This is a genomic window from Thiomicrorhabdus heinhorstiae (assembly GCF_013391765.2).
In the GTDB taxonomy this organism is placed as follows: domain Bacteria; phylum Pseudomonadota; class Gammaproteobacteria; order Thiomicrospirales; family Thiomicrospiraceae; genus Thiomicrorhabdus; species Thiomicrorhabdus heinhorstiae.
Window position 1 is genome coordinate 57,672 of the sequence record NZ_JACBGI020000003.1, and the last position, 57,671, is coordinate 115,342.

Annotated in this window: 49 protein-coding genes, 1 tRNA gene and 1 riboswitch (2 of these 51 cut by a window edge); of the genes, 26 read left to right on the plus strand and 24 right to left on the minus strand. The window is 48.0% G+C overall.

What is annotated here, in order from left to right:
* A protein-coding gene (locus H8792_RS03120; RefSeq protein WP_185977475.1) for a SulP family inorganic anion transporter crosses the window boundary here: on the minus strand, positions 1-1,015 show its 5' portion. Its footprint begins 587 nt before the window's first position; only the first 1,015 of its 1,602 coding nucleotides appear in the window; it begins with the start codon at positions 1,013-1,015; the stop codon falls past the left edge of the window.
* 132 nt (positions 1,016-1,147) lie between these two features.
* Between H8792_RS03120 and H8792_RS12680 the strand changes: the two genes are divergently transcribed.
* On the plus strand, positions 1,148-1,282 hold the full coding sequence (locus H8792_RS12680) for a hypothetical protein (RefSeq protein ID WP_267463302.1): 135 nt from the start codon (positions 1,148-1,150) through the stop codon (positions 1,280-1,282).
* 87 nt (positions 1,283-1,369) lie between these two features.
* Here H8792_RS12680 and ppnP read toward each other — a convergent pair whose 3' ends face one another.
* From ppnP to aroC, 8 genes are all read right to left on the minus strand, one after another.
* Positions 1,370-1,687: a pyrimidine/purine nucleoside phosphorylase gene (gene ppnP / locus H8792_RS03125; RefSeq protein ID WP_185977476.1), complete on the minus strand. Its 318-nt coding sequence runs from the start codon at positions 1,685-1,687 to the stop codon at positions 1,370-1,372.
* A 287-nt stretch (positions 1,688-1,974) separates the two neighbouring features.
* Positions 1,975-4,557 (minus strand): M14 family metallopeptidase, encoded by a 2,583-nt coding sequence (locus H8792_RS03130; RefSeq protein WP_185977477.1) that lies wholly within the window; start codon positions 4,555-4,557, stop codon positions 1,975-1,977.
* 115 nt (positions 4,558-4,672) lie between these two features.
* Positions 4,673-5,995: an ATP-grasp domain-containing protein gene (locus H8792_RS03135; protein WP_185977478.1), complete on the minus strand. Its 1,323-nt coding sequence runs from the start codon at positions 5,993-5,995 to the stop codon at positions 4,673-4,675.
* Positions 5,992-6,903 carry an ATP-grasp domain-containing protein gene (locus H8792_RS03140; protein ID WP_185977479.1) on the minus strand — a complete coding sequence of 304 codons (912 nt, stop codon included), beginning with the start codon at positions 6,901-6,903 and terminating at the stop codon, positions 5,992-5,994. The genes H8792_RS03135 and H8792_RS03140 overlap by 4 nt, the downstream gene beginning before the upstream one ends.
* Before the next feature lie 29 nt (positions 6,904-6,932).
* On the minus strand, positions 6,933-8,036 hold the full coding sequence (locus H8792_RS03145) for a M20 family metallopeptidase (RefSeq protein ID WP_185977480.1): 1,104 nt from the start codon (positions 8,034-8,036) through the stop codon (positions 6,933-6,935).
* Between the two features lie 365 nt (positions 8,037-8,401).
* On the minus strand, positions 8,402-8,797 hold the full coding sequence (gloA, locus tag H8792_RS03150) for a lactoylglutathione lyase (RefSeq protein ID WP_185977481.1): 396 nt from the start codon (positions 8,795-8,797) through the stop codon (positions 8,402-8,404).
* 30 nt (positions 8,798-8,827) lie between these two features.
* A complete protein-coding gene (locus H8792_RS03155) occupies positions 8,828-9,973 on the minus strand; it encodes an MFS transporter (RefSeq protein WP_185977482.1) in 1,146 nt (381 codons plus the stop codon).
* Positions 9,974-10,026: 53 nt separating this feature from the next.
* A complete protein-coding gene (gene aroC / locus H8792_RS03160; RefSeq protein ID WP_185977483.1) occupies positions 10,027-11,124 on the minus strand; it encodes a chorismate synthase in 1,098 nt (365 codons plus the stop codon).
* Between the two features lie 99 nt (positions 11,125-11,223).
* Here aroC and H8792_RS03165 point away from each other — a divergent pair, with 99 nt between their 5' ends.
* Positions 11,224-11,649 carry an acyl-CoA thioesterase gene (locus tag H8792_RS03165; protein WP_185977484.1) on the plus strand — a complete coding sequence of 142 codons (426 nt, stop codon included), beginning with the start codon at positions 11,224-11,226 and terminating at the stop codon, positions 11,647-11,649.
* On the opposite strand, the gene H8792_RS03170 is transcribed toward H8792_RS03165, so the two are convergent.
* The 3 genes from H8792_RS03170 to mog form a co-directional block, all read right to left on the minus strand.
* The gene (locus H8792_RS03170; protein ID WP_185977485.1) at positions 11,646-12,656 is read right to left on the minus strand and encodes a carbonic anhydrase; all 1,011 of its coding nucleotides are present in this window, start codon (positions 12,654-12,656) and stop codon (positions 11,646-11,648) included. The genes H8792_RS03165 and H8792_RS03170 overlap by 4 nt on opposite strands.
* Before the next feature lie 92 nt (positions 12,657-12,748).
* The gene (gene prmB, locus H8792_RS03175) at positions 12,749-13,696 is read right to left on the minus strand and encodes a 50S ribosomal protein L3 N(5)-glutamine methyltransferase (protein ID WP_185977486.1); all 948 of its coding nucleotides are present in this window, start codon (positions 13,694-13,696) and stop codon (positions 12,749-12,751) included.
* Positions 13,697-13,737: 41 nt separating this feature from the next.
* Complete coding sequence (mog, locus tag H8792_RS03180; protein ID WP_185977487.1) at positions 13,738-14,292, minus strand: molybdopterin adenylyltransferase; 555 nt, start codon at positions 14,290-14,292, stop codon at positions 13,738-13,740.
* 173 nt (positions 14,293-14,465) lie between these two features.
* Here mog and lon point away from each other — a divergent pair, with 173 nt between their 5' ends.
* Positions 14,466-17,120 (plus strand): endopeptidase La, encoded by a 2,655-nt coding sequence (gene lon / locus H8792_RS03185; RefSeq protein ID WP_228766912.1) that lies wholly within the window; start codon positions 14,466-14,468, stop codon positions 17,118-17,120.
* A 115-nt stretch (positions 17,121-17,235) separates the two neighbouring features.
* On the opposite strand, the gene H8792_RS03190 is transcribed toward lon, so the two are convergent.
* Complete coding sequence (locus tag H8792_RS03190) at positions 17,236-17,763, minus strand: hypothetical protein (RefSeq protein ID WP_185977488.1); 528 nt, start codon at positions 17,761-17,763, stop codon at positions 17,236-17,238.
* 388 nt (positions 17,764-18,151) lie between these two features.
* Here H8792_RS03190 and H8792_RS03195 point away from each other — a divergent pair, with 388 nt between their 5' ends.
* The 6 genes from H8792_RS03195 to H8792_RS03220 all read left to right on the plus strand — a co-directional run bounded on the left by H8792_RS03195 (position 18,152) and on the right by H8792_RS03220 (position 29,451).
* Entirely contained in the window at positions 18,152-19,171 is a 1,020-nt protein-coding gene (locus H8792_RS03195; protein ID WP_185977489.1) for a cytochrome c peroxidase, read from the plus strand.
* A gap of 32 nt (positions 19,172-19,203) precedes the next feature.
* Positions 19,204-22,431, plus strand: coding sequence for a hypothetical protein (locus H8792_RS03200; RefSeq protein ID WP_185977490.1), 3,228 nt, complete (start codon positions 19,204-19,206; stop codon positions 22,429-22,431).
* Positions 22,432-22,568: 137 nt separating this feature from the next.
* Positions 22,569-24,995, plus strand: coding sequence for a TonB-dependent receptor plug domain-containing protein (locus tag H8792_RS03205; RefSeq protein WP_194947640.1), 2,427 nt, complete (start codon positions 22,569-22,571; stop codon positions 24,993-24,995).
* A 97-nt stretch (positions 24,996-25,092) separates the two neighbouring features.
* A complete protein-coding gene (locus H8792_RS03210; protein WP_185977492.1) occupies positions 25,093-26,496 on the plus strand; it encodes a S1C family serine protease in 1,404 nt (467 codons plus the stop codon).
* 247 nt (positions 26,497-26,743) lie between these two features.
* Positions 26,744-28,948, plus strand: coding sequence for a TonB-dependent receptor plug domain-containing protein (locus H8792_RS03215; RefSeq protein WP_185977493.1), 2,205 nt, complete (start codon positions 26,744-26,746; stop codon positions 28,946-28,948).
* A gap of 47 nt (positions 28,949-28,995) precedes the next feature.
* Positions 28,996-29,451: a hypothetical protein gene (locus H8792_RS03220; protein WP_185977494.1), complete on the plus strand. Its 456-nt coding sequence runs from the start codon at positions 28,996-28,998 to the stop codon at positions 29,449-29,451.
* Between the two features lie 74 nt (positions 29,452-29,525).
* Here the strand turns inward: H8792_RS03220 and H8792_RS03225 are convergent.
* From H8792_RS03225 to thrS, 9 genes are all read right to left on the minus strand, one after another.
* A tRNA-Pro gene (locus H8792_RS03225) sits at positions 29,526-29,602 on the minus strand.
* A 102-nt stretch (positions 29,603-29,704) separates the two neighbouring features.
* Positions 29,705-30,094 carry a MerR family transcriptional regulator gene (locus H8792_RS03230; protein ID WP_185977495.1) on the minus strand — a complete coding sequence of 130 codons (390 nt, stop codon included), beginning with the start codon at positions 30,092-30,094 and terminating at the stop codon, positions 29,705-29,707.
* Positions 30,081-30,374 carry an integration host factor subunit alpha gene (locus H8792_RS03235; RefSeq protein WP_185977496.1) on the minus strand — a complete coding sequence of 98 codons (294 nt, stop codon included), beginning with the start codon at positions 30,372-30,374 and terminating at the stop codon, positions 30,081-30,083. Before H8792_RS03235 ends, H8792_RS03230 begins: the two co-directional genes overlap by 14 nt.
* A 113-nt stretch (positions 30,375-30,487) precedes the next feature.
* On the minus strand, positions 30,488-32,875 hold the full coding sequence (pheT, locus tag H8792_RS03240; protein ID WP_185977497.1) for a phenylalanine--tRNA ligase subunit beta: 2,388 nt from the start codon (positions 32,873-32,875) through the stop codon (positions 30,488-30,490).
* 38 nt (positions 32,876-32,913) lie between these two features.
* Positions 32,914-33,912, minus strand: a complete 999-nt coding sequence (pheS, locus tag H8792_RS03245; RefSeq protein ID WP_185977498.1) for a phenylalanine--tRNA ligase subunit alpha — start codon at positions 33,910-33,912, stop codon at positions 32,914-32,916.
* Between the two features lie 186 nt (positions 33,913-34,098).
* The gene (rplT, locus tag H8792_RS03250) at positions 34,099-34,455 is read right to left on the minus strand and encodes a 50S ribosomal protein L20 (protein WP_185977499.1); all 357 of its coding nucleotides are present in this window, start codon (positions 34,453-34,455) and stop codon (positions 34,099-34,101) included.
* 17 nt (positions 34,456-34,472) lie between these two features.
* A complete protein-coding gene (gene rpmI / locus H8792_RS03255) occupies positions 34,473-34,670 on the minus strand; it encodes a 50S ribosomal protein L35 (RefSeq protein WP_185977500.1) in 198 nt (65 codons plus the stop codon).
* A 192-nt stretch (positions 34,671-34,862) separates the two neighbouring features.
* Positions 34,863-35,411 carry a translation initiation factor IF-3 gene (gene infC / locus H8792_RS03260; protein ID WP_185977577.1) on the minus strand — a complete coding sequence of 183 codons (549 nt, stop codon included), beginning with the start codon at positions 35,409-35,411 and terminating at the stop codon, positions 34,863-34,865.
* Between the two features lie 47 nt (positions 35,412-35,458).
* A complete protein-coding gene (thrS, locus tag H8792_RS03265; RefSeq protein WP_185977501.1) occupies positions 35,459-37,384 on the minus strand; it encodes a threonine--tRNA ligase in 1,926 nt (641 codons plus the stop codon).
* Between the two features lie 149 nt (positions 37,385-37,533).
* Positions 37,534-37,636: riboswitch (TPP riboswitch) on the plus strand.
* A 65-nt stretch (positions 37,637-37,701) separates the two neighbouring features.
* Between thrS and H8792_RS03270 the strand changes: the two genes are divergently transcribed.
* The 5 genes from H8792_RS03270 to pnuC all read left to right on the plus strand — a co-directional run bounded on the left by H8792_RS03270 (position 37,702) and on the right by pnuC (position 41,614).
* Complete coding sequence (locus H8792_RS03270) at positions 37,702-39,750, plus strand: TonB-dependent receptor (protein WP_185977502.1); 2,049 nt, start codon at positions 37,702-37,704, stop codon at positions 39,748-39,750.
* Between the two features lie 62 nt (positions 39,751-39,812).
* Complete coding sequence (locus tag H8792_RS03275) at positions 39,813-40,055, plus strand: hypothetical protein (RefSeq protein ID WP_185977503.1); 243 nt, start codon at positions 39,813-39,815, stop codon at positions 40,053-40,055.
* A gap of 18 nt (positions 40,056-40,073) precedes the next feature.
* Positions 40,074-40,706, plus strand: coding sequence for a class I SAM-dependent methyltransferase (locus H8792_RS03280; protein ID WP_185977504.1), 633 nt, complete (start codon positions 40,074-40,076; stop codon positions 40,704-40,706).
* A 16-nt stretch (positions 40,707-40,722) separates the two neighbouring features.
* Positions 40,723-40,989 (plus strand): YkoF family thiamine/hydroxymethylpyrimidine-binding protein, encoded by a 267-nt coding sequence (locus tag H8792_RS03285; protein ID WP_185977505.1) that lies wholly within the window; start codon positions 40,723-40,725, stop codon positions 40,987-40,989.
* Positions 40,979-41,614, plus strand: coding sequence for a nicotinamide riboside transporter PnuC (gene pnuC / locus H8792_RS03290; RefSeq protein ID WP_324187588.1), 636 nt, complete (start codon positions 40,979-40,981; stop codon positions 41,612-41,614). The genes H8792_RS03285 and pnuC overlap by 11 nt, the downstream gene beginning before the upstream one ends.
* A gap of 18 nt (positions 41,615-41,632) precedes the next feature.
* Here pnuC and H8792_RS03295 read toward each other — a convergent pair whose 3' ends face one another.
* Positions 41,633-42,565, minus strand: coding sequence for a hypothetical protein (locus H8792_RS03295; RefSeq protein ID WP_185977506.1), 933 nt, complete (start codon positions 42,563-42,565; stop codon positions 41,633-41,635).
* Positions 42,566-42,897: 332 nt separating this feature from the next.
* Between H8792_RS03295 and H8792_RS03300 the strand changes: the two genes are divergently transcribed.
* The 12 genes from H8792_RS03300 to H8792_RS03355 all read left to right on the plus strand — a co-directional run bounded on the left by H8792_RS03300 (position 42,898) and on the right by H8792_RS03355 (position 57,103).
* Complete coding sequence (locus tag H8792_RS03300) at positions 42,898-43,545, plus strand: protein-L-isoaspartate O-methyltransferase family protein (protein ID WP_185977507.1); 648 nt, start codon at positions 42,898-42,900, stop codon at positions 43,543-43,545.
* Positions 43,546-43,919: 374 nt separating this feature from the next.
* The gene (locus H8792_RS03305; RefSeq protein ID WP_185977508.1) at positions 43,920-45,377 is read left to right on the plus strand and encodes a c-type cytochrome; all 1,458 of its coding nucleotides are present in this window, start codon (positions 43,920-43,922) and stop codon (positions 45,375-45,377) included.
* A complete protein-coding gene (locus tag H8792_RS03310) occupies positions 45,377-46,624 on the plus strand; it encodes a hypothetical protein (protein ID WP_185977509.1) in 1,248 nt (415 codons plus the stop codon). The genes H8792_RS03305 and H8792_RS03310 overlap by 1 nt, the downstream gene beginning before the upstream one ends.
* Positions 46,625-46,633: 9 nt before the next feature.
* The gene (locus H8792_RS03315) at positions 46,634-47,026 is read left to right on the plus strand and encodes a c-type cytochrome (protein WP_185977510.1); all 393 of its coding nucleotides are present in this window, start codon (positions 46,634-46,636) and stop codon (positions 47,024-47,026) included.
* The gene (locus H8792_RS03320) at positions 47,023-48,354 is read left to right on the plus strand and encodes an NAD(P)/FAD-dependent oxidoreductase (RefSeq protein WP_185977511.1); all 1,332 of its coding nucleotides are present in this window, start codon (positions 47,023-47,025) and stop codon (positions 48,352-48,354) included. Before H8792_RS03315 ends, H8792_RS03320 begins: the two co-directional genes overlap by 4 nt.
* A 22-nt stretch (positions 48,355-48,376) precedes the next feature.
* Positions 48,377-49,087, plus strand: a complete 711-nt coding sequence (locus tag H8792_RS03325) for a c-type cytochrome (RefSeq protein WP_185977512.1) — start codon at positions 48,377-48,379, stop codon at positions 49,085-49,087.
* A 589-nt stretch (positions 49,088-49,676) separates the two neighbouring features.
* Positions 49,677-51,134 (plus strand): c-type cytochrome, encoded by a 1,458-nt coding sequence (locus H8792_RS03330; protein ID WP_185977508.1) that lies wholly within the window; start codon positions 49,677-49,679, stop codon positions 51,132-51,134.
* Positions 51,134-52,381 carry a hypothetical protein gene (locus H8792_RS03335; RefSeq protein ID WP_185977509.1) on the plus strand — a complete coding sequence of 416 codons (1,248 nt, stop codon included), beginning with the start codon at positions 51,134-51,136 and terminating at the stop codon, positions 52,379-52,381. Before H8792_RS03330 ends, H8792_RS03335 begins: the two co-directional genes overlap by 1 nt.
* Positions 52,382-52,397: 16 nt before the next feature.
* Complete coding sequence (locus tag H8792_RS03340) at positions 52,398-52,805, plus strand: c-type cytochrome (RefSeq protein WP_185977513.1); 408 nt, start codon at positions 52,398-52,400, stop codon at positions 52,803-52,805.
* On the plus strand, positions 52,802-54,109 hold the full coding sequence (locus H8792_RS03345) for an NAD(P)/FAD-dependent oxidoreductase (RefSeq protein WP_185977514.1): 1,308 nt from the start codon (positions 52,802-52,804) through the stop codon (positions 54,107-54,109). The genes H8792_RS03340 and H8792_RS03345 overlap by 4 nt, the downstream gene beginning before the upstream one ends.
* Positions 54,110-54,121: 12 nt before the next feature.
* Positions 54,122-54,835 (plus strand): c-type cytochrome, encoded by a 714-nt coding sequence (locus H8792_RS03350; RefSeq protein WP_228766914.1) that lies wholly within the window; start codon positions 54,122-54,124, stop codon positions 54,833-54,835.
* A gap of 540 nt (positions 54,836-55,375) precedes the next feature.
* Complete coding sequence (locus tag H8792_RS03355) at positions 55,376-57,103, plus strand: bifunctional protein-serine/threonine kinase/phosphatase (protein ID WP_185977515.1); 1,728 nt, start codon at positions 55,376-55,378, stop codon at positions 57,101-57,103.
* A 57-nt stretch (positions 57,104-57,160) separates the two neighbouring features.
* On the opposite strand, the gene H8792_RS03360 is transcribed toward H8792_RS03355, so the two are convergent.
* Positions 57,161-57,671 carry the 3' portion of a transglycosylase SLT domain-containing protein gene (locus tag H8792_RS03360; RefSeq protein WP_194947641.1) on the minus strand. The gene runs 32 nt beyond the window's last position, so 511 of the gene's 543 nt are visible here — the last part of the coding sequence; the start codon falls outside the window, past its right edge; it ends in the stop codon at positions 57,161-57,163.

The window sequence follows — 57,671 nt, forward strand, 5'->3', positions numbered from 1 at the left end:
CAATCAACGGCGAGGCGATCAAAACAATAATCAGCAAACCGGTTGCAGCAGCAATCCCCGACAAGCGTCCTGTACCGCCGGATTTTACGTTAATCATCGACTGTCCGATCAAAGCGCAACCGCCCATAGTCCCGAAAGAGCCTGCGACGCAGTTGGCCGAACCAAGAGCGATACATTCTTTATTGGCACGCCCGCGGGTTTCAGTAATATCGTCGATCAAAGTCATGGTCAGCAAGGATTCAACCGAACCGATTATGGTCAGAATCACTGCATACGGTAAAACAACCCATAAGGTCTGCAAAGACCAGAAGCCTTCCGGCAAATTGGTAAACCAGCTCATTCCTTGGAAGCCGCCTTCCGTGCCATCACCGTAAATCAGAGATTCCAGCGTGCCGGATACGGCGGCGCGATCACCGACGGTAACCGCATTGATATCCAGCAGAATCACCGCCGCAGAAACGACAACAATCGCGGCCAAAGCGGAAGGAACCGCTTTAGTCAAACGTGGCAACAGATAGATAATCGCCATGGTTGCGGCAATAATCGCGATCATGGAATTCAGACTGGCACCGGTCAACCAGTCGCCGTTTGCGTCTTTGAACTGGGTAAACTGCGCAATCATAATAATCAGGGCCAGACCGTTCACAAAGCCGAGCATTACCGAACTCGGCACCATACGGATAAAGCGCCCCCATTTCATCACCCCGATAATAATCTGGAAGACACCCATCATTATGACCGCCAGGAAAAGATAGGAAGCACCGTGTTCCATCACCAGATGCATCATCACGACAGCCAGGGAACCGGCGGCGGCGGTAATCATTCCCGGGCGTCCGCCGAAAATCGCAGTAATCATCCCGACGATAATCGCCGCATACAAACCGACCAGCGGATGCACTCCGGCAACAAAGGCAAAAGCGACCGCTTCCGGCACTAACGCTAGAGCAACCGTAATACCGGAAAGCGTATCGTTTTTATAGGTTCGCCAATCGAACGGCTGACTGGATGAATTCATTCGGACTCCTCAATTTCAAAGCTAAAGTGCTGCAAATTCTAACAAAAAGCCGCTAGAATTACCGGACATTCAAAAACTTAGCCCAAACTTTTCGACAAAAATCGGAACAGAAAAGAAGAAAAAGGAAATTCCATGTGGATTGAACACATCGGCACTATCGGTATGGTAGCAGTCGTCGTACTGGTCATTGCCCACTTCGCGGTACACTTTTACTTTAAAGCCAAAAAGCGCAAACAGAATTCGAAGCAGAACAAACAGAAAATTTGAAATACGTCCCTGCAAATAAAAAACCCGCAAACGACGACTCGGTTGCGGGCTTCTTATCCAATCGCGATCAATAATCGCAGCTGACAATTACTCGGTAATATAAGAGCAACAGTAATCAGCGATGGTTTTGACCTTAATGCCGAACTTGGAGTTCGCCGGTACGTTGAAGCTCTCACCGGCAGGAATCGCCTTCCATTCACTTTCGCCAGGCAATAACACTTCTACATTGCCAGCCATCATTTCCATCACTTCCGCCGCTTCGGTACCGAACTCGTAATCACCCGGCATCATAATGCCCAAAGTTTTGTAGGTACCGTCGGCAAATACAACCTTACGGCTGGTGACCTTACCGTCGAAATACACATTCGCTTCACGCACGACGGTAACATTATTAAATTCAGACATTTACTTTCCTTTTGTCTTACATTTTCAACAATTCGGGACGGAAGAAATCCGTACCAATCTAATTAATACACAACCGTGTCTAACCGAATACCGACCTTCCGTTCATCCTTAAAGAAAGATTACCCGAAAAGTGAACCCAATTTGCGAGTCATGCTAAAAATGTTCTGAATTTTCCAATATTCTGCCCGCAGTTACAACCGGCAAATTCCATTCACTTAAAAAATACGCCGATTCCCAAACCGAAAAAGAGTAAACAGAAGCCTAAAACAAGGCTCCCGCCTGCACTGTTACTTGGGAATATACTCTATCCACGCCGCCTCGGAAAAGTTCGGCACATCATCATAGGCAAAGACCGCGTAATATTTCGGAACCCCACTGGAACCGAAATTGTCGTAGGTATAGTTATCCTGTCCGCCATAGAGTTTTTGCCCGTCGTACGGATTACAAGGAACATGGAAAGGATTTTTAACCACAATCACGCCGCGCATGTCATTGTCCGTCTTATCCCAATCGAGACGGATCATATCGTTCTCGAATGAGTAACGCAGATTGGTTACCATCTCAGGGGCTTTACGGCGTTTCTTAATATAATTAATCACCAGACGAGGTCGAGCGGTACGCTTGGCGTCGATCCAGGTCACGCTCTGATTGGTAATCACCGTTTTCTCTGCCGAACTGGAAATCACAAACAGTAATTTCTCTCCTGCACGAATGGAATCGACCATTTCGCCGATCGCAAAACGATCGAAGATGAACAGTTGTTTCGGGTGCGCTTTAATGTCGTCGACACTGACGTCGTAGCCAATCCGCTCGACCACTTCCATCGATTTTAGATTTGCGTAATCGCATACATCGCAGGTTTTTTTCATCATCTCGACATGGAAGCGCTGCACTGAACGGCTGTTGACGCTATCCGCCTCAAGCTGCAGATAAGCACTGGAAATAATTGTATTATCAATGTCCGGCACCTGAGTCAGATCAAATTCGATACAACCGAAATTGCGATAACCCGAAGCATCGAAACCGACGGTAAGCGACTGGTTTTCGAAATTCTCTTTGGAAACGGTGAAAACCGTCTGCGAAGCCAATTCGATTCTGGCATCGTCCAACGTATAACTCACTTCCAGACGCGGTCTAAAATGCAGACCGCCGCTATATGGGCCGTATCCGGTATCCCACTGCATCAGCTGTGAAGCGCGATCAAGCGGCATGCTGTCCGGCCCCTGCATTCGGAACAGAACTTTGCGGCGCTTAAGAGCGTTTTCCAGAATCTCCCGTTCCTGACGGGCAAAGTGATAAGTTCTCCATACGCCTTGAGAAAGCTTGTGAGAATCGGTCGGAGCCCCGACATAACCCAGGACCTTGGCAGATTGAATATCGCCGAAGCTACTCAAATCATCTACCGTGCGCTCGTCGAGGATACCGACCCGCCACTCTCCGAAGCGCTCTACCTGTACCGGCACGCGGTTCATCGGATAGAACGAAATCTTCGCACTGTGGATCAGAGCGTTTTCCGGGATGGTCGCCAGTGAGAAAGAAGCGACGCCGTAGCAGACACCTTTGGCTTCCGAAATTCCGACAAACAGTGAATTTACTCCGAAGTGATCACGGTTTTTTAAGGTTTTTTCTCCGACATAACCGATCTCGTTTCTGAGCGGGAAAAGCTCTTTGGCAAACATATTGATCAACGGCTCGGTCTTGACTCCCAGCACCGGTGCGAACGGAGACTTGATACGACGCACCTTATTGACGGCGCGAATAAAATAGTAGTAACGAGTGGCCGGTTCAATATGACGGTCGACATATTTATGATCCTTGGTCATCCCGATACGATTGGAACTCTGGCAATAGCCTTTCAGATGCTCCGAACGGTAGATCTCGAAATACACATCCTCTTCGGGATACTGCCATTCCAGTCCGACTTCACGCTCGTCAACCCGGAATGCGATGAGATTTTCCACCCTGGGCAGCCGGTCTTCCTTAACGTAATTAGGAACTTCGGAAAGCGCAAACATCAATGCCGGAATGTTTTCGTGAATGTTTTCCGTCATGATATCCACGTAGTCCGAGATATTTCGCGAACCGACCTCCACCGTCAACGCAAGCGCTCCGAGAGAATAGTAAAACTCTCGCCCGGAACCGCTGATAAGACGCGTCGGTGGTTTCCCCATATGCACACCGTACTCGCGACCCGAAACCTTGCGAATCTCCTCGGCCATATTGGAAGAAAGCACATTCAGGTCGGTCGCATCAATCGCATCTTCATGGATGAAATTATGTGCCGGGAAAAAAACGTTACCCTGCGAGTGGTAATCCAGAGCGATGGTGATGTTAGGATGCGACTCCACAAACGCTTTCAGCGCCTGGGTTTCAGGTTCACTGAACGGTGCCGGACCCGAGTAGACGTTGGAAGTGCAATCTTTAGTCGGCATAAAGCCGACGGAAAAATTCCGGTTCAAATCGACGCCATAGCTGCCGTCCGGATTCTGCCGACGGTTCTTGCGCCAAAAGGCAAAATGGTTACGCGAATATTCGAATCCATCCGGATTCGCACAGGGAATCACATAGAAAGTTGCACGTTCCAGCAGGCTGATCAGCTGCGGATCGTAATCGATATGATCGATCACATGCTGGCCGAAAGCGATCGCCAATTCAATACCGATCCACTCCCTGGCGTGCAGGGTTCCGGTATAAAAAAGCGCCGGTTTCACATCCGCATGTTCAACATCATGACTGATGGTCACAGCAATAATGTCACGCTCTTCCCAAGTTTTACCGATATTTTCAACTTTAAACACCTTAGGCAACCGCTTCTGGGCTTCCATGAAAAAGTCGACACACTCTTGATACGAACTATATTGCTGTCTCATTCAATCCCTTTCTATTTCTGGCAATTTCTGGCGCATGTCATTCGACATGCCGGTTTTCTGTTAATTTTCGTTTTTATAGTACGCGAGTCGTCAATCTACGCCTTGGCACGCAGATCTAACGGAAAAAGCGTTTCCACTGTTTTTTCTGCGCTTCACTGATCACACCGCTGTTTTCAAGCGCATCAAAATAATCGACTTCATCGTTGTCGATCAATTCCTTGATTTTGACGGCAATCGCTTCATCCATACCGTAAAGCGTCATCAACTGAGTCAAGGTAACGTTTTTGAAATCAAAGGTTTCCACCGCTTCGTCAATTTCGCTCGGAGTGTCCTGCTGATCTTTAACCACTCCCGGCAGTTCATCTTCACTGGCCGGCGGCGCGATCGGTTCCGGAACATCGTCCGGATGCGATGCTTCGGTCAATTCCATATCAAACGTTTCTTTTTCTTTCAACCAATAAGCTCCGTCAACCGAAGGGGTATAGTTGGAGAAGTAGATATGACGCAGTGTACGCAGGAAGCTCGAATCCATCTTGCCCAACTCTTCCCAGGAGAAAAGCGGCACATGCGGCATACGGAAATAGCCGTCGCTCAAATCCCACATAATGTACTGGCCGATCCAGTCGCGAATATAAGGGAAAGCGGCAAACGCCGTTGCGCACTCCAGGATATAAGGCTCGTTGGTCTTGGCATCGATGGCAATATCGCAAGCCCAGTATTCCGCTTTGGCCGCCTTCGATGCTTTAACTGCCAGCTCCAACGCACTCATAGGCACATTACCATAATCCATCGAGCCGCCTTGTGAAGTATTAGTGATCCATTCTCCCTGCCCCGAATAGCGCCAGAAAGCACAAACCGGTTTATGGCCGATCAACATCACTCGGATATCGCCCGAATCCTTGAGATCAATCGCATCCTGAATATACATCGGCGTGTATTTCTTCTTGGCAAAAAGCGTTTTCGCTTCCTGATAAGAGTCCACCTTATGCACGTAGTAACCACCATAGTTGGACGGTCCGTAAGAACGTTTGACGATTTTCGGGTACTTGGCGGTTTGCAGGAAAGCATCACCCTCATCCTTGTCGTAAAAAATATGCGTACGCGGCGCACTCAGCGCATATTTACGGCAAAACAACGTCACGTTTTCTTTTGACTTATTCGCAAACTGAGTTTCAATCGAAGGAATAAAACGAACCTGTGGCAAAGCGGCCGCGATCTCTTTGAAAGTCTCGTACGCCGTGGCCGGAATATTACCGATCAGCACATCAATCTTTTTGCGCTTAACTTCGGCAATAAAACGCTCTTTGTCATTGCCCCAGTGATACACCACCGTCTCGATCTTGTCCGGCCAACCCTTAAAATTGCTTTTGTCGAAAAAACGTAAGACATAATCCAGATAGAGGAACCCTAATTTCGGTAGATTTTGCTGTTGATTCATGCTGTCTTTCCTTGTGATTTTCTATCGATCATATCCACAATCAGGTCGATCTTCTTGTCGTTAAAATTCAGACCCATTTCTTCCTGATCCGGCGTAGCAAAAGCAGGAATTCCGTTAATTTCAAGCACGGTATAGGTTTCTTTATCCAGATCGTACAGGATATCCACACCGGCGATATCCATTCCCATAGCCTTAGAAGCCTGAATTGCAAGATTGACCACCTCATCATTCGGCTCGCGCAAGATCACCTTTCCACCTGCGGTTACATTTGTACGCCAATCGCGTCCGCTGGCCTTGCGTCCGTAACAACCGACAAACTGCCCGTCGACAATGTCGATTCGGTAATCGGAAAAATCGTAGTTAATGAACTTTTCGACATAGATATTACGCAAATGCATCTGGTGAACAAACGGCAACAGCATGTCAAAGTTTTCACGGTTATTCAGCAGAGCCATTCCCGCCCCACCCCAACCGTCAACCGGCTTGAATACCATCTTGCCCCAGCGCTCGATACGGTCGTAAATATGCTCTAAATCGCTTTCTCTGTGACAGATAAAAAACTCTGTGGTCGGGATGCCTTTACTGTGCAATCGCATATTGGTGCGCAACTTATCCTCGGAGAGTTTGAAAGCATCGAAGCTGTTTACGGTCGTCACGAAATCATTGAGGATCTCATACATGTAAACCTGACCGCCCGTCTGTTCCCCCGCGTTATAGGAGAAGAACAAATCAAGCTCCAGCATATTGGTGCCTTTGCACATCATGGCGCCGTTGTGCACTTCTGCAAAACGCAGATCCAATCCGGTCACACACTCGATTCCACGCTCTTTAAATTTGGCAATCATCTTTTGTTCAATGACATCGCCGCCACCGTTCTGATACATCCAGATACCGACTTTTCTGTTCATGTTTTATGTTTCCTTAAAAAACTGAATTCTTACTGAAAATCGCCGTGTCGAATAAAATGCTCGAATAAATTCGTACTCAAAGCGATTCTCTCTACAAAACTTGTTTTACTTGCCCGTTCATTGACCGTATGGTCTCCGTCACCGAACGGCCCTAAACCATCCAGAGTCAAGACTCCGGCACTACTCAAAATATTCGCGTCACTAACACCGCCACGCTCCTCGTAAGACAGACGTGTTCCGGTGATTTCTTCAATCGCTTCAATCCACTGCATGGTCGCTTGGGAAGACTGCATGACATCTCGTTGAATCCCTCCGCCCAAAGTTGCCGTTGTGCCCTTAACATAGGAGGTCTGTACTATTTGCTCTATCGCCGTTAGAACCCGATCGCGTTCCTGTTCGCTTGTGTAGCGCAATTCAAATAACAGGTGTGCATGTGGAGAAATGGTGTTGGCCCCGATACCGCCTTCCATCTTGCCGACATTCACTGTCGTTCCCTTTGCCAGATCGGTGAGCAGCACCAGAGCCTGAAGCTTGTATGCCGCTTCGAGATTGGCATCGACGCCGTCGGCGTAATGGTTGCCGGCATGTCTGGCAACTCCGTTGATATCGATTGTGAAGGTTCCGACGCCTTTACGGGCAGTGACTACTTCGCCTTTAACACCTGCCGCTTCATATACCAGACAGTAATCGTAATCTTTGGCCAATTCGGCACTGAGATGTTTGGAATCATCGCTGCCGGTCTCCTCGTCACTGACCAGCAAGACATCGATATTGCCGATTTCGATTCCTTTCTCGTGCAGGCTTCGCAGGGCTTGCAGAAAAACCATATTGCCGCCTTTCATATCGCAAACGCCCGGGCCGTAGACCCACTGTTCGTCTTGATAGAAAGTTTCAAATTTCTGCGGAGGAAAAACCGTATCGAGATGACCTAACAGGAGAAGTTTCTTACCGCTTTTATTTTGGGAGCGGTAATAACGGTGATCGCCGATTTGCTCGCGGGGAAAGCGTGTGACAGTAAATCCCAGCGGCTGTAACCATTCGTCAAACAGGCTTCCGACTTGATCGACGCCGACCTTATTTTTGGTGTAGGAATTAATAAGAATGATCTTTTCCAGATCCTGTAGGTAGCCCATGCGAAGCCTCTTTCCAAAGAGCAAAAAATTGCCGAACGAGTGAATAAAATCCATTCGGCAATCCTAATGAGTGCATGGAAAAAAAGATGTGACACTTTTTTAAATTTATCGCTGCAGAGTGATGACAATATTTCAAAAAGGTAAGAAAGCAGAACCCATAGCAGAAAGAAGCCTAGCGGTTTATCGAAATGTCGTAATAAAAGGTACTAAAAACAGCACTCATGCTGGATGAGGAATGGAAAGAAAAAACGATTTGATTTGCAGAAGTGAAGAAAGAAGAGAAAAGCGCAAAAAGATCAAAAGATAAACTAGTACGAAAATCGCAGACCGGGAGAAAGCTCCCGATCATGCATGAACGCCTTGTATTACTTGCGGACGTGATCTTCACCGATGAATTCGATTTGATAACCATCCGGATCTTCAACGAAGGCAATAATCGTGCTTCCTGCATTCATCGGGCCGGCTTCGCGCAAAATCTTGCCGCCCATTTTTTTGACGTCGTCGGCCGCTTTATAGACATCCGGTACTTCAATGGCGATATGACCGTAAGCATTGCCCAGATCATATTTTTCTACCCCCCAGTTGTAAGTCAATTCCAGAACGGTGTTTTCGTCTTCATTGCCATAGCCGAGAAACGCCAATGTAAACTCACCCTGCGGATAATCTTTTTGGCGTAACAGTTTCATACCCAACACTTCGGTATAAAATTGAATCGATTTCTCCAAATTGCCAACACGCAACATAGTATGTAACAGTCTCATAATGCCTCCCGATAATCGTCTTTAAAGAATCTATTTTATCCAACGCCATGCAATCGCCAAAGCGACAGCAGCAATCATAACACTTAATCCGTAACTCAGGGTCGCTCCGCCCAATGCCCAGGTGTAACCGGCGGTCAACATTCCCAAAGCTCCACCCAGTCCATGACTGGAAGCGGCAAAAATCGCCTGACCGCGCCCGTGCTGCGAGCCGGTGAAATAAGTGTCGGTCAAATGAATTGCCGCAGCGTGGAACAAACCGAAGCTGGCGGCATGCAGGGTTTGCGCCAGCAGCATCAAAAATAAACTATCGGCAAAATAGCCGGTCAGAATCCAACGCAACACCGTCAAAGCGATACTGATCAAAATCAAAAAGCGCAACGGATAATGATGGAACAGACGCGCCATCCAGAAGAAAATGCCGATTTCCGCCAAGACGCCTAAAGCCCACAACCAGGCGATGGTAGTCTTTTCGTAACCCAGGGCATCCATCTGAATGGTATAGAAGGCGTAATAGACGCCGTGCGAAAGCTGAACCAGAAAACTCACCAGCAACAGCGCAATCACTTCGGGACGCTTTAAAGTCTCCTTGAATCCTTTTAAACTGCCTTCTTCAATCTGAACCCGACGGTCTTTAACCAGATAAGCACTCGCCCACACCACGAACAGCATACCGAACAGACTGACGGGCAAAGTCTGTATTCCGAGATGCTCGATCTGCCAACCCAGTAATAAAACCGCGGCAATAAAACCGATCGAGCCCCACAGGCGAATTTTGCCATACAGATGGCGATCGTCGCCCAGACAGCGGAAGGTATAAGATTCGAATTGCGGTAACGAAGCGTGCCAGAAAAAGCTGTAAATCAGGATGGTAAAAAACAGTCCCCAGTAATCTTCGAATAGAAAGAAACCAAGCGCACTGACGAGCGTTAAGGCTGTCGCAATCCGAACCCAGTGAATCGAACGTCCGCTGCGATCCGCCAGCCAGCCCCATACATTCGGTGCGATGACTTTGGTAAACATTAAGACAGCCAGCAGCTGACCGATCTGAATCGGCGAAAAACTCAAGGATTGCAGATAGAGTCCAAGATACGGCACGGTGGTGCCGAGGACACTGAAATAGAAAAAATAGTGGATCGACAGCCGGGTATAAGCGGACTGATAACTACACTCGTGCATTCCCGACTGACTCCCTATCTAAGACAAGTGCTCGGCTACGAACCGAGCGTTGCTTACCCGCGACTGGCCAAATCCATTATCGGCGCGACAACATCACCATTCTGCGCACGGTTGCGCATGAAATGATCCAATAACACAATCGCCATCTGCGCTTCGGCAATCGGCGTGGCGCGAATGCCGACGCAAGGGTCATGACGGCCTTTAGTGACCATTTCAATGTCTTCACCGGAAGCGTTGATCGAACGACCCGGAGTCATTATGCTGGAAGTCGGTTTTAACGCGATATGCGCGACGATCTCCTGGCCGGTGGAAATCCCGCCCAGAATACCGCCGGCATGGTTGGACTGAAAACCTTCAGAAGTCATTTCATCACGATGCTCGGTTCCCAACTGGCCGGCGACCGCAAAACCGTCGCCGATTTCAACGCCTTTTACCGCGTTAATGCTCATTAAAGCATGCGCTAGATCAGCATCCAGACGGTCGAAAATCGGCTCACCAAGGCCGACCGGAACGTTTTTGGCGATCACGGTAATTTTGGCACCAACGGAATTTTTCTGCTTCAACAGATCATCCATATACTCACGAATTTCCTCACATTTCTGCTCGTCCGGGCAGAAATAGATATTGTCGTTATCAAACGGCCAGGTAACGTTTTCTACCTTGATCGGCCCCAATTGCGATAGATAACCTTTGATCTCGAGACCCAGACGCTCTTTCAAGTATTTTTTGGCAATCGCGCCGGCAGCCACCCGCATAGCCGTTTCACGCGCAGAAGAACGCCCGCCGCCGCGATAGTCGCGAAAACCGTATTTTTGAGTGTAAGTATAGTCGGCATGCGCCGGACGGAAGGTTTCGGCAACCTTCGAGTAGTCCTTAGAGCGCTGATCTTTATTGTGAATGATCATGCCGATCGGCGTACCGGTGGTTTTGCCCTCGAAGACACCGGATAGAATCTGCACCTCATCGTCCTCGCGACGGGCGGTCGAGTGCTTGGATGTACCCGGCTTGCGGCGATCCAGCTCAAGCTGAATATCGGCTTCGCACAGCTCCAATCCCGGAGGACATCCGTCCACAATGCAACCGAGCGCTAAACCGTGACTCTCGCCAAAGGTCGTGACTCGAAAATTCTGTCCTAAAGTATTACCTGACATAATGCCTTCTCAAACTTGGTTATAATCGGCGTATTCTACTAAAAAAGCAGCTTCAATGGCCAATTTCCATGGCTGCGAACCATTAAAAGGAAGCCGATCATGTGCAAATTTCCGCCCCATGCGTTCATTCAACCCTACCGGGTGCAAGCGGAGGATCTCGACTTTCTCGGTCACGTCAACAACAAAGTGTATCTGCATTGGATGGAACAGGTCGCCTGGCAACACAGCCTGGCTGTCGGAATCGACCATGCACTACAGAAGAGATTAAACCGGATTATGGCTGTTTACGAGCACCACATGCATTATCTTGGCGGCTGTTATCTGGATGATGAGCTGTTGATTGTCACCTGGCTCGGCGAACAGATCGGTTGCTGCAAACGCGAACGCTTTTATCAGATCCTGCGCGCCCGTGACAAAAAGTTACTGTTCAAGGCCCGCAGCGTCTATGTCTGTATTGAACTGGACAGCCACCGACCGCGCCCTATTCCGCAGGAATTTACTCAACCCTATCTCGACAAGGTTTAATAGTACTCGTAAGGCAGAGATTGCGCTTCCCCTTGCAGCCAGCTGCGAATCGGCAAACGCGAATGCAACGCCTGAATCGGACGGGCATTTTCTCCGATTAAAACCTGTAAACGCGCGATCTGCTCAACCGATGCCTGAATCGGCTGCTTAAAGACCACCCAGTTAACGCCTTCGCTGCACGGAGGCGTCGTCATGGAACCATTATAACGGTAGTATTCGGTAATTCCCGGCAGCCATTCAAGCGGCTTGACCAACCCGGCCGGCAAGTTTTTCATCATCTGAAGGTCATTTTTTGCCGTCGCGCTTAATAGCGCATCAAGATTGGCATTGTAGACGCCGATATCCATAAAAACGGCCGCAGCCAGCAGTTCTCCGGAAGCGCTGCGATGCCAGAACTGCATCTCTGCCGGAAAAAATTGACCTTCCAGGCTATGTTCGCTCGGCGTATGCAGACTAATGGCTTGCAGCTGAAAGTTCTGCGAACCTAGACTCATTAAGGCTCCGGGTTCAAGCGAGAGTGTTAGACTTCGGGAGTCCTTGTCGAGCCTCATCGGCACTGGCGGATAGTGAACATTCAAGGACGGCAAATTTTGACTGCCGATTGCCAGCTCGGAGTTTAAATCAATCGGAGATTGGTTTTTACCTTGCGAACAAAGACGGAAATCCTCACTGAGTTTACCCCAGTTTTGCGGGGCGGCAGAACCGCTATATGACCAGCGATCCTCAGCAGACGGAATCGGCTTTACGCTTTTAACGACTCGCGGTGTAGAAACTTTTTTCGCCTGATTCGACGGTTTTAATTGCTTGACCTCGACCGGCGGAACTTTTGATTTTGCACTATCAGCATTATCGACCGGCGGCATATCACCACCTTCATGCTGCTTCAAACGTTCTATTTCGGATTTTAAGTCAACCAGCGGTTCGTCGATATCTCCGGCGAACACCGATTGCGGCGATAATAAAACCACTGTTAAGAAAACAAAAACAGACAAGCTTCGAAACGACATAGCAGATTCCATACAATCCGTAGATTTTTAATTACGAATTTACAAGCAAAACATCTGCCAATTTATTTTGCCAACTTTCAGACACTCACGATTCAGTCAATGTCGGAAGCCGGAGCCAACCTCTCATCCAGCAGACTCTGGAAGAGCTCCAATTCGGATTTGTGAATGGCAAACACGCCTTCTCCGCCATGCTCGAAATCAAACCACGAGAAAGGCAGCTCCGGGTATTCCTGCTCAAGATAGAATTGCGAAACCCCGACTTCAACAATCAAAACACCGTCTTCCTTGAGGTATTTCGGCGCTTCGGCAAGAATGCGGCGCACCAGATCCAGACCGTCGCTACCCGCTTCCAGCCCAAGTTTTGGTTCTTGCTGGAATTCCGCCGGCAAGGCCTGCATTTCGATCTCATCGACATACGGAGGGTTGGAAACGATCAAATCATATTGCTTACCTTCAAGCGCGCTGAACAGATCCGATTGGATCGGATGCGCGAATTCCTGCAAACCGTACAGTTCGACATTTTGTTGCGCGATCTGCAAAGCCTCTTCGGAAATATCCACCAGATCGACTTCGGCATTCGGAAACGCCTGTAAGGAAGCGATACCGATACAACCGCTGCCGGTGCACAAATCCAATACGTCGGTCACATCTTCATGACGCACCCAAGGCTCATACTTTTGTGCAATCAGCTCGGCAATCGGCGATCTTGGCACCAGCGTCGCTTCGCTGACGATGAATCTCAAACCGGCAAACCATGCTTCTCCGGTCAAGTAAGCTGCCGGCTTACGCGTCTCGATACGGCGTCTGAACAGTTCGCTGACCTGTTGTTTTTCATAAGCGGTTAAACGCGACTGCCAGTACTGATCCGGAACATCCCACGGTAGCTGCAATGCAAAAAATACCAGTACTTTCGCTTCATCAAAGGCATTATCCGTGCCGTGACCGAAATAGAGAGATTCACGTTTGAAAAGCGTTCCGCCCCAACGAACGAAGTCGGTGACGGTTTCCAAACCGTCATACTGGTAATTGATATTGGTCATATTCAGATGATTCCTGTTGGCAAAGAGCTTAACAATATTGACTAAGCCTGCGGCTTTTTAGCGTGTTTCGGACGGAAAGCCTTAATGAAGCTATCGTCGGTTTCCAGATACGGGCCTTCAATCAGGTCGACACAGTAAGGCACCGCTGGAAAAACGGCTTCCAGACATTCGCCGATCGCCGAAGGTTTACCCGGTAAATTAATAATCAGACACGAACCGCGAGTACCGGCAATTTGCCTCGACAGAATCGCCGTCGGCACATATTGTAAAGAAACCGCACGCATCTGCTCGGCAAAACCGTCAAGAATCTTGTCGCACACCTTTTCGGTCGCTTCGGGAGTCACATCCCGCTTGGCCGGTCCGGTGCCGCCGGTTGTCAGAATCAGACAGCATTCTTCCTGATCAACCAGCTCAATCAAGGTGCTTTCAATCAAGTCTTGTTCGTCGGCAATCAAACGTGCCACCGGCTGCCAGTCGTTGGTTAATGCATTGGAAATCCACTCCTGCATAGCCGGACCGCCCAAATCTTCATAATCGCCGCGGCTGGCTCGATCGGATACGGTAACAAAACCGATTTTTATTTGCTTTTTATCCATCTATAACCCTTGAATCCCTGTTTTCGAGTCCACATATAATACCGTATTCTCGAAAGCCGAAACGCTAAAACTAAAGAATCGCCGAATCCGACAGACAACCTTATGAAGGATTTCCAAATTCGATTAACCTACCGTTTCGCCAGCTTCGACTCGCAATTATTACGGGCTAAAACATGACAGATAAACTCGATTTCAACGACTCTCAAACCTTCTCGGAAAAAGAAGAAAACGGCCGTCACAGCAAAATGGATGAATCGCTCTCGTCAGACGAAGCCGCGCTTCGCGAAGAAGAGATCATCGAGGCGATCGAACTGGACGAAGAACAGCTGGCAGAACTTGAACAGTTCTCGCAGGCCGTACTCGAAGGTGAACACATCGGTTCGGAAGAATCGGAAACCGCCGGTGCTCTGGCGAAACCCGAACTCACTTTGCCGCGGGAAGTTTTTCTATTGCCGGTCAAAGAACGCCCTTTCTTCCCGGGGCAACAACTGCCGATTCTGCTTAACCGTTCCAGCTGGAATACCACCTTTGCCGCAATTCAGGCCAAACAGTGTAAATATATTGGCCTGATCTACGTCAACACCGACGAGCACGACAAAGCCAAACCGGAAGACTTCAGCCGTGTCGGGACGCTGGTAAAAATCAGCGAACCGAGAGTAAAAGACGAATATATTCAGCTGATTGCCGAAGGGGTCAAGCGTTTCGAAATCGAACAATGGATCTCTCCGCAAGCTCCTTACCGTGCGCGCATCAACTATCCGGCCGATATATTTAAAGGTTCGGAAAAGGTAATCAAGGCCTACGGCTTAGCGATTATGAACGCCTTCAGAGAGCTGTTGCCGCTTAATCCACTGTACAGCGAGGAACTGCGTTTCTTCCTGAACCGCTACAGCGCCAGCGAGCCCTCGCATCTGGCAGACTTCGCCGCTGGTCTCACCACGGCCGACAGCGCCAAACTTCAGGACATTCTGGAAACCTTCGATCTGGCGCAACGCATGGAAAAAGTGCTGGCGCTTTTCAAGCATGAAATCGAAGTGACCAAACTGCAATTCAATATCCGCGAGCGAGTCGAGGAAAACCTGACTGAACACCAGCGTGAATTCTTCCTGCGCCAGCAACTGTATGAGATCCAGAAAGAACTAGGCATCACTAAAGATGACCAGTCGCTGGATCGGGACCGTTTTGAAGAACGTATCGAGATGCTTGCGTTGAGTGAAGAAGCGCATAAAAAAGCCGATGAAGAGCTGCAAAAACTCAGCAGCCTGGACCCGCAATCGCCGGAATACAATGTAGCCCGCAACTGGCTGGAATGGCTGACTCAACTGCCATGGGGACAACACAGCGAGGATAACCTTGATCTGAATCGTGCCCGCGGCATTCTTGATAAAGGACATGACGGTCTCGACGACGTGAAAAACCGCATTCTGGAGTTTTTGGCGGTCGGCGCACTCAAAGGTGAAGTTTCCGGTTCGATTATCTGTCTGGTCGGCCCTCCGGGTGTGGGGAAAACCTCGATCGGGCGCTCGATTGCCGACGCGCTGGACCGTAAATTTTATCGATTCTCAGTCGGCGGGATGCGTGACGAAGCAGAGATTAAAGGTCATAGACGTACCTATATCGGTGCCATGCCGGGTAAATTCATTCAGGCTCTGAAAGATTGCGAAACTTCCAACCCGGTGATTATGCTGGATGAAATCGACAAGATCGGGGCGTCTTATCAGGGTGACCCGGCTTCCGCCTTGCTAGAAGTGCTTGATCCGGAACAGAACAGCGAATTCATGGATCACTTTATGGATGTGCGCTTTGATCTTTCCAAAGCGCTGTTTATCTGTACCGCGAACACGCTGGACAGCATTCCAGGTCCGTTGCTTGACCGTATGGAAGTGATCCGCCTGTCCGGCTATATCACCGAAGAGAAAGTGCAGATTGCCAAACACCACTTATGGCCTTCGCTCTTGCAGGAAGCGGGTCTCGACAAGCACAAGGTGCAGATCACTACTCCGGCGATTCGACATGTCATCGAAGGCTATGCGCGAGAGGCCGGTGTGCGCAACCTGAAAAAACAGCTGGCAAAACTGGTCAGAAAACTGGCATTGCGTTTTGTAACCGAAGGCGAAGATCAGACGCGTATTCACGTCAACGAACTGGAAGAGATGCTGGGACAACCGCGTTTTACCGCAGAGAAAATGAACCAACAGATCGGTACCGTAACCGGCCTGGCATGGACCTCACTGGGCGGCGCAACCTTGAATATCGAAGCCGGACGGATTCACACTTTGAATCGAGGCTTTAAGCTTTCCGGGCAACTCGGCGAAGTCATGCAGGAGTCGGCCGGTATCGCTTACAGCTTTATCAGCTCGAGCCTGCAAAAATACAAAGCCGATCCGGAGTTCTTCGATAAAGCCTTTGTCCACTTGCACGTTCCGGACGGTGCGACGCCGAAAGACGGCCCGAGTGCCGGCATTACCATGGCAACGGCGCTTTTGTCGCTGGCCCGCAACGAAGCCATTAAAGCCCCGTTGGCCATGACCGGCGAACTGAGCTTGACCGGTCTGGTATTACCGGTCGGAGGTATTCGAGAGAAAGTCATCGCTGCCAAACGAATCGGCATTCGCGAACTGATCCTGCCTGAAGACAATCGCAAGGACTATCAGGAATTGCCGGACTATTTAAAAAGCGATCTTGATGTTCATTTTGCCAAACATTTCGACGATGTTGCCCGACTCACTTTCAACATCCGCTCCAAATCACTGGCTTTGAAAACCTATTTGGCAAATAAGGCTGCTGAGGAAGAACGCGAAGCGACTCTCGGTGATACACACCATTAAGCGGTTCTCTCCATCAACCTTAGACATACAACCTGGAAAGCACAAAGGCCTCTATTCGAGGCCTTTTTAATGCATTTTTTCATGCGCAAGAACAAATACCCAAGCGGATAAAACCCTACTCTACCTGCGCCTTGGCTTCGATCATGTCCTGCATGTAGTAACGCTTCTTACCACACTGACTATTAAATTCGGCGGTTTTGGCATTTTGACTTTCCAATAACCCCTGGAAACGCTGCCGAGCCTGCTGGTATTCCTTGAAATCCGCCTGATAATCATGAACCATCTGGTTATAGGACTTTACTTTCTGGTTGTAATCAGCCACTTCGGCATTCATATAACTTGGTGGTTTTGATGTCGCGTTCAGCTCTTGCTTGCTCTCGTTCAGCAAATGTTCCTTTTGCTTGATCCTTTGCGTTAATTCTTCCAGAAATGCCTTCTCTTTCAAAATCGAGGCACCGTCGTTTTTGACATCTTTTTGTAACTGCAGACAGTGCTTTAATTCTTCGAATGTAAACACATCCGCACTGTTGATCTTTTGACCCTGTGATTCATCGATCGCACCACTCCCAAGTCCGCCATCGGCAAAAGCCGCCAATGTACTTGCAAGACATATAGCACCAATTAATAACGCCGCCTTTTTCATGTTTCCCCCTTGTGTCATATTTTTCCAGTCATACCGATGTACAACGTTCGATGTTTTATTTGATGTTTTTCATTTCATTATGCACAGAATAAGGCAAATCGAAACTAACAAATTCTACTCCTCATCGACTTTCATCCCTGCAATCGGCAACCGCCGGATTTCGATTTCAAGTTTGTTTAAAGGTTAAAAAAACCAAATTAAGAAGAATTATTCTCATTTTCACTTATTGTATCGCAAATGAGAACGCTTATAATTTAGCTTATTCTTATTTAAGGCATTAAAAATGAGCTTCAAAAACAAAGGATTGCTGACAAGCTTTTTTATTTGCATGTCGTTAGCGCATCAAACCTCGGCAAAGACAGATTCATCCGATCTTGTCGAAGCTTACATGCAGCCTATTAATCACTGGCCGAAAGCCCTGCAATCCGACGACTTAAAACCATTGGAGCTTACGTCAATCCAGCAACTAAAGGCTTCTGTATCGAGCGAAGCCAACGCACAAAAAATCGCACTGGGCAAGCAATTGTTTTTTGACCCTCGTCTTTCGCAATCCAATCAAATCGCCTGTGCATCCTGTCATGACCCTCAGCAAGGCTGGGCCGACGGCAAGCGTCGGGCATTCGGCCACGACCGCCAACAAGGTAAACGCAACAGCATGAGCTTAATGAACGCTGCATTTTCCGAACGTTTCTTCTGGGATGGTCGCGCGATCAGCCTTGAACAGCAGGCACTCATGCCGATTCAGGATCCGGTGGAGATGCATGCCAAACTTGACGAAACGCTAGGCAAACTCAATCAAATTACCGGTTATCGACAAACCTTTGCTGACATCTATGCCAACAAGCAGGCCGATTATCAGATCTCTTCCGAGCATCTCGGCGACGCACTAGCCAGCTTTGAGCGTACCTTGGTTTCAAAACCTTCCCGCTTCGACCGTTTTGTAGAAGGCGATTACCAACAGCTGAACCAACAGGAAATTCACGGCTTACATCTCTTCAGAACCAAAGCTCGCTGTATCCAATGCCATCAAGGTGCACTCTTCTCGGATAACCGTTTCCACAACACCGGTTTAAGTTACTTCGGACGAAAATACCAGGATCTGGGACTTTATGACACGACGGGAAAAGAAGCTGATAAGGGCAAATTCAAAACCCCAAGTCTGCGAGAGCTTAAACACACCGGCCCTTATATGCATAACGGCCTGTTCCCGACCCTATCGGGGGTTCTGAGAATGTACAACGGGGGCATCACTTACGGCAAAAAACTCAAGCCGGGTGAGCCTGCCCTTTCGCCATTGATCCAACCACTGCATTTAACCGAAAAAGAGCTGCAGGATTTGGAAGCGTTTTTACTGACGCTTTCATCCAAAACCAGCCGCTATGTCGCACCACCGGACTTACCGAATTAATTCATTTTTAAAAATTGTGAAAGGACTGCACTATGAAAACCGATTTGAAAATCGATCTAAAAGCCAAATTGAAACCTTTAGCCTATAGCCTGCTGCTTGCTGGTGCCGGGATCGGTTTAAGCGCCTGTGGTGGCGGTGGAGGATCATCGTCTGGCAGCTCAGGTACACCAAGTGATTCGACGGATACTCAAACGAATACCATCAACGGTTTTGTTATGGACCCCGCAGTAGAAAGTGCGGTCGTCAAAATCTGCCAGCTTAATATGCCAAGCGAATGTTTGAGCGAAAAAACCGTGACGAATGCACTCGGTGCTTTCAGCTTCACACTATCCGAGGAGATTGATCTATCACAATACGCGATCTACAGCACAGGCGGCAGCGACGCCTCAACCGGTGAAGATTTGACCGGCGTACAGTTTTCCGCTCCGGCACAACTGACAAACGACAGCAATGGTGCCGTCTATGTCACACCTCTAAGCACGCTGGTCACAAATAAAGTCAATAACGGGATCGATCTTGCCAACGCGGTTTCTCAAATTGCGACCGAATTAGGTTTAAGTGAAAGTGATTTAACGCAAGCTACCGACAGTAACGCAGATCTATTAAAAAAATCGGTTCTGCTGACTCTGATCGGGAAACAGCTTGATGACGGCTTGGAAGAACTTACCTTAAATGAAAACGACGATCTGACCGGTATCGTTACCGTTATCGAAAACAGCGGCCTTTCCAGCGAAGAGCAAGCCAAGTTACTGTCATTATATGAAGCCCTAAACGCAGCAAGCTCCCTTCAGAGCGCCATCAATGTCTTCGTAGTCAAAAACACACTGCTCACAACCGACTTGTTCGAGAATCAGGATTTGAGCGATGAAACCGTCGCGGATAATGCCGGCAAAATCACCGATGCCGTGCTGGGCTACTTATCAGGACAAAACGTCACGGAAGTCAACCGTTCACAAGTCACTCTGCTACTGGCGCTGATGGGCGACCTTGATGTGGCAGATGCAGAGCTTGAACTGCCTGATCTCAATGATGAACTGACGAATATCCAACTTGCCGAAGTCGAAGATGAAAACCTGCTAAACGCACGTACTCCTCTTGGTGAAGCACTGGATGGCACCAGCGATGCCAAACGCGAATACTATTATCGATCCACCGCCTCTCACCTGGCCCAATCCAGCTCGATCATTGGTGGTGTAACCGATGTCGACACCATGGAATCGGTTTATACCAATCTAGCACAGGGCTATCTGACTAACGACAATCCGGAATTAGCTTTGAAATTTGCTAACCGGAAGGTATTTAAGCCTGAATCGGAGTACAAAGTCCTGCTTAAAATCGCCAAATATTATATCGACAAGGATCTAGATGCCGAAACAGCCGAAGCAATGCTGGATAAAAGTGTAACTTTGCACCAAAGCTATATGCAGGCAAAAGGTTACGAATCGGTTAAATCGTCAGATATACAAGATTTAAGAAGTATTTTTCAAGCCTACTCTAATTTAGGTTTGGCTACGAAGGCTTCATCCATTACCGAATACATGAATGAAATGATTCAAGGTTTCGGCACAAATTCCAATCCTTATGCACAATACGTTACAGGTTTACTGTCTGCGGCGGGAATTTACGTCGATAACAACGAAACCGAACAAGCACGCAATACCTTGAAAGATGCCTACGATATCGTTTTGGTCATGCCGGCCAACCAGCAAAGCAAATACCCTGATACCTCATCGAAGTGGTATTACATGGTCAAAATTTTCAATATGATCGGCATAGCCCAATCTTACTACTGGGATTTAGGAACCGAGAGCGATAAAGCGAAAGCACTGGAAATTATTGACAAAATACTCGAAATTCGTGCCGACGACGGCATCGCTGACAATACCGGAAGCAATGATACAGCCTATAAAACCGATGCATACATGGATGATGTTATAGCAATGCTTGCAGATTCCGGACTTTCACAAGAAGATGCACAATCCATCATTGATGATATGCCTCGTAAAGACACCTACGCTGCAAGAGTATGGACCAGCTATGCACTGAATACTCCTGGTATGACAACGGAAGACATTATTGCCCTTATTACAGAAAAGCTTATGCCGGGCAGTAAAACCACCGAGTACCGGGATGCTTTCAAGTACCTCACCTATAACGGTATCTCCAGAACGACGCCTTTCCTCGCCATGTCCCTCATTAATTCGGGAGAATTAACCGAAGCCAAGAAAGCGATTGATGCTGCCAAAGCGATTTTGGAAGAAGCTATCTCCAATCAAGTAGAAAGCAGCGATACTTATCGTTCTAAATACTATGTTCAATGGGGTTACGCCAAGTTGGCAGACCTTTACCATTTAGTTAATGAACCGAATTTGTCTGAACAGATGATGGATAACGCCATAGCCATAGCGATCAATAGTGAAGATGCTCCGGAGAACAGCGGCATAACCAATCTTGCAGATCGGGCTTACGCACAAATTTACATCACCGATTATTACCTAAGCATGGGCATGCTGGATGCAGCTCTGCAATATGCCGACTACACACGAACAACTGCCAACAACATTACCGAACCAGGCGATAGACGTTCTCGATTAGCGACTTTGGCAGCTATTATGAACGATGAAGGCGATGCAACCATGCAAGCGGTTACGCCAATTTTGGATGATATCTACGAGATCGTTTCCGGCAGCGAAATGATCGATACCGATTCTGAACAAGAGGATTACGTCGCCAAGGCCGCTGCCATTTTTGGATCAAAGCCGGCTTCCTCTTCCCTAGCTTACAGTGATGGCTTATTAGGGGCTTATAAGTTGAACAATAATCCGGACGGCGTTATCAAATCGGTTGAAGCTCTCATCGAAATCAGCGATAAGATCGCAGACAAATCGGATAAATTCATTGCCGCTCGCGGGGCAGTCTGGGGTTACGGAACGATTGGATATACCGATCAAGCGGTTCAAGTGGCCAAAAGCCGAATCCAACAAGCTGACAGTAACAGTGAAGAAGAAACAGAAGAAAACAAATCGGACTATCTGCTTTCTTTGAAAATTTTGTCTTACGCTTTATTCCAGCTGGATGCCTTCCCGACCTGTAGTGTCGCCACGGTCGACTACGATCTTGACGGTAAACCTGACTTCTATGATCTCGGTGCCACGCAGGAACAAATTGATGCCTGTGGCCTGACACTCGACGATGATGTTGATAACGACGGCATATTGGATATTAATGACTTAACACCGTTTTATAGTGATAACACCTGAAACATTTCACCAAACATCCTCTTAGTGAATTTACAGAGACAGGCTTTAACGCCTGTCTTTATGCGTATATGGAGTAGGAAATGTTTTTGCGCATCAAACCAATTTCTGTTCTTTTGATGATTCCCTGTTTGTTCTCAGTGACAGCAAAAGCAGAAGTAACTCTGACCCCCATTATTGTTAAGGGCGAAGAAGAAACAGCCGAATTAAAGCCTCTGGAAAGCGAGGCAGGAACCACTGTGCTCGATCAAAAAGTTTTAAAAGACCTGCCTAAAGGTAATGGCAATATGAACGAGGCACTTCGAATTCTTCCTGAAATTGAACTGACCGACACTTCAACCCAATCGAACCAGGCCGGTGAAATCAAACCGGGCAAAGTATCCATTCTTGGAGGTGCTTACTACCAGAATAACTTTATTGTCGATGGTTCTCCGAACAATTCTTTACTGGATCCCGGTTCCAGTACTTCAAATGAAGGACAGTTGGAAGGCCATGCCCAGGAAATGTTTCTTAATCTAAACCTGATTGACAGCATAGAGGTTCATAGTAGTAACGTTCCGGCCAGATATGGACAGTTCACCGGCGGTGTAGTCGAAGCCAAAACAAAGCATGCCGAATTCGAATGGAAAGCGCGGTTTGCAACCCGTTATACCTCGGACAAATTCACGCAATTTCATGTTGCTGATGAATTGGATTTCGAACTGTCGCGTAGCGCAGCGGACGATCAACCGAAGTTTGAAAAGCTGAGTTATAACCTCTTCTTGAATGTTCCGATCGATGACAACAACGCTTTTTATATCAATTACGACAAAATTTCATCGGATATTCCAATTCTGCATCTTGATCGAACGGAACATGAGAGCCGTGAGCTAGAAAATTTCATGACCAAATGGACGCATTACTTCAATGATGACCATCTGATGGATGTATCTTTCAGTAGCTCTCCCTACACCGAAACCCGTTTTCTTGAAAATGTCGAAGACAGCCAATATACCGAAACCGGTGGTGGCAACAAACTCAATATCGAGCTGGAAGACCATTTTGAACAAGGCACACTACAAACGGTTCTGTCCTATAGTGACAGTGTCACTAGCCGCAACGCACCTCAAAACTACTACTACTGGGCTCAGACAGATACTTTCCCGTGGGGTCGGGTTTATGATGGCCTATACTCACGCCAGGGCGGACATGGGGACTTGGAGAGCAAGCAAAGTCGCAACTACTGGAAAAGTAACTTTGAGTTTAAAGAACAAACATTCGGTCAAGTAAAGCACGCCTTTAATCTCAGTGGCGAACTCAATCGAGTTTCAGCCTACAAAACCCGAGATCAAGATGCCAATAAATACAAAGTGGGAGTTACTAGCGATAAACTGCCCGAATCCGGCATATCCAACCTGATTTGCAATGGGGCCGATGCCTGCATAGAAGGTGAACAATACGCCGTCAGCAAGGTCGTCTATCTTGCCGGAACACGCCATGCTGAAATTCTGAACACTGGTTTCTCACTAGAAGACGCTATGCAATACCAGCGCTTAATGCTACGGCTGGGCGCACGCTACGACTACAACGATTTCATGCAGAACCACGACATCGCCTACCGGAGCTTCGGAAAGCTTGATCTTTTAGGGAATAAAAATCTCTTTTTAACCGCCGGATTAAACCGCTATTACGCCAATACTTTCCTGTCTCATAAGTTACGTCAGGCAGGGAAAAGTTACCAGGAATATACTCGCGGTCTCGTTGGAGGCTATGACGAATATGGACAAAAAATAGTTACCCCCAGCGACTGGTCATTAGGGAGCAACTACAATACCGACATTACCGAGTATTCACGCCTGAAAACGCCATACAGCGATGAACGCAGTATCGGTATCGAAGCCGGATTATGGGGCGGTGTTTTCTCCATGGAACGGATTCTTCGCGACGGCTATGATCAATTCACAACCGAAACCAGTGCAGTAGAGGATGATGGCCATACTTACACCACCCTGACTAATAACGGCTGGAGTACCTTTGAATCGATTAAGATTCAATGGCGAAAACAGTGGCTTAACCACACTTTTAGTATTAGCTATTTTAATGGTGAAGGCTCGAAGAATTATCTGGATAACTATGACGACGAAGCCGACGACGAAGACAATTCTGTTATCTATTACAAAGGCCAACTTTATCAATTATCGGACTTTGGACGTATCAAGCAGGAAAAGCCCCCTACAGTAAAACTGTTTTACGGCTATCAGCCATCAAAAGGATTGAATCTAGGTGTCTACGCAACCTATACCGGCGGTTATCAAAGTTTCGAATCCAACGCTTACGCCATCGACTATATTCAGGACTCAGATAGTGTCAATGCTACGCGAGAAATCGCCATCTATGACTACGTCAAATACGAGCCGTTTTTTCAACTCGACCTGTCGGTCAGCTATCGAAAAAAATGGCTGGAGCAATACTACACCTTCACTGTTGACATCAAAAATGCTCTGGATGAAGTTCGCCGAGTAAAAAACGGCACCAATGATTACACCCTGGGTCGGCAATTTTGGCTCGGTGTCAGTTATGACTTCTAATTTTCCATATGAAAAATACCGGATAGTGCCTATGGCGAACAGGTCACGCATCATTGAAATACTAAATAATTCAAATTCAAAACTTAGGAAACAACACATGCTTCGAATCATGCTTTTCTGTAGCCTTCTTTTTGCCCAGAATGTCTGGGCAACCGTTGAAAACAGTGCAGTTAAAATTTTTGTCACCAAGAGTCAGCCGGATTATCAACTCCCGTGGCAAACAAAAAAAATCAGTCGTTCTTCCGGTTCCGGCGTCTACGTACGGGTTCATGACCAAAACTACATTCTGACTTCGGCTCACGTAATCAGCCACGCCACCTTTATTGAAGTAAGAAAAAGCAACAATACGCGAAAATATCCGGCCGACGTCAAATGGGTTTCCAATGAAACCGACCTGGCCCTGCTCGCTTTGCAGGATTCGACTTTCTTTACAGACATCGATCCCCTCTCTTTGGGCACGCTTCCTAAGATGGGCGATCAGGTCACCGCTCTGGGCTATCCAATGGGTGGCGACGAACTTTCCACGACGCAAGGCGTTGTCTCACGCCTTGAACACCGCCACTACAGTTTTTCAAAAAAATCGTTCTTAACCATTCAGATTGATACTCCGATCAATCCCGGCAACAGCGGCGGGCCGATTATCAATCAGCATAACCAAATCGTCGGGCTGGCAATGCAAACCATCACCAAAGCCAACAACATCAGTTACCTGGTTCCATCCCGAGTTATTCGTCATTTCTTCGACGATATTGCCGATGGAGAATATCAGGGCATGCCGAACGAAAATTTCGTATTTTCTCTGCCGGAAAATGCCGAACTGCGCGCTTATTTTCAACTGCCTGAAAAGCAATCCGGCGTATTGATTGAAAAAGTGGCTGTGGATACCATTCCTTTGCAAGAAAACGATCTGCTGACTCATATAAACGGTAAAAAAATTGAGAACGACGGCACGGTCTTTCTGCCGGAAGGAAAGCTCTCTTTTAAAGAATTGATTCATCAAAAACAGATTGGCGAAACGCTTTTGGCCAAAGTCCTTCGCGACGGCAAAGAACTGGAAGTCAGCTGGAAACTGAGCGCAGAAGAGACCAACCTGCCGACCTATTTTTCCGATAAGCCGCAATATCATCTTTTCGGTGGCCTGATCCTGGTTCCTTTAAGCCAGAACATTCTCGCCTCTCTGGTTCAGAGCGGCTCTCGCGGTGCCATTATGACCGCAGCATCCTTAGAAGAATATGCCACGCTACATCCGGAAAAAAAGGAAATTGTCGTACTGCAAAGAATTCTGCCCAACAACCAAAATGCCGGTTATCGCGCATCTTACTCGATTATCGAAAGTTTCAACGATCAGCCCGTAGCCGACCTCCAAAGTCTGATTAAAACGCTTGAAAAAAACGATAGCAAATGGGTCAAATTCAAGACCCATGACGATCAAACTTTTATACTCAATAAACGACTTGCCCAAGAGGGAGACAAAACCATTCGCTCCCAATACGGCATCTAATAAATCTCATACAACCGGATGCTTAAACCTTCCGGTTGTCACCTCTTTCGAGCAACAATCCCCTCAACAATTCTCGTTATCGCAGCACTTTTCGCAGTGAAGCCCGGTAATTTCAGCCCTGCCTATATTTATTTTTTATGATCTTAAATATTAGATTTCTATGATATTAACCTTGATTATAGGGATAGAAAAATAAATAATAAACATTCTCATTATTATTACTTGTTGTAAATAGGCAATTACCAAAATGAAAACAACATTACGACAACCTCACATTACGGCCGCTATTGCAGGAGTTCTGACAACTCTGCCAACAATGCTTTATGCGCAGACTTTTGAACTCGAATCGATTCAGGTCACTACCGCAACCCAAACGGAAAAAGAGCTTAAAGATGTTCCTGCATCGGTCGAAGTGATCGACGAACATCAGATTCAGAAAATGGCCGCCGTGACTCTACAGGACGCTTTGCAGTACAGCGGCGTCTTTTTTAACCCCGCTCCTGGTCGTTACAGCAATACTAACGGTCAATTTTCGATTCGCGGCGTCTCTTCAAAAGGCACACTCCTGCTTCTGAACGGACGCAGAATCGCATCCGAATTCACCAAATCCTACGATGCCATGAGAATTCCGGCATCTGCAATCGAACGTATCGAAATCATTAAAGGTCCAATGGGTGGACTCTACGGTTCCGATGCACTGGGCGGAGTGATTAATATCATCACCAAAAAACCGCTCGAGCAGATTGAGACGACTTTGACCCTGAGCCACGGCGCTAATGGCGACGGCGACGGAGAGCGCAGCCTGTTTGAAGCCGATATACGCGGAACCAAAGGCAGAACGGGATTCAGTGCCTGGATCAGCGCCCTGAAGACCGGCGAATATTCGGAAAATGAAACGGCGCAAATCCGAGTACCCAAAGGCAGTGTCGCCAATACCAAATCGAAACCGAGCCAGTCGGATCTACGAATCGACCCGAATACTTTAAAAGCCTGCGGTAACGGCAGCAGCTGCGCGAGCAACTTCAGCGTCCCTGTCGGCAATCTGATCCAAGACCAATACGATCAATCGGTTTATTATCGTGATCCAAGCGAAGTGATTAACCTGGGTGTCGATCTGACCCATAAACTGAATAACGAGCTGGACCTGAATCTGAATTTAGGTTTTATGCACGAAATCCGAGACACTCAGGGAATTTCGCAAGCCTATGCATCCAACTACACCAGTGCCCAGAGTGGCGATTCCCTAACGTTTTTCAATATCCCTTACGCGGAACACCTCGATAACCGCCGCTACGAATTAGGTGTCGGCGCCAACTGGCACCCTAATCCGCAGCTGGAAATCGATTGGAAATCCAGCCTCTCCCGGTATGAGAAAAAAGATCAGATTACCAGCCTGCTGTGGGAAGAGTTAGGTTATGCCGCCGAAGAGGAATCGGCCAGTTTAAGCGGCGACGGAACGGTCAATCAATATCAACACTCATTGAAATCGTCATGGCTAGTGCGTCCCGATAGTCGTCTGGTGACCGGGGCGGAATATATTGAAGACAGTCGCGAAGCCGCTTTCTTCGACGCCAGCGGCAAGATGACAACCAAAACGCAGGACAGTTCGGCGGTTTATGCCCAGCATGAATGGCAAATCGATCCGGAATTAAACCTGGTCTACGGCTTGCGTTATGACGACACTTCGGCTGCCGGAGATGCCACCAGCGGACATATCGGCGGTGTTTATCATTTCTCGCCTTTATTCAATCTTAGAATGCGCTATGCGCAAGGATTCAGGGCACCCGACAGCCAGGAAAACTATATCAACCGCTATAACCCGCAAGGCAAGCGTTTCGTCGGAGCCCAGGTTGTCGATGCTTCGATCAATAAAAGCGCCTTTGATCTCGAAGCTGAACGCAGCGAAAACTATGAAATCGGTTTAAACGGCCAAAGCAGAAAACTACACTATGATGCCGCGCTGTTTTATACCGAAATCGACGACAGTATCGTTCGTTACCAAACCTCGGATTACATCAGTTTCCGCAATGCCAGCCAGGTGACCTTGAAAGGTCTGGATCTGAACGCCCAGTATCAAATGACACCGAAACTGAACTGGAATTGGAATATGAGTCTCTTAGACAGCTATAACCGGGATACCGGACAAAAGCTGGAATACACGCCTGATTTCCGCACTTCCGTTGCAGTGAACTATCAAGCGACTCCTCGACTGAGCACCAGTGTTGCAGCTCAATACGTCAGTGAACAAAACTACAGCATTACCGAAAACGGTCAAACCGTAACTTATGAAGCAAACGGTTATACGCCGGTCAACATCAAATTCAATTACGCACTGGACCGAGCCGACATTTTCGTCGGCATAGACAACCTGTTTGAAACCGAAATCGATAACGCACTGGGCAGCGATATAGGCCGTTATTACTACGCCGGTGTTCGCTGGTTTATCCAGTAATCGTCAGCCGTACTTAAGCAATCCATAACATACACAGGAACAATAAAATGAAACTTAAAATTTTTCTGATTTCACTCATCTGCCTTCTTCCGTTCACCACTCAAGCCGACGGCCACAAACATCACCTCGGCTTGGCAAACTACGCTCTGCTGCTGGGCAAAAGTCTGCCGCATCTGATGAAACCGGTTATGCAAAATCAGCAACAACTGAATTTGACTCCACAACAGAAGCAACAACTTAAACAGCTGCGCGAACAGATGGCACCGAAGATTCACAGCGGACTGGAAAAAGCCAAAAAACTTGAACAACAGATTTCCACCGCCATTCTGCTCGAACACAAAAATGTACCGGCATTGAATCCGCAACTGGAAGAACTGCAAACGCAAAAATGGCAAAACACCCAAAACCTGATCAAAGCCGTCGGTCAAATTCAAACTATTTTGAATACACAGCAATACGCCCAGCTTATGCAGATACTGAACAATAAAACGGCAGAAAAGTAATCTTGGAAAACGGCGTGCTAAATACGGGTGGAGAATAAAACAGCTTCGCCCTTTTTAGCAAGGACTAGAATGATTGGTCGGAGTGACAGGATTTGAACCTGCGACCACCACACCCCCAGTGTGGTGCGCTACCAAACTGCGCTACACCCCGATCGAAATAGAGAAGAGAATTATAGGCGCTTTCGGCAACAAATCAACCGAACAGAAACGATTCAGGCTATTTTTACGGAAGTATAAAAGGGATATCCCAGAATCAGTAGCGTTTTTGGATATGGTCTCGGAAGGCTTGAATTTCACTTTTGAGCTGCTGCATCATCGCTAAACAGCTATCTTTTTGAAGATCGCCGGATGCCAGTTGGGCACTGACATCCTGCTTGGCAAGCTTGGCTTTTGCGCCTGGAATGGTAAAGCCCTGCTCATGCAAAAGACTTTTGATTTCCAAAACCAGACGTACATCTTTTTGTTGATAATAACGGCGTCCGCGTCGCTTGCCTGGCTCCAACTGGGGAAAAACTTGTTCCCAGTAACGCAGAACGTGCGATTTAACTTCGCACAAATCGGCGACTTCCCCGATCGTAAAATATTTTTTATCGGGGATTTCTGGTTTTAGGAGCTCAAGCTGAGACGATTTAGAACTTGCCATGGTTATCTATTTGCGCACGAAGTTTTTGTCCGGGTTTAAATGTTACCACTCTTCGGGCCGATATAGGAACATCTTCTCCGGTTCGAGGGTTACGCCCCGGACGAGATGATTTGTCGCGCAGTTCAAAATTTCCAAAACCGGATAATTTAATCTGCTCGCCGGAAACCAATACTTCACTGATTTCATCGTAGAATTGTTCTACCAATTCCTTTGATTCGCGTTTATTAAAACCAAAGGTATCTGATAATTGTTGAGCAATATCTGCCTTTGTTAAAGTCATATCGCTTTCTTTCCTGATCTTATTTTATATTGTTGTATTTTAACAATTTTTTGTATAACCAGACAGGTAAAAAGGAAAAAGTTTTTCCTCAAAACCTGCCTAAAAAGTACGCATTAACGCAATACGGCGTTAACTTTCTGCTTAGCCGATTCAAGAATCTGCGCAACCAGCTGATCCACTTCGTCGTCTTGCAGGGTACGTTCCTGATGCTGAATCTTCAGAGTCAAAGCCACGCTCTTCTGATCTTCACCGATTCCCTGACCGCGATAAATATCGAAAATATCTACCGAGCGCAAAATATCGGACTCAACCATAACCGCATCCAACAGAGATTGGACCGACAGCTCGTTTTCGACGACAAACGCCAAGTCGCGCTGAACCTCAGGGAATTTGGAAATCGCTTCTGCACATGGAACCTCCATGGTCATCAAGGCATCCTGACGAATCTGGAACAAGAAGACATTACCGTTCACACCCATGGTTTTAACCCACTGCGGATGTAGCTGACCGATGATACCGACCTCTTTTCCATCCTTGATCAGACTGGCAGACTGACCCGGGTGTAATGCTGGGTGCGAACAGGCTTCGAAACGGATTTTACCGACCTGATGGCTCATGCGTAGCAGAGTCTCCACATCCCCTTTAACATCGAAGAAATCGACGGCACGCTCAGTTTCGTCCCAGCCGGAAGCGGCGACTTTTCCGACCACGGCACCACCGATCATAGGCACTTGCGTAGCACCGGTCGGGTCTTGATCGTTTTTATAGAAGACCAGACCGCTCTCAAACAGACGTACTCGAGGCTGTTGGCGATTCTGGTTGTAAGCGACACTTTGCAGCAGACCTGGGAAAAGCGTGGTACGCATCGCTTTCATATCATCGGAAATCGGATTCTGCACCAGGACGTAAGGCAGATCCGGAGCCAGGCATTTTTGTTTGCTTTCTTCCACAAAGCTATAGGTCACAACTTCGTTATAACCACGCTGTACCAATGCAATTTTCAACGCCATGAGCTCTTGTTCAGACTCTGGCAATTCATTCAATGTCATTGGCGCATGCAACGGTGTTTCCGGCAAGTTGTTGTAACCGAAAACTCGGCCGACTTCTTCAACCAGATCCATCTCAATCGCCATATCGAAACGATAACTTGGCGCATGCATGTTCCAACCGGCTGCATTCTCTTCAACACCGAAACCAAGACGCTGAAAAATATCGTTCACTTGCTGAGAATCGACTTCGACACCCAAGCGTTTATCCAAAGTCTCTTTACGCAAGGTAATGACCGCCGCTTTAGGCAGATTCTCGTCACTGATGACCGCATTCACTTTGCTGACCTCTCCACCGGCCACTTCGGTAAACAGAGCCAAAGCGCGGTTCAGGGCACGTTCAGGCAATAGCGGATCGACACCGCGTTCAAAACGCATCGAAGAGTCGGTATGTAAGCCGTATTTGCGTGCTTTACCGGTAATCGCCAAACGATTGAAGTGGGCGCATTCGAAGAAAATCGCCGTCGTATCGTCGGTGACCGAAGTCGACAGTCCACCCATAATTCCGGCCAATGCAATGGCGCCGGAGTCATCCGCAATCACTAGGGTATCGTCTTCCAGAACAACTTCTTTCTCATCCAGAGTCGTTAGTTTTTCACCGGCATTGGCTTTACGAACCTGCACTGCACCTTGCAACTTATTCAAATCGAAAGCGTGCATCGGCTGTCCCATTTCCAGCAGAACATAGTTGGTAATATCCACCACCAGACTCAACGGACGCAATCCGGAACGCTCCAAACGCTGTTTCATCCATAGAGGGGTCTGAGCCTGAGTGTTGAAACCGGTAACGGTGCAACCGAGGTATTTAGGGCAGGCTACCGCATCGGTTACTTCGATGGCTACTTGGCAATCGGCCGTTCCGGCCATGTCATTTTCGGAAAAAGGTGTTTTCAATTCGGCGCCACTGATCGCGTGCACATCGCGGGCAATCCCCATCACGCTAAAACAATCGGCACGGTTCGGAGTCAAATCAACATCGATCGAAGAGTCGTTCAAATCCAGGTACTCACGCAGATCCATACCGACCGGTGCATCATTCGGCAGCACATGCAAACCGTCTACGCCGTCATCCGGCAAGCCGATTTCGCTGGCGCCACACAACATACCGTGCGAAGGCACACCGCGCAGTTTGGCCTTCTTGATTTTGAAATCGCCGGGCAGAACCGCACCGACTTTGGCGCAGCAGGCTTTCATACCGGCAACGACATTTTTCGCTCCGCATACGATCTGTACAGGCTCGACATCGCCGACATCCACCTGAGTCACGTTTAATTTGTCGGCATCCGGATGTTTTTCAACCGACAGAACATGACCGACTACCACGTTAGTAAAGGCACCGGCGACCGGTTCAACATCATCGACTTCCAATCCGGCCAGACTCAACTCTTCGGACAGCTGTTCGGTAGTCCAATCCGGACTCGTCCACTCGCGTAACCAATTTTCACTAAATTTCATAATGTCTTCTCAAAGCTTTTTATCGAATGTGTGCAGTCTTATTTAAATTGCTGCAAGAAACGCAAATCATTTTCGAAAAATTGACGTAGGTCCTTAACGTTGTAACGCAGCATTGCCAAACGCTCAACGCCAAGACCAAAGGCCAGACCGGTATATTCATCAGGATCAATCCCGACGTTCTGCAAAACATTCGGGTGAACCATGCCGCAGCCCAATACCTCGATCCAACGGCCATCACCAAATAGATCGGTTGCGATATCTACTTCCGCAGACGGCTCGGTAAACGGGAAATAAGACGGACGGAAACGGGTTTTCAAATTTTCGTCTTCAAAAAACTCTTTCAGGAATTCGATCAACAAGGCGCGTAACTGCGCAAAGCTGGCGCTCTTCTCGACAATCAAACCCTCTACCTGATGGAACATCGGGGTGTGCGTCTGATCGGAATCACAACGGTAAACACGTCCAGGGGCGATAATACGCAACGGCGGTTGTTTATTTTCCATGGTGCGGATCTGCACACCCGAAGTATGAGTTCGCAAAACGGTTTTCTCATTGATATAGAAAGTATCGTGCATTGCGCGGGCCGGGTGAGTTTCCGGGATATTTAAAGCTTCAAAGTTGTGCCAGTCATCTTCGATTTCCGGACCGGTTTCAACATCAAATCCCGCCTTGGAAAATAGCGTTTCGATACGGTTCAAAGTACGGGTAACCGGGTGCAGACTCCCAAGGTCCACTCCACGCCCCGGCAAAGTGACATCAACCGTCTCTTCGGCCAGTTTTTGCATCAACTTGGCATTATCCAGTTCACGCTTTTTATCGTTCAAAAGGCCTTGAACCGCCTGCTTGGCTTCATTAATTACCTGACCGGCTTTCGGACGTTCTTCCTGACTAAGTTTGCCGAGGGTTTTCATCACTTCGGTCAAGGCACCTTTTTTACCCAGGTACTGAACACGAATTTCATCGAGGTTAGCCAGATCGGTGACCGACTTGATCGCCTCTTCGGCTTCTGAGATTAGAGTTTGTAATTGTTCTCGCATTATAAAAATGTCCTAAAACAAATGTTCTTAACGGATTGAATGAATAGAGTTAATAAGACGCTTTTCAGAAAAAGCTGCAATCCGATTAACTCTATTCACTTCTGCCGCAATCGATCTTGCGGAAAGAGGAAAAAAATAGGGGACCAAAGTCCCCTATCCTTTAACTAGGCGAGCCTAGTGCGATACTTAAGCTAGAGCCGCTTTTGCTTTTTCAGCAATTGCCGCAAATGCTGCTGCATCATGTACTGCAATGTCAGCAAGTACTTTACGGTCAACTTCGATTCCCGCTTTGCTTACACCGTTGATGAAACGGCTGTAAGTCATACCGTTCATACGAGCCGCTGCGTTAATACGAGCGATCCATAGACGACGGAATTGACGTTTTCTTTGACGACGGTCACGGTATGCATATTGACCCGCTTTGATGACCGCTTGACGCGCAACACGGAAAATTTTGCTACGTGCACCGTAGTAACCTTTTGCCGCTTTAAGTACTTTATTATGACGACGGCGTGCGATTACGCCTCTTTTAACTCTTGCCATGCTTTAAAATCTCCCAATTAAGCGTAAGGTAACATGCGGCGAACCATTGCCACATCATGTTCGTGAATCATGCTTCCTGAACGAAGCTGACGTTTACGCTTAGTCGACTTCTTAGTCAAAATATGACGAAGGTGAGACTGTTTGCATTTAAAGCGGCCAGAGCCGGTTTTTTTGAAGCGCTTTGCAGCACTACTGTTCGTTTTCATCTTTGGCATTGAATGAAACTCCGCATTTAAGTGATACTCCTGGGTCGCCCTTCAGCCACTCCGAGTCACTTGATTTTTACAATAGCCGTTCAAATCGGGAACGACTTTCCGGGAAACAACAAACAGCACTGAGGGAGCTGCACCGGAAGCCGATCAATTTCGATCGACCCCAGCTGTTGTGTTAAGCAAACCGTTTAAGGTTTACTTTTTCTTGGCTGGCGCAACCATCATTTGCATCTGACGGCCTTCCATCTTCGGCATCTGTTCAACGGTTCCCACCTCTTGAATATCATCCTTGATGCGCTCCAGCACTTTCAATCCCAGTTCCTTATGGGTAATCTCACGACCACGGAACCAGATGGTTACCTTGACGCGATCTCCCTTTTCCAGGAATTTCATCAGGTTGCGTAGTTTGACCTGATAATCTCCCTCCTCAGTTCCTGGGCGAAACTTAACTTCTTTTACTTGGACTTGCTTCTGGTTTTTCTTAGCTTCATGCTGCTTTTTCTGTTGCTGATACAGAAATTTGCCGTAGTCCATGATCTTGCAAACCGGAGGATTTGCTGTGGCCGCAATTTCAACTAAATCCAGACCCGCTTCGGCAGCGGCTTCCAGAGCTTCCTGAATCGGAACGATGCCGGCCTGCTCGCCTTCTGCATCGATCAAACGAACTTCACGCGAAGTGATCGCTCTGTTTATTCTATCTTTAGGTTCTTCAGGTTGTTGTGGTCTTCCACGACCTCTTCTAATTGCGATAGCAATATCCTCCGTTTATTAAAAAATAAATACAGCGTCGATTACTCGACGACACGGCCAAGGTTGGCAATATCATTATTGAGTAGATCTAACAGTTCATCAAAATCGAAAGAACCCAGGTTCTCTCCGCCTCTGGCTCGTACGTTAACGGTGCCTTCAGCCATTTCTTGATCACCTACCACTAAGATATAAGGTACGCGCTGCATGGTGTGTTCGCGAATTTTAAACCCAACCTTCTCATTTCTCAAGTCTGATTCAGCTCTAAACCCATGTTTTTTCAATTTTTTAGTCAATTCGGCAACATATTCGTTGTGAACTTCCGAGATAGACGCAGTTACCAATTGAACCGGAGCCAACCAGGTCGGGAATTTTCCTTCGTAATGCTCGACCAGGATCCCGACGAAACGTTCCAAAGATCCCAAGATAGCGCGGTGAATCATCACCGGATGCTTCTTCTCGTTATCCGAATCGACGTAAACCGCATTCAAACGCTCGGCTTGAGTCATCGAGAAATCCAACTGAATGGTTCCGCACTGCCAGACACGCCCGATACAGTCTTTTAACTGGAATTCGATTTTCGGACCGTAGAAAGCCCCTTCGCCCGGTTGCAGCGCATATTCAAGACCTGCATCCTGCAAAGTGGCTTCCAAGGCTTCTTCTGCCAAATCCCATACATCATCGGAACCGACACGCATTTCAGGGCGGGTCGAGAATTTCACCGCAATATTTTCAAAACCGAAATCCGCATAAGTTTCATAAACCAGATCGATACACCCCTGCACTTCCTGTTTAATCTGATCAGGCGTACAGAAGATATGCGCATCATCCTGTGTGAATGAGCGCACGCGCATCAGGCCGTGAAGCGTTCCGGACGGCTCGTTACGGTGAACAGTACCGAACTCAGCGATACGTACCGGCAAATCGCGGTAAGAGTGCAAATGCTGGTTAAAAACCTGAATATGCCCTGGGCAGTTCATCGGCTTAACGGCGTAATCGCGGTTATCGGTCTCGGTGGTGAACATATTGTCTTTGAACTTGTCCCAGTGACCGGATTTTTCCCATAGAGAACGATCCATAATAAATGGCGTGCGAATCTCTTCATAATCGTTGGCAACCAGCTGACCACGCATATATTCTTCTACCACGCGGTATAAAGTGGTTCCCTTCGGATGCCAAAACGCCATCCCCGGAGCGATTTCATCAACATGGAACAGATCCAGCGCCTTACCTAATTTACGATGGTCACGCTTTTCCGCCTCTTCCATCATCTGCAGGTAAGCTTTCAAATCGTCTTTATTGGCGAAAGCAACGCCGTAGATACGCTGAAGCATCTTGTTATCGGAGTTACCGCGCCAATAAGCACCGGCTACATGAGTCAGCTTAAAAGCTTTGGTGAATGACATATTCGGTACGTGCGGACCGACACACATATCCACATATTCTTCGTGGAAGTAGAAACCGAATTGAGTTTCACCCGGAAGGTCACGAATCAATTCCAACTTGTAATCTTCACCACGGGATTCGAAAGTGGCGACCGCTTCGTCGCGCGGCAACATCTTTTTGATGACCGGGTATTTGGTTTTTGCCAATTCCTGCATGCGCTTTTCGATCTTTTTCAGATCTTCCGGCGTAATTTTGTAATCCATATCGATGTCATAATAAAACCCGTTATCGATGACTGGCCCGATTGCCATCTTGACGTCAGGATAAAGTTGCTTCAAAGCATGCCCCAAAAGGTGCGCGCAAGAATGACGCATAATATGCAGACCGTCTTCATCTTTCATCGTGACGATTTCAAGCGTAGCGTCATCCGTGATTAAATCACTGGCATCTTTTAATTGTCCGTTGACGCGCCCGGCGACCGTCGCTTTCGCCAGCCCCGCGCCAATGGATTCTGCAACCTGCATAACAGATACAGGCTGCTCAAACTGCTTGGTAGAACCGTCCGGTAAAGTGATGATTGGCATGAGAAACAACTCTTCTATTCATGGATTAAAATCAAGCCAAGCATTTTAACATCTTCTAATAGAGCTAGGCTAGATTTTGATAAAGCAAAACGATAATTTTTCTCAAAAATAGGGTAGAATATCTAAAAATTTCAATTATCAAAAAACATAATCGTGCCTAGGGGCGGTCGCAAGGCCTGAGATTTCCGCAAGGATAGACCCTTGAACCTGATCCGGATCATACCGGCGTAGGAAAAGGCTGTAACGTCGAGAATACGCCAGTATTCCGTTCATACGTTGCGCTCCCAGGCGGTGAAATATGCAAAGGAACGCAATCTATGAATTTTCGCTTACGCCGATTGAACTTGGCTCTAGCCAGCCTAATGACCTTCCCCGTTTACTCTGTTCATGCCGACGAGCAACTTGCTCCTGTAACAGTTAACGCCGACCTTCGCCAGACTGAACTACAAGATATTCCTGCCAGTGTCGACGTCAAAAACGAAGCGCAAATCAAGGATCAGGGTGCAACCCATTTCGAAGATCTGCTGCTAAAAACCCCGAACGTTAACTTCTCTGGACAGTCATCCCGTCCACGCCATATCCAAATTCGCGGTATCGGCGGACGCGACGAATACACCGGCGCACCGAACTCAAGCGTCGGCTTTGCCATCGACGACATCGATTTCAGCGGCATCGGCATGGCTGCAAACCTGTTTGACGTCAAGCAAGTCGAAGTGCTAAAAGGCCCGCAAAACACCCGTTACGGACAAAACGCCATCGCCGGCTTGATTAATATCGAAAGCAACGATCCGACACCTTATGAAGAAGGCATGTTCGAAGGGACTGTCGGTCAGGATAATTTACGAGAACTGGGTATCGTCACCAGCGGCCCTTTCGGCAGCGAGTCGGACAGCACTCAGTACCGTTTCAGCCTGTTTTCCCATAACAGCGACGGTTTCCGCCACAATGAAACTTTAAATCGCGATGATACTAATAGTCGTAGTGAATTGACCTTACGCGGTAAACTGCGCTTCTTCCTAGATGATGTCACTACTCTGGACGTTACGCTATTGCATGCCGATCTGAATAACGGCTACGATGCCTGGTCACGCGACAACAGCTTTACCACCCTTTCCAACCAGCCGGGCCAGGATACTCTGTTAACCAATGCCGCTGCTTTCAAATTAAATTGGAAAGGCAATCCGAACTTCGATTTCACCAGCCGTACCAATGTCGCCTTCTCCGACATGACTTATAGCTACGATGAAGACTGGACCGCCGCTTCGGCCGGAACCTACCTGAATAACAAACAGCGCCATACCTTCAATCAGGAGCTGCGCTGGACTTCGACCCCGCAGTCAAAAATCAACGGCAATACCGACTGGCTGGCGGGCTTGTATGCATCACGCCTGGTTGAAAGTAACGAAACCGAATACTGGGGCAGCTCAAGCAGCGACTTCTCGATCAATAAACTGGCGGCTTTCGGACAGCTTGACTACGCCATGAACAGCAAAGCGACCATTACGTTGGGTTCACGCATTGAAAACGACAGTAGCGACTTCACCAACAGCAACAATGAGCACTACTCGCCGGATGACACCCTGTGGGGCGCCAACCTGACTTACAGCTACCGTTATAATGATGTTTACACGGCATATATGGGCATCAACCGCGGTTATAAAGCGGGTGGATTCAATGCAGGTCAACCGGCCGGAACGCCAAACACTTATCTGTTCTATCAAGCTGAAACCCTGATGAACTACGAGATTGGTTTGAAGGTCAATTACGCCGATCTTGGTCTGAGCAGCCAGATTACCGCTTTCTATATGGATCGCAGCAATCCGCAGTTTGACGCCTATACTTATGATCCAAGCTCCGGCACCAACTGGGTGTTCTATACCGAAAACTTCGATAGCGCCAAAAACTACGGTGTAGAAGGGAATCTTGACTGGCAGATCAACCGTCGCTTCAACCTGTTCGCCAGCCTGGGTCTGCTTAAAACCGAGATCAGCGGCACACCTCTGAATTCAGGCTTCACCATTGACGGCCGCGAACAGGCGCATGCTCCGAATTACCAATTCAATATCGGCGGGAAATACCGCTCGGCAGCCGGCTTCTACGCCGAAGCGGATCTGACCGGAGTCGACAGCTTCTATTTCGACAATACTAATGACGTTCGCTCCGACGCCTACCGCATTTTGAACGCCCGCGTCGGTTATGAAGGACAGGATTACGAAATCTATCTGTGGGGTAAAAACATCACTGACGAAACCTATGCAACCCGCGGATTCTATTTTGACTTCAACCCGCCGTGGACCAACCCGAGCAAATATGTGCGACTGGGCGATCCGCGTCAGTATGGTATCACCTACCGTTTGTATTTCTAAAACTCCCACCCAGGCCGGACTTGATAAGATATAAGTCCGGCCTATTTTTAAGGAGACAGACAATGAACATATCCGTAGACATCAGCCTTTACCCGCTTCACGAGTCCTATCGCCAGCCGGTTCTGGATTTTATCCACCGCCTGGAAGCGCACCAGGATCTGCTGATCTCGCGTAATAGCATGAGCACCACCATTTACGGAGATTATTCATTGATCATGCCGATCCTGAATGAAGAAATGCATACAACTCTGCAAGCCCTTCCTGAAAGCGTTTTTGTCATTAAGCTTTCCGGCGGTTGCCAGTAACTTTATCGGAGACATCCTATGCCAAAAACACAAGGCTACGAATCGCACGCCGATGCCTATGACCAATGGTTCGACGACAACCACGCCACCTATCAAGCGGAAATCGATGCCGTCAAACGCCTGCTTCCAAGTGGTCGCGGAATCGAAGTCGGCGCCGGCAGCGGCCGCTTCACGCAACCGCTCAATATCGACACAGGCATCGAACCGGCCAAGGCAATGCGTGATCGAGCCAAACAGGAACGCAATCTCGACCTGATCGAAGGCGTAGCCGAATCCCTGCCGATTGAAGACCGGCAATATGATTTCGCTGCCTTTATCACTTCAACCTGTTTTCTGGACGATCCTGAACAAGCTTATCTGGAAGCGGCACGAGTAACCAAAGCCGCCGGCTCGATAATCGTCGCCTTCCTTGAACGCAATTCGGAATTGGGCCAAGCTTATGAAAAACACAAACACGAGAGTCCTTTCTATTGCGATGCCACCTTTTATAGCTACCCGGAAATCGAGTCAATGCTGCAGCAAGCCGGCTTTTCGATTGTAGGCAGTGTGCAAACCGTCTTGCCGGAGAGCTCCGGAAACGAAGCAACCGCAATTCTGGACGGACACGACGAAGGAACCTTTGTTGTGGTTCGTGCCGAGAAAACCCAATAATAACCAGGAGAAAACCGTGAAAGTATCCGTCGATATCAGCATGTACCCTCTTAAGGAAGAATACTGCCAACCGATAATCGATTTTATCGAAGCGATGGAAAAGGCAGAGAAGGTGTCGATCCAGCGTAACAGTATGAGCACCCATATTTATGGTGAATTCGCCGACGTAATGAGTGCGATGAATAGCGAAATCGAAAAGGTCTTGAATGAAATTCCGCAAACCGTATTCGTCATCAAACTGATCGGTACCGATCGAGAAAAGGCGAACATTCGTGCTTGCTGATACTACCTTTACCCAAATCCTCGATACCCTAGCTGCTCAATCGGGCTGGGAATGGAGCGCCGCGATTCTTGGTATCGCTTATGTGATGCTCGCGGCAAGAAATTCCATCTGGTGCTGGCCGGCCGCCTTTATCAGCACCGCCATCTACAGCGTACTGTTCTGGGAAGGCAAACTGAGCATGCAGGCGGTATTGAATCTCTACTATCTGGCTATGGCAGTCTACGGTTACTATGCCTGGAGCAAGGCCGGACCGAAAGAAGAGACCTTACCCATCAGCCGTTTATCCAAACAGCAGCATCTGTTCTTTATACTGGGAGGTGCACTTTTCACACTGGTGATCGGAATCTGGATGGACAACCGGACGGAGAACCCTTTCCCTTACCTGGATGCGGGTGTTACGGTCTTTTCAATTATGACCACCGTACTGACTGCCCGTAGAGTTCTGGAATCCTGGGCCTACTGGCTGGTGATCGACAGTGTAGCGATCATCCTGTACGGTCTCAGTGGGTTCTATGTCACGATTTTAATGTTCATCGTTTATTTGGTCGTGGCGACTTACGGGCAAATTCACTGGTTAAAACTCTATCAAGAACAAGGCAAAAGCGAACCCGGTTTAAACGTTTAAATCCGCAGTTTTCCCTCTCTACTCAAAATAAGTCGGTCTGCTCATCCATTCCTGCAGGTCGACTTTTCCGAGTATTTCCAACTTATACAGCATAAAACGATACAACGCTCGCCAGGGAGCAATTTTGGGGATGGAATGATTGCGTTGAAGAAAACTTTGTTGCAGAGCCGACAATTGCCGCTCTGACCATACCAGTTCAAAAATGACCCACGCTAAAATTTCCGGTGCCCAAACCCAGGCATCCAAATCAACTAACGCCACTTCATTACCATCAATTAAAAACTGATCCCAACGCCAATCGATCATCACCGGTACCAACTTACCGGCTTCCTGGATATTCACTTTATCACTTAGAGGCTGGCGAATACTTTCCCAAACTACCCCCTCAAAATATCCCTCAACGCTCTCTTCCAAGCGATTGAAAAGATGTTCAATCCAGACTCTTTGACTGATTTCAGGCTGGAGCATATCACCGATCAATCCACCACTCTCTTGCCCCTCACCGGAATATAGACGTTCAATCGAAGCCAAAATTTTTTCAAACGCTGCTGCATCCAATTCAACCGCTTCATCGCGCCATGGCTTCCCTGGCAAGCATTCACTTAAAACCCAGCCCCCAACGTCGTTCGCCCCGCACTCAATCACCTTCGGAACTTTTAAACCGCTCAGGAATTCGATGAGCGAATACATCTCTTTATAACCGCTCACTGCCTGCGGGAAAGAGACGCAAAACAAACTTTGCATCCAACTCCAAAAAATTGACTTTTCCGCTGCTGTTCGCTCGGCATATTTGAGAAAAGCCCTTTGTCCAACTGCCGATTTCAGCGCCCATAAATGATGGCTGCTATCTTCGAACATGGCACTTACCGGCTGAATGGATTGATACGCCTGCAAACATTTATTCAATCTGGTACACGGCAAACTCAACGGGTCTAAAACACCTTCAGTCATCAACATCGACCCCGTTCAAAGCCTTGTATTCAATCAATTCGAAACTACAAACGTTCTGCAGAACGGCTAAGAATAGAACTGGCGTTAGCCCACCTTTTAAAGGCAGCGGCAAAATGTAATTTGTTTTCATTTATATAACAAAATTCGCTATAATCTCGCGGTTAAAAAATAATAGGGTTGCCTTCCAAAACGCTCCTCCGAGAAAACCAAAACGGAGTAAACGGCTTCGAAGAATACGCCGATTGCACAATTCTTCTAGTATAAACCGTTCAAAGCAACGCAACCAGACTCCACCAATCAGGCATGATTTCATGACCGAAAAGGATCATTTTATGAATTTAGATCAAGCGCGTTTCTTCATGGTAGAACAACAAATTCGCCCATGGGATGTACTAGACCCGACTATTCTAGATCTATTAATGAACACCCCTCGCCACGAATTCGTCAGCGAAAGCCAGATTCCACTGGCCTACAGCGACATCGAACTTCCGATCGGACATGACGAAGTGATGATGTCCCCTAAAGTCGAAGGACGATTGCTGCAAGCTCTGGATATCGAACCGCAGGACCGGATTTTGGAAATCGGCACCGGTAGCGGCTATATGACCGCTCTACTAGCCAGCTTGGGGGAAAGCGTCACCACTGTCGAACTGCATGCGGACTTGCAAGAAACCGCAAAAATCAGACTGACCAAATTTGACAATATCGATTTCCAAATCGGCGACGGTAGCCAGGATTGGGATGACAACCAGCAATACGATGTTATTTTATTAACCGGCTCGGTCAGTTCAATTCCTGAAGCCTATAAGCAGAAATTGACTCAGGGCGGTCGCTTAGGTGTGATTTGCGGTCAAGCTCCTGCGATGGTTGCACAAGTGATTACCCGCATTGCCGATCACGAATGGGCCACCGAAACTCTATTCGAAACCGAGTTAAAAGCTTTAACTCATGCTGAAGCCGTCGATAAATTCGAGTTCTGATCCTGCCTGATCTTCATCATTTCCCGCAGCGGAAAGCTATTCCGCTGCAACCTTAATTCCTTTGAATTCTCATACTCATAAAGCTCTTCAATCCTTTGCAAATTTTCTTCTGGAGCGAAGAAATTGATTTGAATTATGAATCCGTTCAAAAGTCTCTCAATAGTTCCTTTTTCCCTTGAAGCTTGATTTAAGTTTTTCTATTCTTTTTACGTGCTTCCAAGCTGTCTTATCGAACAGGTAAAATTTTTTTATATACTCATTAATAAAATTTTTTAGTTGTTCAACCCTATAACTCCAACCGTAAAATACCCGAAACTTAACCTAAATTTAAGTTTCAAACCTAGATTAACTTTACTAATTCAAGGGATAATCATATGGACTTGATAAGCCTATATCCAACCTGGTACGAACCGACCGTCGGTTCCGGCTGGGTGGTTGCTCTCATCGCAACCTTCCACGTACTGGCGTCTCACACCTCCGTCGGGGCCGCCTTACTCTTCGCCTATCTCTCTCATAAAGCCTACCGCGAAGATCGTGAAGATCTTCTGGACTTCATTAAAAAATACGGCCTCTTCTTGTTGGTCTTCACCTACGTGGCCGGCTCCATTACCGGTCCGGGGATCTGGTATTCCACCACCGTCGCCAGCCCGAACGGAATCGGTGCCCTGATTCACTCCTTCGTTTGGAAGTGGGCCACCGAGTGGGTCTTCTTCGTCATTGAGGTCGTTGGGGTCTATATGATTGTCTACCTGGTCGGTAAAGTTGATAAGCGTACCCACATGAAGATCTCTGTGATCTTCGGTCTGGCTTCCTGGGCAACCATGCTGATCATCGTCGGTATCTTGTCGTTCATGATGCTGCCTGGTAAAGAACAGTGGTTCGCAGACGGTGGTTACCTGAACGGTTTCTACGGAACCAACACCTTTATCCAATTGGGTATGCGTACCGCTTTCATGTTCACCATCACCGCCGTGGTCGGTGGGATCGTCATCGCCGGGATCAAAGATCCTGCTTTCAAGAAAGAGATGGCGCGCAAGCTGGGTTGGTTGGGGATCATTTCCACCATCGTCGGTGCCTTGATGTTCCAATGGTATCTGACTGCCGTTCCTGAACAAGCGCTATTGGTTATGGAAAACCGTCTACCGGATTACTTCATGCCAAGCATCGTGGCGGTATTGGCCGGTACATTGGCGTACTTCATTATTACCATGATCCGCCCTCAGACTCTGGTACAAGGTTTTGCCGGTGCCATGGCGGTGATCATTCTGGTCGCCGGTCTGTGGCCGGAAGAGACCGCGCGTGAATCGATGCGTAAACCTTGGGTTGCCGGACAGTACGTCTACTCGAACCAGGTTATCGGTCGTGACGTCCCTGGGATGGACATTAAGTCGCAGTTGCCTCTCCTGGAGAAAGTCGGGATTTTGAAAGCGCATCCGTTTACCCCGGAACACCTTCGTGAAGTGAATGAAGGTAACAAGATTCAGGCGGGTGAATTCATTGCGATGACTTACTGCTCGAACTGTCACTCTCCAAGCGAGACCGGTATCCGTCCTCTGCACCGTTACTTCCCTGAAGGCGTGTCTCAGGAACGCGTTGCCAAGTATGTTAAAGGGGTGTTGACCACCGGTAATATCGCTTATATGCCCAAAATGCCAATGACCGATTCCGAGGTGGATGCCTTGGCGGCTTACTTGGTTCTAAACAACAACGGCGGCCAGGCCGCAGTGACCGCAGCGATCGATTCGGAAATCGCGCAACGTGATCGTGCGTTGGCTGAGAAAAACGCTTCCGATAAGGTTGCCGCTCTTGATTTTGTACAGGAGGTCAAATAATGGATGCGTCACAAGTAGCACAAGTTACGGAAATGATGTACGCCCTGCGTAACCCTGCAGGGATTCCGACCTTCCCGATTATCTTCATCGGGTTGGGTGTACTGACATTCGCTCTGCACATTCTGTTCGTTCAGTTGATGCTGGGTACTTCCGCCATCACCCTTTACGGTGCCTTTAGAGAGAATGCTTACTGGCGCCGTCTGGGTGCGGCCATGCTGGAAATCGCCAAGGTCTCGGTCTCGGTGGCCGTGGTGATCGGGGTTGCACCGCTGTTGTTCGTACAGGTTATTTACGATCCGCACTGGTATACCTCGAACGTCTTGTCTGCGGACTGGGTTATTGCTTTTATCGTCATCTTGATTTTGGCGTACTGGGCGATGTATTACTTCTACTTCCGCAACTCGAAGAATGCCGATAAGACGGCGGTGCCTAGTTCACGTTGGTCGATGTTGATCAGCTTGGCTCTAATGCTGGTCGTGGGCTTTATCATGCACAGCTTGACTTCGCAGATCTTGCACCCTGAGTTGTGGAAAGAGTGGTATATGCAAAACGGCAAGTTGGATTACAGCGGTGATCAGTTGCATGCGTTCAATATCTGGCGTTATGCCTTCTTCATCAGTATGTCGATTCCGGTGACCGGTGCGATGCTGGTCACTTACCGTCGCTTCAAGTCGGTACGTGAAGATGCCGACCACGACTACCTGAACTGGGCGGCCGAAGTCGGTAAAAAATGGATCAAAGTCGGTTCGGTAATTGCCACAGTGCTGTATGTCATGTGGATGGTCACTCTGCCGGAAACCGCCGGTAACTTCGCAACCTCAATCTGGGGCATCCTGGGTGGTGTGGCCGTCATCGGTTATGCACTATGGGCTCAGTTGCGTCTGCGTGGCGAAGCGAGATTCTGCAGCTATATGGCTTTACCGATGGCGTTGGTGATCGGTCTGGTGGTAGCGATCTCTCGCGAGATTCTGCGCTACGACATCCTGAACGGCTTCTTCCACTATGACTTCTTCGATTACAAGATCGTCATGGACTGGTACTCAACCGGCTTGTTCTTCCTGACCTTCGCGATTGTCGGCGGGGTGGTCTTGAGCTATTTCCTGACCATCGCATGGAAATCGGGGCAAACCGTTGGAGTATACACTCCGGGTGCCGGCGTCAATAAACTGGGGACCCTTTCCATCTGGATCGTGGTTCTATGGATTATCCAGTTCTTCGTCGTCGGCTTCTATGTTTGGGCTCAGTAAGGAGGCGTCATGAAAAACTCAATCAAACTTAAAACACTATTAGCCGCTTGCAGCTTGATGGCGGCAGCCTCAGCCCAGGCGGAACCAACCATGGCCAACGCTCAAGCAATGGCTTGGCAATGTGCGCCTTGCCACGGAACCAATGGTCAGGAATTCAAGGAGGCCATGCCTCCACTGGCAGGCATGCCTGCTCAACAATTCATCGATGCCATGACGGCTTATCGAGAAGGTACGCGCGCTGCGGTCATTATGGATCGCGTTGCCCGCGGCTTTACCGACGATGAAATCAAAGCAATGGCTATCTGGTTTGAAAAGCAACCGGTCAAACAATGGGACAAAACCAGCTTAACGGAATCGCTTGAAGCGCAAGCTTCAGCCGCCGCGACAGGAGGTCAGAAATGAGCCAACAAGAAAATAAAGTTTTCGATAGCAAAATCACCCGCCGTGATTTGATCAAGGTATTCGGTGTTTCCGCCGTCGCAGCAACCGGTTTGTTCGGTGCGAGCGAAAAAGCTTACGCCAAGTCGGCAGGGCATGTCGTCATTCTGGGCGGCGGTATCGGTGGTTCGACATTTGCCAAATATCTGCGCTTTGCAGATCCGGATGTCAAAATCACCATTATCGAACAATATCCGGAATACATCACCTGCCCTCGAAGCAACGATGTTATCGTCGGTTATCACACATTGGATGAATTGACTTTTAATCTGGATACTGTGAAGTCCAAATACAATGTTAATGTCATTATCGACAAAGTAACCGATGCGGATTTTGACAAGAAAACCGTCTCTACAGCCAAAGGACAAACCGTTTCTTACGATAAATTGGTGGTTTCTCCTGGGATCGACTTTAAATTCGAAGATTATGAAGGTATGAGCAAAGAAATCGCTGAAACCAAAATCTTCCACGGTTATAAAGCCGGCCCACAAACTCTGGCGCTAAGAAAACAACTGCTGGCAGTTCCGCAAGGTGGTACGGCGATTATCGCTCCACCGAAGAATCCGTTCCGTTGTCCTCCAGGACCATATGAACGCGCCTCTTTCTTTGCGGAATATTTCCAAAAGCATAATCCGACTGCCAAAGTGATTGTTCTGGATCCAAAAGACCACTTCACCAAAGATGTTCCATTTAAAAAAGCGTGGGAACGTCTATACGGATATAAAACCGACAATGCTCTGATCGAGTGGGTTTCCGGTTCCGAAGGTGGCGGTGTTATGGGCGTAGATGCCGATAATATGACCGTCGAAACCATGGCTGGTACTTTCAAGGCTGACATGATCAACCTGATTCCAAACCAGCGTGCCGGTAAACTGGCTCAAAAACTTGGTTTGACCGATGCTTCCGGCTGGTGTCCGATTGATCGTCACTCTTTCGAATCGACCATTCAGAAAGAAGTTTACGTGCTTGGTGACAGTACTATCGCAGATGCGATGCCGAAATCCGGTTATGCCGCCAACTCTCAAGCAAAAGTTTGTGCTCAAGCCGTCGCAGACACCCTTAAAGACCGTCCGCTGGGTAGAGCGATTTACTCTAACGTCTGTTACAGTCTGGCCGGTGAAAACTACGGTGTATCCATCGCGGCGATTTATGAAGTACGTGACGGCTTTATTCAGCCTAAAGGTAAATCAGCCGGTGTCTCGCCAATTACCGATAAGCCTGCGCAACCGATTCTGGAAGCGGTTTATCAGAAAAACTGGCAGCGTGAATTCGTCAAAGACGTATTCTCTTAATTAAGTGGTGGAGGACAAAACAATGTTAAAAAGAACCTTATTAGCCGCCGCTTTAATCGGATTTACCGGAGTGGCAATTGCCGATGGACATGGAGAGAAACCGCACGCCAATCCTTGGAGCAATTTCTCTCTGGATAACACTTTGCAATCAATGCCTGCCGGTGACGCGACACGCGGACAAAGCCTGCATTCGCAAATGATGTGTAACTCTTGCCACGGGGAGAATGGCGAATCCCCTTCCCGTAACTATGCTTCCATCAACGGACAACCGGCCGAGTATACCGTCAAAATGATGTTGGATTACCGTGACGGTCGTCGTTGGGAAGATTACAAGCAAGCGAATATCATGGTCAAACTGGCTCAAGCACTGGACGATCAGCAAATTGCCGATCTAGCCGCATTCTATGCTCAGGGTTCAACCCAGGCATGGGGCTACACCAAGCCGCTTGATCAAGACATGCATAACAAAGTAGATCACCTGGTTCGTAAAGGTGATTTCGGTCGCATGATTACACCTTGTGCATCGTGCCACGGTGCAAAAGGCGAAGGTAATGAAATTGCTCCAGCACTTGCCGGACAAGTTCCTGAATACTTCGTACGTACCATGCAAGCTTACAAAGACGGCGCTCGCCATAACGACGTCAATGAAGGTATGTCGCAGTTTACTCACGACCTAACCGATGCAGAAATCGAAGCCTTGGCTGAATACTATGCATCCTTAAATAAACAATAAGGAGTCAAGCATGAACGGTATGAAAGCAATTTTCTGGGGATTTATCCTCACATTCGGTACTGTATTTTTAATGTGGTTACTTAGCATGATCACAGTTGTCTAAGAGTGGCAAAACTCTAAAACAGCAAACATCCGATAAAAAGCCTGCGCAAGCAGGCTTTTTTGTTTTCCTTCGGTGTAAGATCCAAAAAGAGATTCAATACTCCTGGCAAAACAATTTTAATTTGCCGTCAAGCCAAGCAAAAAGTAAGCTTATCTAAGTGCACCTAAAACTTAGTGTCGGAAACAGCCTTTCTAAAACATTCGATACCAAAACGGCACGCTCATTAAACCTTTTCAACCTCGCTCATGACTAAATGGCAACCTCCTCTTCCTGAATGAGAAAGTCATAAAAACACAACATCGCCTCGCCTGATTTACAGGCATGATTCACATAAATTTAATTAAACAACAACCATTTATAAATTTTTTATACATGGATTAATAAATTTTTTTAGTTGTTCAAGCCAAATCCATCAACTTTACAATAGCCGGAATATAAGCGAAGACTTATATCAAAATCAATTTTACTAATGCAAGGGATAATCATATGGACTTGATAAGCCTATATCCAACCTGGTACGAACCGACCGTCGGTTCCGGCTGGGTGGTTGCTCTCATCGCAACCTTCCACGTACTGGCGTCTCACACCTCCGTCGGGGCCGCCTTACTCTTCGCCTATCTCTCTCATAAAGCCTACCGCGAAGATCGTGAAGATCTTCTGGACTTCATTAAAAAATACGGCCTCTTCTTGTTGGTCTTCACCTACGTGGCCGGCTCCATTACCGGTCCGGGGATCTGGTATTCCACCACCGTCGCCAGCCCGAACGGAATCGGTGCCCTGATTCACTCCTTCGTTTGGAAGTGGGCCACCGAGTGGGTCTTCTTCGTCATTGAGGTCGTTGGGGTCTATATGATTGTCTACCTGGTCGGTAAAGTTGATAAGCGTACCCACATGAAGATCTCTGTGATCTTCGGTCTGGCTTCCTGGGCAACCATGCTGATCATCGTCGGTATCTTGTCGTTCATGATGCTGCCTGGTAAAGAACAGTGGTTCGCAGACGGTGGTTACCTGAACGGTTTCTACGGAACCAACACCTTTATCCAATTGGGTATGCGTACCGCTTTCATGTTCACCATCACCGCCGTGGTCGGTGGGATCGTCATCGCCGGGATCAAAGATCCTGCTTTCAAGAAAGAGATGGCGCGCAAGCTGGGTTGGTTGGGGATCATTTCCACCATCGTCGGTGCCTTGATGTTCCAATGGTATCTGACTGCCGTTCCTGAACAAGCGCTATTGGTTATGGAAAACCGTCTACCGGATTACTTCATGCCAAGCATCGTGGCGGTATTGGCCGGTACATTGGCGTACTTCATTATTACCATGATCCGCCCTCAGACTCTGGTACAAGGTTTTGCCGGTGCCATGGCGGTGATCATTCTGGTCGCCGGTCTGTGGCCGGAAGAGACCGCGCGTGAATCGATGCGTAAACCTTGGGTTGCCGGACAGTACGTCTACTCGAACCAGGTTATCGGTCGTGACGTCCCTGGGATGGACATTAAGTCGCAGTTGCCTCTCCTGGAGAAAGTCGGGATTTTGAAAGCGCATCCGTTTACCCCGGAACACCTTCGTGAAGTGAATGAAGGTAACAAGATTCAGGCGGGTGAATTCATTGCGATGACTTACTGCTCGAACTGTCACTCTCCAAGCGAGACCGGTATCCGTCCTCTGCACCGTTACTTCCCTGAAGGCGTGTCTCAGGAACGCGTTGCCAAGTATGTTAAAGGGGTGTTGACCACCGGTAATATCGCTTATATGCCCAAAATGCCAATGACCGATTCCGAGGTGGATGCCTTGGCGGCTTACTTGGTTCTAAACAACAACGGCGGCCAGGCCGCAGTGACCGCAGCGATCGATTCGGAAATCGCGCAACGTGATCGTGCGTTGGCTGAGAAAAACGCTTCCGATAAGGTTGCCGCTCTTGATTTTGTACAGGAGGTCAAATAATGGATGCGTCACAAGTAGCACAAGTTACGGAAATGATGTACGCCCTGCGTAACCCTGCAGGGATTCCGACCTTCCCGATTATCTTCATCGGGTTGGGTGTACTGACATTCGCTCTGCACATTCTGTTCGTTCAGTTGATGCTGGGTACTTCCGCCATCACCCTTTACGGTGCCTTTAGAGAGAATGCTTACTGGCGCCGTCTGGGTGCGGCCATGCTGGAAATCGCCAAGGTCTCGGTCTCGGTGGCCGTGGTGATCGGGGTTGCACCGCTGTTGTTCGTACAGGTTATTTACGATCCGCACTGGTATACCTCGAACGTCTTGTCTGCGGACTGGGTTATTGCTTTTATCGTCATCTTGATTTTGGCGTACTGGGCGATGTATTACTTCTACTTCCGCAACTCGAAGAATGCCGATAAGACGGCGGTGCCTAGTTCACGTTGGTCGATGTTGATCAGCTTGGCTCTAATGCTGGTCGTGGGCTTTATCATGCACAGCTTGACTTCGCAGATCTTGCACCCTGAGTTGTGGAAAGAGTGGTATATGCAAAACGGCAAGTTGGATTACAGCGGTGATCAGTTGCATGCGTTCAATATCTGGCGTTATGCCTTCTTCATCAGTATGTCGATTCCGGTGACCGGTGCGATGCTGGTCACTTACCGTCGCTTCAAGTCGGTACGTGAAGATGCCGACCACGACTACCTGAACTGGGCGGCCGAAGTCGGTAAAAAATGGATCAAAGTCGGTTCGGTAATTGCCACAGTGCTGTATGTCATGTGGATGGTCACTCTGCCGGAAACCGCCGGTAACTTCGCAACCTCAATCTGGGGCATCCTGGGTGGTGTGGCCGTCATCGGTTATGCACTATGGGCTCAGTTGCGTCTGCGTGGCGAAGCGAGATTCTGCAGCTATATGGCTTTACCGATGGCGTTGGTGATCGGTCTGGTGGTAGCGATCTCTCGCGAGATTCTGCGCTACGACATCCTGAACGGCTTCTTCCACTATGACTTCTTCGATTACAAGATCGTCATGGACTGGTACTCAACCGGCTTGTTCTTCCTGACCTTCGCGATTGTCGGCGGGGTGGTCTTGAGCTATTTCCTGACCATCGCATGGAAATCGGGGCAAACCGTTGGAGTATACACTCCGGGTGCCGGCGTCAATAAACTGGGGACCCTTTCCATCTGGATCGTGGTTCTATGGATTATCCAGTTCTTCGTCGTCGGCTTCTATGTTTGGGCTCAGTAAGGAAAAGGAAAGCTTTATGAAACAAACAGTCATTGCCACCCTGTTGGCCACCGCATTTGCGGTTGCCGCCCCTTCCGCTATCGCAGCGGAAGGCGGTAAAAAGAAACTGACTCAGGAACAGATCGATAAGGTGGTTCAGTCACAACCCATGCCGACAGGGAAAATGTTGGCAGATAACTGCTCTGCGTGTCACGGCACCTTGGGCGCGGAATTTAACGAAGCTATGCCGCCATTGGCCGGAATGAAAAAGGAAAATTTCATTAAGTTGATGAAAGCGTTCCGCGCGAATGCCTTTCCGACCATCGTGATGCATGACGTCGCTTACGTCTTTACCGATACGGAAATCGAAGCGATGGCGGATTATTTCGCTGCTCAGAAAGCCGAAGAATGGACTCGCCCTGACTTTAAAGGAGAAGGCAAATGAGCCAGATTACCCGACGCGACCTCATTAAACTGTTCGGTGCAGGCGCGGCTGCCAGTACCGGATTGCTTGGTGCTTCCAAACAGGCCTATGCCAAAAGCAGTGCACACATCGTCATCGTCGGTGGCGGTATCGGCGGTGCGGCGTTTGCCAAATACATGCGTTTGGCCAATGCCGACGTCAAGATCACCATGATTGAACCGAATCCGCAATACACCTTTTGCCCCGGCAGTAACGAGATTCTATCCGGCCATGAGACGTTGGAAAACCTGACCGTCAACTACAACACCCTGAAAAGTCGTTTCAATATTGATGTAGTGCAGGATATTGCAACCGAAATCAATTACGAAGGTCATCAGATTTCGACCATCAGAAGCGGTCAAATCAGCTACGACAAATTAGTCGTTTCTCCCGGCCCGGATTTCGACTACCAGTTTGTCGACGGCTACGATGCCGAATTGGCCGAAGGCGATTTCCCGCATGCTTGGAAAGCCGGTCCGCAAACGCTTAAATTGAAGCAGCAGATCGATTCCATGCGTCAGGGCGGCACTATGGTAATCAGTGCACCGAGCAATCCGTATCGCTGCCCACCGGCACCTTATGAACGTGCCTCTTTTATCGCGAATATGCTCAAGCAGAGTAACCCGACAGCCAAACTGTTGATTCTGGATTCGAAAACAAGCTATGTGTTCCAAAATCACTTTGAACACTACTGGAAACAGCACCACAATTTCGGCCAGGAAAATGCGCGTATCGAATGGGTTTCTGCAAAAAAAGGCGGAACGGTTATCAAGCTGGATGCTGCTGAAAAAATCGTCACGACCGTTGGCGGTGAAAAAATCAAGGCGGACGTCATCAACATTATTCCGGAAGAAAAAGCCGGTCGTTTCGCAATTGCCAACGGCTTGGCTTTAGGCAAGAACTGGGTACCTTACGAACCTAAGACCTTTGCCTCTAAAGTCCATCCTGATGTTTATGTAATTGGTGACACCGTCGATGCGCCTATGCCGAAAACCGGCTATGTGGCCAGCAATCAGGCGAAAGTGGTCGCCGCAGCCATTAACGATCTGCTTGCCGGCAAAGAGCCCGGCACCCCGTTCATTACCAACAACTGTGTTGCCATGGCCGGTGAAGATTACGGTATGACCATTACCGCCACCTTCCGCTATACGGGCGAAACCAAAGGCAAAGGCTTCCTGACACAGGTACGTACTTCGAAAATCAGCGAAAACCCAAGCGTCAATCGTATTCGCGCCGAAGTTGCCAAAAACTGGCAGCGTACTTTCCGTAAAGACATGTTCAGCTAAGGAGCCTCGACAATGATTAAGATGAAAAAAATCGTTTTATTCGGCGCCTTGTCTCTGGGCGTCGCATACAGTATGAGTGCCTTGGCCTCCGAACACGGCCACGCTGCCAAAGCGGAGCCTTGGACTTTGGCAAAATGGGATCAGACTGCGGCAAACCTGCCTGGCGGTAATGCTGCCAAAGGCGAAGCATTGCATAAAAACAACTTCTGCATGGCCTGTCACGGTGCAGAAGGAGTGGCTCCATCGCGCAATGCGCCGAGTCTTGCCGGCAATACGGTGGAATACACCTACAAAACCCTGAAAGACTATCAGAGCACTTTGCGCAATGAAGGCAATGGTAAATCTGCAGTGATGATTACCGCCGCGCAAACCCTGAGCGATCAGGATATTGCCGACTTGGCCGCCTACTATGCAAGCCAGGTGATTCCTGCAAAACCTACCCCTATGACGGTTGATCCGGCAATTGAGCTATTGGTGCGCAAAGGTGATTTTAATCGCATGATTACGCCTTGCGCCTCTTGCCATGGCGCTCATGGAGAAGGTAAAGATATCACCCCGGCTTTGGCTGGACAGACTCCGGAGTATTTCGTCCGTACCATGCATGCTTATAAGAACGGGCACCGTACCAACGATATTAATGAAGGTATGTCGCAGTTCACTCACGATTTGACCGATGCAGAAATCGAAGCCCTAGCCGAGTATTATGCATCGTTGAGTAAACAATAAGGAGGTCAAGATGAACGGTTTGAAAGCCATTTTCTGGGGATTCGTTCTGACTTTCGGCACAGTGTTTTTAATGTGGCTGCTAAGTATGATCACCGTTGTTTAATCCTTAACAACCTCTCCTGAATAAAAGGCCGTGCTTATTGCTCGGCTTTTTATTTTCTCCTAGCAAATGACCTTCTCTAAACCCCTTTAATTGGCCGAAATTGTCTTTCAATGCTTCTTTAATTTAGCCAAAAATCCACCTCACCATCACCGATCCCTCTAAATATAAAGCGAGCTATTTTCCGATCCCGTTATTAATGCTATATTTAGATTTCTGTTTTAGGCGCCACGCTACATCTGCTTCGTAACCAAGTTCGGTTTTTCCTGAAATTCTCTAATCTGATTTGGACGATTTTTTTTACCGTTTCAGGCATTTTCCGCCCGGCGGATTTTTATTTGTAGCCTTTATTTCATCCAACGCCATATTCATACAGCCTCGACAGGTTATATATTAATTTTCACCGTTCAATCGTAATGCATTAAGACCCGTTAAAACCTATGAAACACGCCCAACTGCAAATCCAATACGGCCAAGCTTCCGAAGCGGGTCGCAAACCCGTCAATCAGGATTTCCACGGTCTGTGCATTCCACAAGATTATCTGCTGGAATCAAAAGGCATCGCCATCGGTTTGGCGGACGGCGTCAGCAGCAGCGAAGTCAGTCAAGTCGCCAGCGAAACCGCAGTAAGTAACTTCCTCGAAGATTATTACAGTACGCCGGAATCCTGGCCGGTGAAAAAATCCGCCGTCAGAGTGCTTAACGCCATTAACTCATGGCTCTACGCGCAAACCCGAAAAAGCCAAAACCGCCGCAATTTCAATAAAGGCTATGTAACCACCTTCAGCGCCGTGATATTAAAATCGCATAGCGCACACCTGTTCCATTGCGGTGACAGCCGTATCTATCGGCTGGCAGACAACCGCCTCGTCCAACTGACGGAAGATCACCGAACCTGGATCTCGGAAGAGCAGAGTTATTTAAACCGTGCCATGGGAATAAAAAACTTCCTGAATCTGGATTATCACGAAGTCAGCACCAATCCCGGAGACATCTTTATTCTTGCCACCGATGGTATTTACGAATGGGTCGATAACACATCCATAACGCAACTGACGCAAGAATATGTCGACGATCTGGATCAGGCTGCGCAGAAAATTCTTCAAGCGGCCTATGACGCCGGCAGCAACGATAACTTAAGCATTCAGATTATCAGAATCACCCAACTGCCCGAGTTTCAGTTACATGAAATCAAGCACCAGCTGGATCAGCTGCCTTTCTCACGTCCTCTGGAAGTCAAAGAAGAGTTCGACGGTTATCTGATTCTCAGAGAGCTCTCGGCCAACACCCGCAGTTATGTGTATCTTGCGCAGGATATCCAGAGCGAAAGAAAAGTGATCTTGAAGCTTCCCGCTCTGGAACAGCAACACGATCTCGACTATCTGGAACGCTTTTTAATGGAAGAGTGGATCGCCAGACGGTTGAATCATCCGCATCTGCTGAAATCTTTCCCGCCTGAACGCAAACGCAACTACCTCTATACCGTTAGCGAATTTATCGAAGGGCAAACCTTGCACCAGTGGATGAAAGACAACAAGAAAGCCGATCTGCAAACCATGCGCAGCATTATCGGCCAGGTCATTCAGGCGTTATACGCTCTGCACCGTCTGGAAATCCTGCACCGCGATCTGCGACCACACAATATCATGATCGATAATCACGGAACGGTAACTCTGATCGATTTCGGTTCGGTCAAAATTCCCGGCGTCGCCGAGCTTAGAGACCCGAAGAAAAAAGAGAAAAATATCGGCACGGCGTTATACAGTGCGACGGAATTTTTTCTCGGCAACACCGGCGATAAACGTTCGGATCAGTTCTCTCTGGCCGTTATCGCTTACGAGCTCTTGAGCGGTAAACTACCCTATGGAACGGACGTTGCCAAGGCCAATACCCGAGCCGCGCAACTAAAATTGAAATACCGCAGCCTGAGTATTGAAAACCCGGAAATACCGGCCTGGGTCGATGAAGCCATCAAAAAAGCCGTCAATCCGAACCCGCAGAGACGTTACGAGGAAATCTCCGAATTCTTCGCCGACCTGAATCATCCGAATTCGAAGTTCGCCAGCAAACATCAACCGCCGCTCATCGAAAGCAATCCTCTGCTATTCTGGAAAGGACTTTCTTTATTCTTATTTCTGACGCTTCTGATCGTAATTATCACAAAATAGAATTTTCAGAAAAAACCGTTTGAATAACTGGTATACACAAAGTGGCTGTTGCAAACATTAAAGCATGTTTTTCAGCACGCTCTTCACATAACCGTTAGAGATCCCTTTGACAGGGGAACCCGTGTTGTAAATGGATAAGGCCGATAAAATATGCCCACTTCTCAAATGCGCTTCGAGCAGAATCAATGATGCCATAACCGCACTACGACACCCGTCCAGAGCATCCTCGATGTCAAATCCCATTTTATTCAGGTAACCACCTTCTTCAAAATGTTGAGAGTTTATCTGCAACAGACCAACATCAAAATTCATTCCGCTCCTTTGCAAACCGGAAATCAGCAGGAGCGCTTGTTTCTTTGACTCAGGCTGAGAACGAAGACGACTATTTGAATTCAAGCCAATCGCAAAAGGATTCATTTCTGACTCCACTTTTGCTTGAGCTATTAACAACCGTTGATAATCTAATAATGCACATTTTTCTATATGCCCGCGAAACACCTCCTTTCGCACATCATTTGCCTCTGACGCCAACACACAGGAAGGTCCAATAAAGCAAATTGACAATATA

What these genes read in the sequence shown, in the direction of transcription:
- H8792_RS03330 (WP_185977508.1), top strand. Translation starts at nt 49,677, where the DNA reads ATGGACTTGATAAGCCTATATCCAACCTGGTACGAACCGACCGTCGGT.
- H8792_RS03335 (WP_185977509.1), top strand. Translation starts at nt 51,134, where the DNA reads ATGGATGCGTCACAAGTAGCACAAGTTACGGAAATGATGTACGCCCTG.
- H8792_RS12680 (WP_267463302.1), top strand. Translation starts at nt 1,148, where the DNA reads ATGTGGATTGAACACATCGGCACTATCGGTATGGTAGCAGTCGTCGTA.
- H8792_RS03280 (WP_185977504.1), top strand. Translation starts at nt 40,074, where the DNA reads ATGCCAAAAACACAAGGCTACGAATCGCACGCCGATGCCTATGACCAA.
- H8792_RS03230 (WP_185977495.1), bottom strand. Translation starts at nt 30,094, where the DNA reads ATGGCAAGTTCTAAATCGTCTCAGCTTGAGCTCCTAAAACCAGAAATC.
- H8792_RS03165 (WP_185977484.1), top strand. Translation starts at nt 11,224, where the DNA reads ATGTGCAAATTTCCGCCCCATGCGTTCATTCAACCCTACCGGGTGCAA.
- H8792_RS03350 (WP_228766914.1), top strand. Translation starts at nt 54,122, where the DNA reads ATGATTAAGATGAAAAAAATCGTTTTATTCGGCGCCTTGTCTCTGGGC.
- H8792_RS03220 (WP_185977494.1), top strand. Translation starts at nt 28,996, where the DNA reads ATGAAACTTAAAATTTTTCTGATTTCACTCATCTGCCTTCTTCCGTTC.
- H8792_RS03155 (WP_185977482.1), bottom strand. Translation starts at nt 9,973, where the DNA reads ATGCACGAGTGTAGTTATCAGTCCGCTTATACCCGGCTGTCGATCCAC.
- aroC (WP_185977483.1), bottom strand. Translation starts at nt 11,124, where the DNA reads ATGTCAGGTAATACTTTAGGACAGAATTTTCGAGTCACGACCTTTGGC.
- H8792_RS03200 (WP_185977490.1), top strand. Translation starts at nt 19,204, where the DNA reads ATGAAAACCGATTTGAAAATCGATCTAAAAGCCAAATTGAAACCTTTA.
- H8792_RS03170 (WP_185977485.1), bottom strand. Translation starts at nt 12,656, where the DNA reads ATGTCGTTTCGAAGCTTGTCTGTTTTTGTTTTCTTAACAGTGGTTTTA.
- H8792_RS03195 (WP_185977489.1), top strand. Translation starts at nt 18,152, where the DNA reads ATGCAGCCTATTAATCACTGGCCGAAAGCCCTGCAATCCGACGACTTA.
- pheS (WP_185977498.1), bottom strand. Translation starts at nt 33,912, where the DNA reads ATGCGAGAACAATTACAAACTCTAATCTCAGAAGCCGAAGAGGCGATC.
- H8792_RS03135 (WP_185977478.1), bottom strand. Translation starts at nt 5,995, where the DNA reads ATGAATCAACAGCAAAATCTACCGAAATTAGGGTTCCTCTATCTGGAT.
- prmB (WP_185977486.1), bottom strand. Translation starts at nt 13,696, where the DNA reads ATGACCAATATCAATTACCAGTATGACGGTTTGGAAACCGTCACCGAC.
- rpmI (WP_185977500.1), bottom strand. Translation starts at nt 34,670, where the DNA reads ATGCCAAAGATGAAAACGAACAGTAGTGCTGCAAAGCGCTTCAAAAAA.
- gloA (WP_185977481.1), bottom strand. Translation starts at nt 8,797, where the DNA reads ATGAGACTGTTACATACTATGTTGCGTGTTGGCAATTTGGAGAAATCG.
- pheT (WP_185977497.1), bottom strand. Translation starts at nt 32,875, where the DNA reads ATGAAATTTAGTGAAAATTGGTTACGCGAGTGGACGAGTCCGGATTGG.
- H8792_RS03270 (WP_185977502.1), top strand. Translation starts at nt 37,702, where the DNA reads ATGAATTTTCGCTTACGCCGATTGAACTTGGCTCTAGCCAGCCTAATG.
- H8792_RS03145 (WP_185977480.1), bottom strand. Translation starts at nt 8,036, where the DNA reads ATGGGCTACCTACAGGATCTGGAAAAGATCATTCTTATTAATTCCTAC.
- H8792_RS03235 (WP_185977496.1), bottom strand. Translation starts at nt 30,374, where the DNA reads ATGACTTTAACAAAGGCAGATATTGCTCAACAATTATCAGATACCTTT.
- H8792_RS03215 (WP_185977493.1), top strand. Translation starts at nt 26,744, where the DNA reads ATGAAAACAACATTACGACAACCTCACATTACGGCCGCTATTGCAGGA.
- H8792_RS03295 (WP_185977506.1), bottom strand. Translation starts at nt 42,565, where the DNA reads ATGACTGAAGGTGTTTTAGACCCGTTGAGTTTGCCGTGTACCAGATTG.
- lon (WP_228766912.1), top strand. Translation starts at nt 14,466, where the DNA reads ATGACAGATAAACTCGATTTCAACGACTCTCAAACCTTCTCGGAAAAA.
- H8792_RS03340 (WP_185977513.1), top strand. Translation starts at nt 52,398, where the DNA reads ATGAAACAAACAGTCATTGCCACCCTGTTGGCCACCGCATTTGCGGTT.
- H8792_RS03320 (WP_185977511.1), top strand. Translation starts at nt 47,023, where the DNA reads ATGAGCCAACAAGAAAATAAAGTTTTCGATAGCAAAATCACCCGCCGT.
- H8792_RS03300 (WP_185977507.1), top strand. Translation starts at nt 42,898, where the DNA reads ATGAATTTAGATCAAGCGCGTTTCTTCATGGTAGAACAACAAATTCGC.
- mog (WP_185977487.1), bottom strand. Translation starts at nt 14,292, where the DNA reads ATGGATAAAAAGCAAATAAAAATCGGTTTTGTTACCGTATCCGATCGA.
- H8792_RS03355 (WP_185977515.1), top strand. Translation starts at nt 55,376, where the DNA reads ATGAAACACGCCCAACTGCAAATCCAATACGGCCAAGCTTCCGAAGCG.
- H8792_RS03315 (WP_185977510.1), top strand. Translation starts at nt 46,634, where the DNA reads ATGAAAAACTCAATCAAACTTAAAACACTATTAGCCGCTTGCAGCTTG.
- H8792_RS03140 (WP_185977479.1), bottom strand. Translation starts at nt 6,903, where the DNA reads ATGAACAGAAAAGTCGGTATCTGGATGTATCAGAACGGTGGCGGCGAT.
- H8792_RS03275 (WP_185977503.1), top strand. Translation starts at nt 39,813, where the DNA reads ATGAACATATCCGTAGACATCAGCCTTTACCCGCTTCACGAGTCCTAT.
- H8792_RS03310 (WP_185977509.1), top strand. Translation starts at nt 45,377, where the DNA reads ATGGATGCGTCACAAGTAGCACAAGTTACGGAAATGATGTACGCCCTG.
- H8792_RS03345 (WP_185977514.1), top strand. Translation starts at nt 52,802, where the DNA reads ATGAGCCAGATTACCCGACGCGACCTCATTAAACTGTTCGGTGCAGGC.
- H8792_RS03305 (WP_185977508.1), top strand. Translation starts at nt 43,920, where the DNA reads ATGGACTTGATAAGCCTATATCCAACCTGGTACGAACCGACCGTCGGT.
- H8792_RS03130 (WP_185977477.1), bottom strand. Translation starts at nt 4,557, where the DNA reads ATGAGACAGCAATATAGTTCGTATCAAGAGTGTGTCGACTTTTTCATG.
- H8792_RS03325 (WP_185977512.1), top strand. Translation starts at nt 48,377, where the DNA reads ATGTTAAAAAGAACCTTATTAGCCGCCGCTTTAATCGGATTTACCGGA.
- thrS (WP_185977501.1), bottom strand. Translation starts at nt 37,384, where the DNA reads ATGCCAATCATCACTTTACCGGACGGTTCTACCAAGCAGTTTGAGCAG.
- H8792_RS03190 (WP_185977488.1), bottom strand. Translation starts at nt 17,763, where the DNA reads ATGAAAAAGGCGGCGTTATTAATTGGTGCTATATGTCTTGCAAGTACA.
- rplT (WP_185977499.1), bottom strand. Translation starts at nt 34,455, where the DNA reads ATGGCAAGAGTTAAAAGAGGCGTAATCGCACGCCGTCGTCATAATAAA.
- ppnP (WP_185977476.1), bottom strand. Translation starts at nt 1,687, where the DNA reads ATGTCTGAATTTAATAATGTTACCGTCGTGCGTGAAGCGAATGTGTAT.
- H8792_RS03210 (WP_185977492.1), top strand. Translation starts at nt 25,093, where the DNA reads ATGCTTCGAATCATGCTTTTCTGTAGCCTTCTTTTTGCCCAGAATGTC.